The following is a 53,642-nucleotide window of genomic DNA, read 5'->3' on the forward strand; positions in this document are numbered from 1 at the left end:
AGAGACAGTCCTTGAACGAGCCCGAGCGGATGTACCTGGCCAATCCGAAATTCAACACCGAATGCCTGCTGGCCAACGCCAGCGAAAACCTCGGTGCGGCGAGTGAGATGCTGAGTAATTTCGCGGCCACGCTCGATCCCTCGCATCGCAAGACGGCGATCGGTATTACGCAGATCGTGATGATTGCCGAGCTGGCGGTGAATCAGGCGCTGGATCACGTCGAAGTCGCGTAACCCGGCGATGGCTGTAGGAGCCGTTCGCGGCGGCTTCTATAGCGCGACTTGTTCAGTCCCACGCTGCTGCAGGAAAAAGCGCGGCTCAAGAGGTTATGGAATGCAAAGCAGCCCGGGCCGACTCCCTCGTCAACGACGAAGGCGTCGGCCCGGGCTGTTTGCGTTTCAGTAAAGGGCGTTGAATTCGAACTACGGGGCCTTGATCCAATTACTGCATCAAATGCACATATGAACTGCAGTCAACCCGACTAGTGCCCCCCGCGCCGACCTTTAGACTCTCCCCACGATCAACGTAAGGGAGCGTCCAACATGGTCACCACCGCCGTCATCCATCAAACCGGTGAGCCTCAAGTCATTCAGCTGGAGCAATCCACCGCGCAAACACCCGGCCCCGGCGAGGTCTGGCTTGAGCAGTTCGCCATTGGCGTCAACCCGCTCGATTTGAGCCAACGTTCCGGTGCCGCGCCGTTGGCGTTGCCTTCCGGGTTGGGGCTTGAGGGTGCCGGGCGGGTTGTGGCGGTGGGGGCCAATGTGACGAACGTGGCCGTCGGCGACCGGGTCGCTTATGCCACGGGCCCTGTCGGCGCCTATGCCAGCGCCCGCCTCTACCCGGCCAATCGGCTGGTGAAGATCCCCGACAGCCTGAGTTTCGAGGACGCGGCGGCGGTGCTGTTCAAGGGCATCACCGCGCAGTATTTGCTCAAGTCCACTTACCCGGTCGGGCCGGGGTCGACGGTGCTGATCTACGGCGCGGCCGGTGCGCTGGGGCAGATCATGGTGCCGTGGGCGAAGCATTTGGGGGCGTTGGTGATTGGTGTGGTGTCCAGCGCCGAGAGTGTCGAGCGGGCCCGGTTGGCGGGTTGTGATGAGGTGTTGGTGTTCGATGCGGCGACGCTGGCCGACGCGGTGATCGACATCACCCAGGGCAAGAAAGTGGATGTGGTGTACGACCCGATTGGCCGGGTGTCTTTCGAGGCGTCGTTGAATTGCCTGCGCCCGCGCGGGTTGCTGGTGTCGTTCGGCATGGCGTCGGGGGCGCCGGCGCCGGTCGAGATCAGCACTCTGAACGCCAAGGGTTCGCTGTTCCTGACCCGACCGTCCCTCGCCGCCCACACCGCCACGCCTGAGGAATACCAGCAGCGCGCAAAGGACGTGTTGCAAGCGATTGACGCCGGTATCATCCAGCCCAATGTCGGGCGTCGTTATCCGCTGGCGGACGCCGCCCGGGCCCATGCCGATCTGCACCGGGGCGGTTTGCCGGGGGCGGTTGTGCTGGTGCCTTGAGTCTTTTTTTCGGGTCATCCACGAGGGTTGTCGTTGCATGGATCTGTTCGATAGCCGTCAGGCCGATGAAGTCGCCACCCTGCTGGCCCTGGCCGAGCACGGCTCGTTTGCGGCGGCGAGCCGGACCTTGCAGCGCCATCCCTCGGTGCTGTCGAAACGGCTCAGCGCGCTGGAGTCGCGGCTGGGAGTGCGACTGATCGAGCGCACCACCCGGCAATTGCGTTTCACCGATGAGGGGCAACGGCTGGTGGCGCGGTTCGGGCATGCGGTCAGCCTGATCGCCGAAGCGGAGCAAGATGCGCGCGAAGGTGCCGCCGAAGTTCGCGGGCGTTTGCGCATCGCCCTGCCGGCCGCCATGGGGCGGCTGTGGCTGGGCGATATCGTTTCGGCGTTTGCCCTGGCCCATCCGAACGTGGCGCTGGAGGTGGAATATGCCGAGCGCTTTGTCGATATCGTCGCCGAGGGTTTCGACGCGGCGATCCGCATCGGCGAGCTGGCGGACAATCGGCTGGTGGCGAAGAAGCTCTGCGATCACCGCCGAATCCTGTGTGCCGCGCCCTCCTATCTTCAACAACACGGCGAGCCGAAAACACCGGCGGATCTTGCCGATCATCATTGCCTGGGATTTACCGGGTTGCATTCTTATCCCGAATGGCGACTGACCCGTGGCGACGAGAAACACACTCTGAAAATCCGCAGCCGACTGGTCAGCAACGACAACGAAGCGCAGCTGTGTGCCGCGCGCATGGGCGTGGGGATTCTGGCCGGCGGCGACTGGCTGATGACCAAGGACCTGCGCGAGGGGCGCCTGGTGCGGGTGCTTCCCGAGTGGCAACTGGACGCCGACACGGGGGTTTATCTGGTGCGGCCGTCGGCGCGGTTCAACACGGCGACGACTACAGCGTTCAAGGACTGGATCGAGGGAGCTTTTGCTGAAGGTGCGCCTTGGGTGACGCTGGCCCGCTGATTTACCAGCCGCGATGGATATCGTGCCGGCCTCGGAATCGACGTGCATTCATGGAGGAAAAAGTGCGGATTTACATGACCAGGGCTTTTTGTGCGGGCGTGTCTACACCGGGACGCCTGAGATTCAAAATATTCCTAATCGCCATGTCAGGCTTCTTTGCCCTCACCCAAACGGCGCTATCCCTCGCCGATACTGCCAATGGAAAAGCCCTCTACTCCCAGCGATGCGCCGTGTGCCACGGAGCCGACATCAAGGGCACCGGGCCGTTGGCCAGGAAAAGCAATCCGCCAACGCCTGACCTGACAACCGCTGCCTTCAAAAAGCGACTGAGTGATTACCCGGGCGTCATCGTGTCCTCGGTAATACTCCGCCCCAACGGGGATTTGATTCCAAAGACCTTGCGAGAGAATGGCGTGAAGATCCCGCCGCACGCCTGGAGCGTTAACGATTTTCGCGACTTGCACCAATATATGAGCGGTGTGATTTCCCATACGAACAGATAAAAATGGCGACGAATCTATTATCCGGTGGTGAAAAAATAGATCCGTCCCCATTTCTGCGTGCAATCAAAGGACATATGGCTTGAGCATATTTAGAAAGTATCTTTGCCTTGAAGCTTTAATATGGATATATCTCAGCTGTTGGAATGCAACCGTGCCCCTTATTATCGTTCAGCGTGGAAGCTTGTTGGAGCTGGCAACCTATGAAACGGGGCTGGCCCTTGCCGCCGTCATTTCCATACTGTTTTTGGCTTCCCGCGTCGAAGTCATGCGACGCAGCACCGCTCTAAGGATAGGCTGTATCGCCATTGCGTTGACCGGCATCCTGCGCTACGTGTCTGTTTCCGCTTCGTATTCGATAGAGGCTCTGCTGATAATTGACATCCTTGCGGTCGCGGCTTTCGGCGTCGTTCAATCTCTTTTCGGTGTTTATCCGGCTGAAACCGTAGAAAAAGTTCGAATAGAACATGCCTTTCGCATCCGGCGCATCATCGTAACCATAAGTCGCGTTATTGGCCCGCTCCTGGCGGGCGTTGTCATTGGATTGTCTTCCCCACAAGCCTCACTTCTCTTTGCAGCCATTGTGGGTGTGTTCGCAATGGGGTTAGCGTTCGTATTGCCGCACAGCGTCAAATCCGACTCGACACAGATAAAATCGCCGGTACAACGAGTTCGGGAAATGTTTTTGGGAATTAGACTTAAATTAATTCTTCCACCTGAAAGGTTCCTGACTGTTGCTGGTTTCATGTTGAGCCTGGCTGTTACTGCCACAGTACCCATGCTGGTTCCAATTCAAATTCACACCCATAATCTCGCTGAAAGCAGTGTCGGCCTGTTCAACGCCATATTTGCGGGAGGCGCAATCGGTGGCCTGTTATTTTTGAGCCCGCTTGTTGCCAGAAGACACAACCAGCGAAACAAATATATTGGACTCTGGACTTTATTAACCGCCTCCCTCGTCACAGCGGCTCTCTCTGTCGAAGTCTGGCAACTGGCTCCATGCCTCTTTATTGCAGGAGCTTCCAGTGCCTCGCTTTCACTGATTGGGATGGATAAGAGAACTGTCTCGGTGCCGTCTGGAGTTCGTATCAGATTAATGGCCGCCACACTTATTGTCGGCCAACTCGCAAATTCGGCCTCTTATATGATGATGGGAACAACGATGACGCAGTTCGGCACCCATGGTTTGCTATTGGTTTACTGCGCAATTTTCCTGTTTGTCTTGTTTCATGCAGCACTTTCGAAGTCCATCTGGTTTTTCCTTGAAGATGCGGCAGACTCCGAACTTTTTTATAAAAATAACCATCCCGGACTGGAGTCGATCATGGTTTCGGTTGCAAAGTGATGGATGCCGGATACCCGCTGCCGCCAATAAGCCCGGATTGATTCCGCAGAACACCACGTAAAGGTCTTCGGTCAGGATGTCTTCAAGTCCCATGCGCCCCTATCTCCCCAAACCGAACTTTGCCCAAGGCCCACATTCGATCCAGTTGGCAACTGGTCCGTGGATCGGCCTCGAAACTGTAACTGTTCATCCTGCAGACCGTGAGCGAAATTAAGGCCACTCCCCGCCCGAAATGAAGTGAGCACACGCCGTGGATCTGACCTTCACCACCCTCCTCGTCACCTTCGCCGGCGTGTTCCTGATCTGCTTCATGAAGGGCGCGTTCGGCGGCGGCTTTGCGATTGTCGGGATTCCGCTGTTGTCGCTGGTGATGGACCCGATCACGGCTGGCGGGCTGCTGGCGCCATTGTTCGTCGCCATGGATCTGTTCAGCCTGCGCTACTGGAAGCCTTCCACTTGGTCAAAACCCGACCTGAAGTTGTTGGTACCAGGTTTGATCGTCGGCATCGGCGCCGGCTATTTGCTTTTCCGGGTACTGGACCACCGCGCCATCGCCATCGTCATGGCGGCGATCACGCTGTTGTTTGTCGGTTTGTGGTTCAAGGCGGGCGGAGAAGTCCGAGTGCGGCCGCGCTCCTCACCCAAAGCCGTGGCTGCCGGCATTACTTCGGGTATCACGACGATGGTGGCGCATTCCGGCGGGCCGCCACTGGCGATCTATCTGCTGCCGCTGGGGCTGAGCAAGCAGATGTATGCCGGAACGACCAGCCTGTTTTTCACCGTGGGCAACCTTCTCAAGGCAGTGCCATGGCTGCTGCTGGCCAAACCTACCGGCAACGTGCTGACGCTGATGCTCGTCAGCTTGCTCGCTGTACCCTGCGGCGTCTGGCTGGGCTGGCGGCTGCACGCCAGACTGGACCAGCGTCAGATGTACCGCGCCTGTTATGGCTTGCTGGTGGTCACGGCATTGAAGTTGTTGTGGGATGGAGTCGGGGGATACATGGCCTGAACGAAGTTCAGGCCGGGCCGGGGTTATTTGAACGCCGGCACGGCAACCGATTGATCCGAATGCTGGACGGATGAAATAGGCTTCATACCATTGCGAATCGACAACCTGGAGGTTGATTTGAAAACAGAGAGTGCAAGGCGTGTGATTGTCATCGGTGCCGGCATCGTGGGTGCGTCCGTCGCTTATCACCTGGCTTGCAAAGGTGCGCAGGTCACTGTGATCGAGGCCGGTGAGGTCGCGAGTGGCGTGACCGGGCGCTCGTTTGCGTGGATCAACACGTCGCACAGTGGGCCCGATCCCATTGCGCAACTGCGCGCTGCGGCAATCCAGGAGTATCACCGGCTCGAAGCGGAACTGCCGGACCTGAAGATTCATTGGACGGGCGCCCTGAGTTATCCGCCCGGCACAGACCTGGAAGTGTCAGCCAACCTGCTCACTCAAGCACAAATTCTCGACCTTGAGCCGAACCTCAAAAATCCCCCTCGACAAGCCTTTTACAATCCACAGGAAGGCGCATTGGACGCCGTGCAAGCCACCCATGCGTTGATCGCCGGTGCTCAGGCTCTTGGAGCGACGGTACTGGTGCATACCCGAGTGCATGGTTTTACCCTCCGCGATGCAACGGTGACTGGCGTCGAAACCGCAACGGGTGCCATCGAAGCTGACCTGGTCGTATTGGCCGCAGGAACGGCCATCAGGCAACTGACTGAAACTCTGAACCTGTCCCTTCCGATCGAGGCCTCGCCCGCTATTTTCATCCGCTACAGGATGCAACCCGATCGGGTGAATACCCTGATCTCCAGTCCTGAGATGGAAGTCAGACAGGGTTCGCAAGGAATCTTGCTGGCGGCGGAAGACTATCTGGACAACTCCCTGGAGAACCACTCGCAAGCCATAGCGCAACGAACCGCGGCGGCCATCCGCAACGAGTTGGCGGGCATCATTTCCATTGAGCCAGAATTGGCGTGTATCGGGCTCAGGCCCATGCCTGCGGACGGCGTGCCCATCATCGGTTATTTGCCCGGGATCGGCGCAATGTACGTTTGTACGATGCACCCTGGCGTCACACTCGCGGCAGTCGCAGGCCGCCTGGTCAGTGACGAGCTGATCGACGATCAGGTTTCACCTGCCCTGGCGCCATGCCGGCCTGACCGTCTTTTCAAGACGTAAGAACAAGCCCGCGGTGGCCGGGCCGAGCACTCCCATTGACTGCATCAATAACAACCATTAATTCAATGAAGTTCTCATATCAAATCCGAAGCGTAGGATCTGCTCCATACCAACCCACTGCACACGGAGTACAGAACCATGAAACGCCAAACCCTCATCGGCATCGCCTTCTCGCTCTTCGCCCTGAATGCTTTTGCGGCGACTGAAACCGATCCACTGTTCAGCGATGCGGTTGCCGCTGCGACTCAAACCGACCCACTGTTCAGCGATGCCGTAGCTGCGACCGAAACTGATCCGCTTTTCAGTGATGCAGTTGCCGCGACCGAAACCGATCCGCTGTTCAGCGATGCGGTTGCCGCGACTGAAACCGATCCGCTGTTCAGCGATGCGGTTGCCGAAGGTGGTTCTGACCGTCTGATCGAAAGTCGTAACGCCTGAATGCTCGGTTTTACCGCAGTACCCGACGAAAGCCCGGCCTTATCCGCCGGGCTTTTTCATATGGGGACAGATCTATTTTTCAATCAAAGGCGCCATTCAGCACTTCATAAATCAGCCCTGTAGCCAGCGCGACCAGGATCAGATCGGTACCGACCTGCTGCCATTCGTAGCCGTCGTAGTGCGGCAGTCTGCCGACCAGTCGACCATCGAGTTTCTTTGCGATCCCGGGCGGCAGCGGCTTGCCCCGCGCCAGGTTCTTCTGGATGCCGGGCGGCAACGCCGGGCCCGGGGTCCAATAGCCACGATAGCCGTCCACAATCCCGATCACCCCGCCGCGATCGATACTCGGGCCGTGCCCCTGATAACCGCCCCCGCCTTTTTTCCCCTGATTGCCATGATCCTGGCTGTTATGCGGGTTGCCTTTGCCCTGCCCCTTTCCATTGCCAGGATCGGCCAGCGCGGTCACCGAACTGCACAGCAGCGCAATACAGGTCGTGGTCGCAATCAACGTGCGTAAACCGGCCATGGGTCGTTCCTTGAATGAATGGGTGTGTTTGGATTCTAGTCAGTTTTTTTTACAGGCATGGAGAGATGGCCCTGTCATCGCGGTTTGTGACGATTTTCGATACGTGCAGCTTTCGGTGCCCTCCGATTCGCGCTTACCATACGCCCAACTCGTATTACCGCGGCTGCTGAACCCGGTATTTACGAGGACAGACCATGAAAAGAACCCGCGCCTGGAGACGCACCCAGGCCCGCAAACACGGCAGTGACAAAGCGGCGCGCCCGCAAGTGTTCAAGCCAGAAAAGAACTGGAAGTTGATGTACATTCGCTCCGCCAAACTGGTCAGGGCTCGCCAACTCGGCATGAGCTATCCCATTCGCTCAACCCGCCAATAGTTGGATGAAGCGTGACGAATCTTCTGTTCATTTGCAGTCGCAACCAATGGCGCAGCCCGACGGCCGAAGAAGTCTGGCGCCGCCGCCCCGGCTTCAATGTCCGCTCCGCGGGCACCAGCCCCAATGCACGCAAAACCGTCGGCCCAGCGGATATTCGCTGGGCCGATTTCATTTTTGTGATGGAAACCAAACACCTCAATCGCCTGCGGGCCGAGTACGCCCGGCTGCTCGAGCACAAGCGGATTCACTCTCTGGATATTCCGGATGACTATCAGTACATGGATCCCGAGCTGGTAGACCTTCTTGAAGAGTCGGTGAAACCCTACCTGCCTACTTAACCCTCTGTGCCTCCTGGCAACGTACCGAACGAAAAGGAATTCACCCCATGTTTGAACGGAACAAACTGGTTCCAGAATTGATGGTCACGGATTTGCAGGCCAGCCTTGCTTTCTGGGTCTCCTGCCTGGGCTTCAACGTCGCTTATCAACGCCCGGAAGATGGATTCGCCTACCTCGACCTGAATGGCGCTCAAGTCATGCTCGAGCAGGTTCAACCGAATGCAGGCCAGTGGCTGACGGCGGAACTGAGCAAGCCCTTCGGAAGAGGCGTCAATCTGCAGATCGACGTTGAGGCGGTTGCTCCCATCATCGAAAAACTGGGCGTCGCCCAGATTCCACTTTATAAAACCCGCAAAGACACCTGGTATCGCGCTGACGATGTCGAAGTCGGCCAGCGTGAATTTCTCGTTCAGGATCCGGACGGTTATCTCGTAAGACTGGTAGAACGTCTGGGCGAACGTCCCGTTTGCCCGATTTGATCAAGGACGATAAAAAAATGAAAACCGGCAATTTGGCACGGCCTCGAAGGGGCGAATTGCAGTCGCCGGCCATTCCCCTGCTCGAAGAGGATTCGTCCGGCGACGGCATCATCTGTGCGGACAGCGGCGCTCGTTCCCGTGAGGTGATCCAGCAACAGGTGGTGGCGTTGATCGACGGGTTTCTAACCCGCTCGACGCAGAACTGATCGCGGTGTTGCCTGCACATTGTTGATACGTCAGGATCCCTCCCTTTTTTGACTGGCAGGAGCAATCGTGGAACGTCTCTTCGTTTATGGAACCCTGGGCCCTGGTCGGCCGAATGAGCATGTGATGCTGAACATCGGCGGCACGTGGCAGGCCGCTTCGCTGAAGGGACGTCTGTCGCAGGCCGGCTGGGGCGCGGCGATGGGTTTTCCCGGTCTGGTGATTGCCGAGGATGGCGATGTGATCGAAGGCTATGTGTTCGCTTCCGAGAATTTCCACGAACACTGGGCGGCGCTGGATGAGTTTGAAGGGGCTGAGTATCAGCGGGTTTTGACCAAGGTGAAGCTGGATGACGGGACGGCAATGGATGCCTATGTCTACGCGCTCAAATAGTCGGCCTTCGGCCTTTTCTCGGCGGATGAAAATCTTCCTGGCCGGCCTAGTGTTTTGTGTTGGGCTATGGGGTGCTTCCGAGTGGTGGGAGAAGGCGTTGGCGAAGCCTGCCTACGCAGCTCATGTCAGCCCCGATGGCTGCTTCAGGGTGCAAACTTTCAGACCTTTCTGGTTACTACCCAACTTCCTTCACCCGCAGGCGCCTCCAGACGACCCCTTCGAAACTCAATGGTTCGTCCGCTGGGAATCTCCCGCGTTTTTCCGTTTGTACGACAATCGCGATGATCAGCTACTTGGCGAAAGCGAAATCTACGATCTGGTGAGTTACGGGAACCGATTGTCTTGGGGTTACGGCAGCGATACCGAGGTCCGCGTCGGCTTGATCACGATCGGCAATACTCGCTCTGATTGTAAAAAGGGAGACTGATGAAGCCATGACGAGCCGCGAACCACTCCATAGCAAAGGCTACGAAATGCTCTTTGGAGCGGTTCCGCACACGTGGCTGACCGTGGTGGGCGAGTTAATCGGCGAGCGCTTCTTCCTCTCTCAGGTCGAGAGTCGCGAACCGCTCGCCAATGGCGGCCACCAACAGTTGCACCGCGACTTGTCCGCGCAACGCCCCGGCGACACCGTTAACGCGCTGGTATACCTCGACGACTACGGCCTGGAAAACGGTGCAACCCGCATTGTCACCGGCAGTCATCGCCCTGCCCTGGACGAGCCCCCGTTCGATTTCACTGACGAGTCCCGATCCGTGCAACTGACGGGCAACGTGGCCGACATCCTGATCTTCGATGCCGACGTGATCCACGCCGGCAGCCTGAACGCCAGCGGCGCACGCCGTCGCACGCTGTTGATTACCTTTTTTCCGACTCGCTCTTTGCAAAACACCTGGAAACGGTGAACCTCAGAAACATACGAATGGACACGAATGAGCGGTTCGATCCCGTAAACTTCGTTCTCAACCCGCTGAACTGAAGCAGCCACCCGACACTTAAGGAATGTGACACCCCATGGACGAAACCACGCAGTACAGAATCGCCACCCTTGAAGATGCATTGACCATCTGCGAACTGGGCCAGGTGCTCAACGCCGTCCACCACGCAGCCCGCCCCGACATCTACACCGCCTCCACCGAGGACTTCGCCCGTGATTTGCCGCACTGGATGAACTACCTCGACCAGCCAGGTCAGGTTGTCTTCATTGCACACGTCGGTCAGCAGGCCGCAGGCTTCATTGCTGCGAGCCTCTCGGCCAGCTCCAGTCCGCTGATGCAACCCATGAACATCGTGCGTATCGGTTCGGTGTGCGTCGCAGAAAGCTTCTGGGGCGAAGGTATCGGCCGCCAACTGATGCAATTGGCCAAAGATTGGGCCGTCGAACACGACGCTCAGGAACTGAGATTGTCGGTCTGGTCATTCAACGAACGCGCGGCACGAATGTACGTGGAGTTCGGGTTCGAGAGCCGCACCATCGATATGGGCATGCGTTTGTCCCCGGTATGACGGCTAAGCCGTAAGCTCTACGTAACTCGATTCCCCTCCTCCCGTGGCCCCCGACAGCCAGCCCCACACAAAAGCCAGCGTGGTGCGCCCCGCGTGATCGGCGCCGACCGTGCCACGGGACCAACCGGCAAGCAGCTCGCCATCCTGCGTCAGGCACTGAAAAAGCAGCTCGAAAGTCTCCGGTCCGGTCACGCGCCCGACTTGATTGCCGATGCGAATCCTGCCGCCCTGGTAGGTGCTGGAAATGGCGTTGCCGTCGACCTCGTAATAAAAAACCGTGCCTGCACCGGAAAGCCCTTGAGCGTTGTTGGCGACCGCGAAACGGCGCTTGTGCAAACGTGCAGCGACTTGCGAAAAAGCAGTTTCCACGATTTCAGGCGATTCCATTGGGCTTTCCTTGTGAGAGGTACGTTCCTTGCCGGGGAGAATACGAGGCGACGATGGAACCAAGCAATTCATTTGACTTGCTTGCCTAAGGCAACTATATAGTTGCCTAAAGCAACCATATGAGCATCACGCCATGTCCACGATCACCGACCGCGCCGACATCGTCCGGCAGTTCAACCGTTTCTACACCCATCAGATCGGCGTGTTGCAGGAACACTTGCTGCAAAGCGACTACTCGCTGACCGAGCTGCGCATCCTCTACGAACTCGCGTCCCAGGGCGATCTGACCAGCACCGACCTGCGCCAGATGCTCGGCCTCGACGCGGGCTACATGAGTCGCCTCATCAGCGGTTTCGACAAAAAAGGCCTGATCCAGAAAGTCCCCTCCACCACCGACGCCCGCGCCAGTCAGTTGCACATCACCGACCTCGGCCGCGAGATCCTCGCGCCGCTGGAGCAAGCCTCCCGGCAAGAAGTCATCACCCTGCTCGAACGCCTGTCCGAACCGCAGCAACTGCAACTGATCGCCTCGATGAAGCAGATCCAGACGCTGCTCGAGGGTGGTCAGCCAACGACCTATCTCCTGCGTGATCCGCAGCCCGGTGACATGGGTCTGGTGGTGCATCAGCAGACCGCGATCTACAGCCGTGAATACGGCTGGAATTCAGAGTTCGAAGCGCTGGTGGCAGAGGTCGTCGCCAAATACCTGCGCGAATTCGACCCAACCGGCGAGCGGTGCTGGATTGCGGAGAAGGACGGCAAGGTGGTGGGTTCGGTGTTCGTGATCCGCCACGACGAAACCACCGCGAAACTGCGCATGCTCTACGTGGATGCCAGTGCGCGGGGTTTGGGGATCGGCAATCGGCTGGTCGAGGAATGCCTGCGTTTTGCCCGGGATGTCGGCTACAAAAAGATGATTCTGTGGACCACCAGCAATCTGGTGGATGCCCGCCGGTTATACCAGCGGGCGGGGTTTGAGTTGGTCGAGGAAGAGCCGATTCACAGCTTCGGCAAGGATTTGGTCAGTCAGACGTGGGCGATTGAGTTGTGAGGTTTATGCCCAGTCTTTGTAGCCAGACAGAACGGGGCACAAACCACGGGTGATTGCGCCCGGAACGGCTCAGTGCGGACTGGCAGTCGGACGAACCACGATCTCACTCACGTCAACATCATCGGGCTGTTCGATGGCATAGGCGAGCGCTCGCGCAATGGCGTCTGCATTCAGCGCCACACGGCGGAAGGCTTTCATTTCCTCGCGGGCCACATCATCCGAAATCGTATCCGCCAATTCGGACTCGACGACGCCCGGGCACACCACGGTGACGCGGATCTTGTCCGTTTCCTGACGCAGACCATCCGAGATAGCCCTGACCGCGAATTTGGTCGCGCAGTACACCGCGGCGGTAGGAGAAACCGCGAGCCCACCGATCGACGAGATATTGATGACCTGACCGAACCCCTGCGCCTGCATGTCCGGCAGGACGGCGGCAATACCATGCAGTACGCCACGCACGTTGACATCGAGCATCTGGTTCCACTCGTTGACCTTCAACGAGGCCAGCGGCGACAACGGCATCACGCCCGCGTTGTTGATGATCACATCGACCTTGCCATATTGCGTCTTGGCGAACGCCACGAAGGCGTGCATCGATTGCAGATCCGTAACGTCCAGTGCGCAGGCACTTGCCGAGCCACCTTCGGCCTGGATCTCGCTGACCAGTTTGTCCAGACGCTCGGTACGGCGGGCACCGAGGACCACATGCGCGCCTTTGGCAGCGATCAACCTGGCCGCTGCTTCGCCAATACCACTGCTTGCACCGGTAATCAGGACGACTTTGTTTTGAATGTTCGACATATCCGTAGCTCCTGCTGTCTGCATTGAAGTTCAGCTCCGACCGCTGAAGACGCGTTCGTTGCTGCGGGGTACGTCGAAAAGATTAAGGGCACGGGCCTCGTCGGCGCGTGCCGAAACCTGCGCAACTTTTGCCTATTCGTGTTTGTGTGCATCGCCTGCAAATTTGTGATGAAGCGCCGCTCACGCCCCACGGAACTCGCTGGGCGTTACGCCCACTTCACGACGAAAGACCTGCGAGAAATGACTGGGGCTCGAGTAGCCGACCTCCAGCCCGACGTCGATGATGCTAAGGCGGGTTTCCAGTAGCAGGTGCCGCGCACGAACCATACGCATGCGAATGAAGTACTGCGATGGCGAAAGCCCCGTCGCACGTTTGAACAGGCGGCTGAAGTGGTACTCGCTCAGCTCGGCAAGGCTGGCCAGTGTTGCCAGGCTGAACTCAGCGCTCAGATTTGCGCGCATGGCGTCCGTGACTTTGCGCAATTTGTAGGCTTGCAGGGCGTTGACCCGACGCCCGGGCTGGCTTTCAGCAAGATAGCTGCGCACCAGATGCACGGCCAGCGCCTGCGCCAGAGAGCGGGCGAAAAGCGCGCTGGGCGAGCGTTCCAGAAGCAATTCAGTGCGCAACTGCTCCATGACAAACGCGACGCGCCCGTCCCGTGCCCCTGAAACATCGCGTAAACGCACAGGCCCGGCGTGCTGGCCCGACAGCTCTCGAGACGCTTGCTCGATCAGCGGCAGCCCCAGATAAAGATGCATGACTTCGAAGGTATCGCCTCCGTGTGTCTGCCAGCGCATTTCATATGGCTCATCGGAACTGGTGAGGAAAAAATCGCCGGCACTGACCTCGGCAGCTTCCCACTCGCCCCCCAATGCGCGCTCCTCTACCGTCGCCGCCCCGGCCAGAACCAGAACGAGCAGCGGTTCCACCACTGCAGGCACGAGAATGGGCTCAGTAACGCTTCGATGGGTAAACAGCTGAATCACCACGTCTGTGATTTCCGGGCGCGAGGGTAACGCCTGGGGTTCGCCTGGCAGGAACTCACCCATCGACTCGCCGTTGATGCGCAAGTCTCGAGAGGTTGTCGACAACGCGTCTTGGGAGGTACGCCCGGTATTTGCCATGAACTCGTCCTTTTCAGATTCGGCTGTGCGAAGCCAGACAGGTCTCGGATGCTTGCCCGCACGCCGCGTCACGGAAACCGGCTCGATGATATCGGGCTTTTCCCGTGGGTTGAATCGAGCGCCGAACCTCCCTCACTGACATTCAGCGCAAAACCCCGACAGCATGGGCAATCTCACGAAAGCCGACTTTGCCTCGCTGCGAGACAGTAGGCCCGTCGCCGATGAAAGCGCCTCGCCGGCGCCAACACGGCTTGTCCCTACTCGATCAAAAACGCTGGAGAACATCATGACCGACTTCAAGAACAGCACCCCAAACGAAGTGGCCGGTAAAGTCGCGCTGGTCACTGGCGCGGCCAGTGGCATCGGCAAGGCCATCGCACTGCTGCTGCATGCTCGCGGCGCCCAGGTCATTGCTGAAGATATAAACCCTGAGGTGGAAGCACTGGCCCGCCCCGGCCTGGTCCCCCTGGTGGCCGACATCACTCAGGACGGGGCAGCCGAACGCGCAGTCGCCCTGGCCGTCGAGCAATTCGGACGGCTGGACATTCTGGTCAACAACGCCGGCATCATCATCAACAAACTGGTGATCGACATGACCCGCGAAGACTGGGAACGCATTCAGGCGGTCAACGCCACGGCGGCCTTTTTGCATAGCCGGGAGGCGGTCAAAGCGATGATGCCCAACAAATCCGGATCGATCGTCAACATCGCGTCCTACGCCTCCTATTTCGCCTTCCCCACCATTGCCGCCTACACCGCCTCCAAAGGCGCGCTGGCTCAACTTACGCGCACCCTGGCGCTTGAGGTCATTGGCCACGGCATCCGCGTCAATGCTGTCGGTGTCGGCGATGTGGTGACCAACATCCTCAACAATGTGGTCGACGATGGCCCTGCCTTTCTCGCCCAACATGGCGAAGCGGCGCCGATCGGCCGCGCCGCCCAACCGGAAGAAATCGCCGAAGTGGTCGCGTTCATCGCCTCGGATCGGGCCAGCTTCATGGTCGGTTCGGTGGTCATGGCCGACGGCGGCATGACTGTCACGGCCGGCTGAGCCGCAGCACAAACGCGCCGCACGACATGCCCGACAAGCCCGACAAGCCCGAGAGGATCAGGCAAATCTGCGGCAGTTTCGTCCTAACACCGCTGCGCTCGGCTACGTAATCTGAAAGCACGCAACGGATGCAGACACAGGCCACGGCAGGCCGCTCAGATGAACAACGTCAATGAGGACTGAACAATGAAAAACGCAAAACGGCTTTCCCTTTCACTGGTGATCGGCGCGATGGTGGCCTGCGCGATCAACCTTTCCTCGACCAGCCTGTACCTGGCCTCTGACGGTGCTGATCGAACCCCCGGCATGCGCGTTACTGAAGGTGGCAGTGATCGCACTCCGGGTTTTCGCGTTGCCGAAAACGGCTCTGATCGCACGGCTTTGGGCCGTATCGGCTCAGTCTGAACATCCGAGGGGAAAAGTGATGAAAGATGCCAAAAAAACCACTCAGGACCATCGTTACGCAGGCATGTGGGTCACCGCGGATGGATTCATCCGTCATGAGCTTCTGACGACTGGTCGTTACGACGAGGCCCGTGGTAAAAACAAGAGCGCCTATCAGGGCCGCTACGAACTGGTCGGTGATTACATCCAGTACTGGGACGACACCGGCTTCACCGCTGATGGCCACTTTCATGACGACGTGCTGTATCACGCCGGAATGATCCTCTATCGGCAATGAGTACTTTGTTGATGTCGGGTGAATATCGTCTGCCTGAAAAGCTTCAGGCAGACGCTCATGAACACTTGTGAGAGCCTTGAAATGGAACAGAGCGATGCTTTCATCCTTCAAAACACAGCCGTCTACCGTGACGAACTGGTTCGCCTGCTGACGCAACGCTTTACCACACCCGGGATCTATGAGACCGCCATAGCTCCCCTGCATATCATCCGTTTCGATGCACCTTCGGAGCTGATCCATACCGTGCACAAACCGGCACTTTGCCTGATCGTGCAAGGGCAAAAGGAAATCGGCCTGAGTGACGACCACTACCTGTACGACCCCCTCAGCTACCTGGTGGTTTCGGTCACCCTTCCGGTGTCCGGTCGCGTGCTGATGGCCAGCCCGGAGGCGCCCTACCTGTGTATCCGGTTTGATTTCGAGTCCACGGAAATCGCTCAGGTCATCGCCGACGCTCCGCCGGCAGGCGTCCCGGACGAGCCGGAGCTTGGCCTTTTTCTTGAGCAAGTCGATGTACCCCTGCTGGAAACCATGCTTCGACTGGTCCGGCTGCTGGAAACACCAAAAGACATCGGCATGCTGGCACCGCTCGCCCTTCGCGAGTTGTATTACCGCCTCCTGCGAGGCGTGCACGGCCGTCGTCTGTACGAGCTTGCCCTCGGCGACTCGCAAACAAGGCGAGTAACGCGGGCAATCGATTGGTTGAACAACCACTACACCCAACCCTTGCGCATCGAAGAACTCGCCCGGGTCGCCAACTTTGGCAACTCCACATTGCATCATCGTTTCAAGGCGGTGACAGCCATGAGTCCGCTGCAGTATCAGAAACAACTGCGCCTGCAGGAAGCCCGCCGGCTGTTGCTCGGCGAAGGGCTGGATGTGGCGAGCGCCTGTTATCGAGTGGGTTACGAAAGCCCGTCGCAATTCAGTCGGGAATACAGTCGCCAGTTCGGGTGCCCGCCCTCCAGAGATGCCAGCCGGGTTCGGAATCCTGCGTGATGGCCTGGCCGGAGCCCGTTCAGGGCAGCAGCGCGCCGGGGAAAGATCCAATACGAAGGTTATTGAAGGAGCCATCGGAGGTTGTTTAAGGGCTTTGGCCTTTGCTGTTTAAAGACACTCAGCGTTACTTCCTCAAGGCTACAACGCCTTGCGTCATTACCTACGACTACGCCAGAATCCGCCGGCTTGTGCGTCTGGGACGCGGGTTTTATCGTTTCCGGGTCACTGAAAAACAGTGATGGGGTTTGGTAGCCCGCTTCGTTCTAGACTCATGGCGTCACCGTGTGCAGCCCTTTCTCTGGGCTCAGATTTCATGGTGGTCATGCGTGGGGCTCATTCGTGGGCGCCGGGTTCTAGTGCGACCGGTCTACCAACCCGCGTATGGCCGCCACCCAACGTTTGGTAGCGAAGGGTGATGGTTCCTTTTGGTAATCGCGCTAGAGGATTCATCCATGTTCAAACCAACACCCAACCCACCAGAAACCGATCCGGTTTCGCCCTACAAATTCCCCGACTCCCGAACCCTCAACGAAGCCGCCGAACGCGCCCTCGATCACTACCTCACTCCGCAGCAACGAGTCATGGGCAGCCACCACAAACACGACCCCATGTACCTGGCCAACCCGGCCTACGACACCGAATCCCTGCTGGCCAACGCCAGCGAATCACTGGGTTCCGCGAGCGAAATGCTTAACAACTTTGCTGCGACGCTAGAGCCTGCCCATCGCAAGACTGCGATCGGGATTGCGCAGCTGGTGATGTTGAGCGAGTTGGCGGTGAATCAGGCGTTGGATCATGTTGAGGTGAAGAGCTAAACGCTGTCCTTTGCGAGCAGATCTAACGCGACGACAGAGGGATTGAGCGTTGACCGAAGCTGCCATGGGGAATGGCAGCGTTCGGCCAAAAGTACCCGGTCACTTGAGACTGTTCCCCCCCATTGAGGAAATCATGTATCGATCCTAGGGAGACGGTGTCGGCAGCTTAGGCTTTTTCATTGTGCTGCCGGAGATTTGAAATTAATTTTCTTTAGGTGCCAAAGCGTTAGGCACGGTTGATGTAAATCAGCCAGCTTGTCGCAGAAAAGGAAATTATATTTCGCGATTTCTCTACTAATTGATCGCTTTAAACATCTTGCTTATCTAGGAATGAAGAAAGTTGCCCGCTATGTGCCAGCTCGTCGGCACGTTTATACTCTTCAAAATTTTGAGCCGGCATCACGGTGTAGCGCAAGTCAGGATTGCCTCGTATAGAACCCCTCTGTAGGGCCCCATTCTGAGGAGATTGCTTATCAAGTTTTATGAAAATAAACATACCACCCACAAGGAGTCGATAGCCATTAACAAGTTCTTGCCGATCTGGCGACGGCAGCCGATAGGCGAATACTCCATCGTCTGCATCATGAGTTTTAAGGCGGAAAAGGATAGCGTCGACGCTTGATGGTATCGGCTTGTTATGAAAAACAATATCTTCTAGGACTTGTTTGTAGGGCCCGAGAGCTACCCTCCCATTCTTTTCGGATGCAACACTATATTTCCAAAGAACCCCAGCCGCAAATCGAAGAATGTCGTCACCCGCCACCCCCTTCAAAGTGCACTCGCGATAACTTTCACCTTTGGCGTCTTGACGTATATTACGAAATGCTTTAATTGCAATATTTTCGAAACCCCCAAGCTTGTTATCACAACCTACACACAAAATCTCGCGCTCAAACACTCCGGACTGAGTGTAAACATAACTATTAGGGTTCATAGCTACAGCATGGGCTTTCCCCACTTGTACCTCTTGAGCCATGGATTTTGGTATAAGGTGAGACTTTATAGTTGGAGAAGTCCCGCAAATTAGGCAATTCATTAGAGCTCCAGTTTTTTTTTGGGGGGGGTATTGAGAATGTGGTTTTTTGAGTGCCTTAGGCTGTCTATGCATTAACTTGGGTGCTTATTTTATGACCTGACGCTTTCTCTCTGCATTCTCTCTAGCAATTCAGGCCTCCCTATATATCCGCGTTGACAGTCCGGAACTTGAAGGAATTTTGTGGTTTTATTACTAAAACTAAACTGCAAGAGATTAAGTTGACTGCCGAATTCATTTAGAAGTCTTCCAACTTGCCAGTGCTGCTCATTTAGGAAATCCGAGAGGTAATCCTTTGTAATTATATCAACCACAATTCCAGAGCGGCGATCCTCATTTCCCTGCCAAAACAGACGTGAGTGCTTCACTGACTCCAGTTTAACTTCATCATTGTCTGCCTGATAGCTAGCCTCATATAGCTCACCAGAAACAACAATCGTGGGCAGTGCTACGAAAACAGTAACTTCTTTGTCTGGATGCTCCGCTGGGTATATTTCATCGTACTGTCGAGCCAAACTAATACTGTTTGTTACAACACCTTGCACTGCTTGATAGAATAAGTCGCTTTTGCCTAGGGCCTGCCGCCCGGAAAATGAGAGTCCTCTACTGGAGAAAATAGGTAAATCAGCAATCGAATTGTCAGCTGCCATTGCCCAAGTGAGTGCCTCACCTGATTTTGATGATATTAAGTTGGCGATTTGAATGGAGGAGAGAACCGTGCTGCTATCTTTGAACAATACCCAAGGCTTATCACCGCTCCACTTGCATTCAACTACCCTACACAGCTTAAAATTTGAACTGTTTGTTACTCTGTTGTGCCCCGCTATTATGTCTAGCTCGCGCGCTTTCCCAGTTTTGTCAAGAACATGCGCACCTTGAATCACTTCAAAGTGGTTCTTTGAGAAAACTGCTGCTGTATAAAATTCTAATGGGTATCCTTCTTCCTGAAGCCACTCCATAACCTTTGACTTTAGCTTCTCTTGGCCGGCTGTCATAGTTTTTTCCATCCTCTATTTTAATCAAAAAATATTTTGTTGAGCGTCCGCTTCCGGCCATTATCTGCCACTTATAAAAAGCAAATAAATATTGCAAGTGAATAAAAATGGGACTGATTTATTTCTCGCAAATTAAATCAGCCCCCTTTTCTTTCAATCCTATTTGATCGCTGGAGGTAGGTTGTAGCGCCCATATTCCACACGCTGGATTTTTATCGAGATCATCACGAAAAGCATGAGGATACCGAGCCCTCCGGCAGTCGCCACAACCACGGAAAAAGCCCCCCAAATATGAGGAATGCTGCCGGTGCTCCTGAGCGCAGCGAAGACGAGACACAAAAGCGAAATCACGAATCCTAGAATCGCAATGGCCAAAGAGCACTCCCGTTCAAATTTGTCTTGAACTGGATCCCCCCCCACGAGTGTTCTCGGAATTTCCCTAATGCAAGCCGCCCAGATAGAAACACAGAAAAAAGAGAACGCCGGAAACTGCAGGGAAATCTCAAACTCGGGCTTCGAAAAATAGATAATAAAAAGCCAAATAAGCACCGGCATCAACGTCAGAAGCACCTCATACGTAGCCCAAACCGATGACCGAGTGACGATAACTCCCTTCGACAATGGCGACTTTCCACTCCCATTTCCTTCACTCAACGTCTATCTCCTGCCAACAAATGGATGATAAAAAGATCGCCCGCATATCGGCGCTAACCGCGATATCGGCCCCGGCTTGACGGGCAATCAATGATATCAAATGAGCATCACCCATGACAGAGATTGGAACAGGCCATCGGTTCATTAGTGTGCTGGGATGAGGGTGCAATTCAAATGCCCGACCTGCTCGACGCATATCGCGTGCCATTGCTAGGTGATCGCATGGATCATGACATACCAGGCGCGTAAAGCGGGGGGGGGGGGCGGCAGCAAAAACGGCAGCAAAAAGGGACAGAAAAAAAAGAATAAAAATGGGGTGATTTATTTCTCAGGAAATAAATCACCCCCTTTTGTAATTAATATTGCTTGCTCTTTGAGGCGTATCCTGCAAGGAAGAGACCGATCAAAAACATTCCGCCGAATGCTTCGAGAGACGAGTAAATTCGCAATGGAGTAACTTTTTGGTAGATATCTCCATAGCCCAATGTCACGAAAGTAACGATACTGAAGTACAACGAACTCCACATATCATTCACAGTGACGGATCCAGGAAAAAAATAATATAGAAGTGCAGAGACCGCTATAAGTGCGATGGAAGCGAATAGACTTCTAGCTGGCCTCTCACCGAACCCCCAAGCAATGAAGCTAGTAACGTATAGCAGAAGCCGAAAATAACTTTGCGTTAGGATTTTTGCTTTTTTCAGAGGGCTAGATTTAAACCATTTAGAACGATATGTAACTGATGGATGAAGCTGTGCAAGCAATAAACATTTTTGCTCTTCGTAGAAATACCTACCCGCATCTACGCTGTTTGCGGTGCTCGAGTAGAGCGATTTTATTTTTCCGAAAAATTTTGCTTTTGCCAAGTGACTCGCGCACCCATTTTCTCCTGCGTCAAACGCGACACTATCGAATGATGAATATTCCAGAATGCATTCAAAGTCAACTCCTGACACTGAACTCATATTCAGTTTGCTGCGAACCAAGTGCAAATGTGGGTCTGAATCTTTGAAATGAAAGTCCTGGAAGATTCCATCAGTTAACAGCATTTCCTTTCTGTAACCGACATTGCCATGCATCCAGCAAGATGTTTTATTAAAACTCCAGAAAGCCGAGCCGCCATAAAAAGTCAAACCAATTGCACTTGAATACCAAACATATGTGTGTTGATTACTGTGACAATCAACCATTTGGAGCCCGTCCAAGCAACAAAAGTCAAGATGACGTCCTGATATTATCGCTTGATTTAATTTAATGTTTCCTAACTGTAACAATGGCAACTCATAAAAATATGGAATACCACCCCGCCAGCTTGAAATCCGAAACTCTCTTTCCGCAGCACTATATTTTTCCTCTCCGTAGTGCCTTCTAAGCCAGTAGAAATATGGCGAATATTTTCTCTCAGAAAGAATCCACCCGGCTTTTCGTATTGAGGGTAGTTGCTCTAGAGACTCATCGAATAAATAAAGATCGCCGCCCTCATACTCACACAAGATGAGCGGTTCATCCGTACCTAAGAAGCGAGCAAATCCGTTATCAAAAATTATTTCAGCGTTAAGACCCTCATTTGAAAGCCAAGTGTCAAAATGGGGAAGCTTCTCACGAAACACTTTAAATAGTCGTGGGTAATCATTATGTTTGCGCCAAGAGTTAAACTGTTCAGGCTCCATTTTCCAAAAAATCTCGGCACTCATACATGTCTTCTATTCGATTGCAGCAAAAAAATGAGCCGAAAAGGAGACTATTTCATTTCTCAGAAAATAAATCAGTCCTCTTTTCTCAGAAGTGTGGCCAAATCTACACTTTGCTTTCGGAGAGCTCTTTGAGAGATGTCTCGACCTTGGTAGATATCTCGCTGATATCCGGCCCCTTGACATTGAGCGCATCTATTTGAGCCTTCAAGCTCTCGATATCAGTGATCAACTTTTTTATATCCACATCAGCTTGGAGCTCATGAGCTTTTTCTTTTAAAAACGCAGAGAGATGATCATCCTCTAACTTTCTCTTAAGCTTAATCCAGCCCAATACACTACCAGCTGCGAATATGGCAGCAGCAACGGGCAATGCTGCAGCTATGCCTGAAGAAGCGAGAGCTGCGGCGCCACCTGCAACGAGAGATAAAGAAAGAAGATTTTTCCCCTCCGTTCCTTCGTCAGAGGCCCTTACAGTGTAGTCCGCTGCTTTCTCGTGAAGTGTCGAAATAAGGTCAGTAATTGTGTCGCGCGCGTCGATCATTAATTATCCTCCTTACCAGAAGACTTGGAGTAAGCCGACAGTATGCCAGTCAGACCAAGTCCTGCTGCTAGTGCTTGGCTTATGGTTGTTGGGCCCGTTAATGGAAGAACTATAATCGCTCCAATCATAGAGGAAAAAACCATATCGCCAAATATTGTTTTTGGCTTTCCGCTACTTCCCACATCAATATTAAGGGCCGCAAACAAGGAGAAAGGTTGCCTGTTATTGAGACGATTCATCACATACAGAACAAAAGCACCGCTAAATGCGAAGAAGTGCAACTTCGCATATCCTCCAACGGCCACCAATGCAAGCAGCCACTGCGGTAGACTTTCTCCGGCCAATCTAATTCTCCTAATCCAAAGCAGTCGAGGCAATGATCCCCATTCGCCGAGCATTCATCTGCTCTGTCACTCTTTTCCTATCCTAACTGAACCCGCCTACTGAGTCAGCAGCCACAACCTAATCAGCCCAAATCTGCGTCATCTCTTGCCGCTCCGTCAGATGCTGGGTGTAGCTACAAAGGGCATCATTGGTTACACATCTAGGATGTAGCGGACCGTATCCTTGCTCCGTATCCGCCACTCGCTAATGGTCTGTGCAGTTCAAATACGATCCTGCGGGGCTCCGCTCGCCGCTCCAAGCGACTTTCAGAAGGTTTCCACCGGCAGTCTAGGGTCGTTCTTGCCTTTTTTGAGTGACCGTTTTCGGCCGTTAGCGGCCACTTGCGAACGTCCGTTTTTGGCCGAACTCAGCCACTCATTAGCGACCGCCACCAGCCAAAAGCAGTGCTTCGGGGTTCAAGTCGAACCTACTTCGAAAGCCCGCTTGCGCCGTCGTCGACCTCACGCAAAATTCTCATCAGCTCCGGCCGCGTCCACTTCTCCCAAGGAAACACATCCCGGTCATCGTCGCTGTGCCAATACTCGCCTGCATCAAATGCCTGGTAAATAGAAAATGCCGGCTGGGGCATTTCCGCGTACATGGACAAGTCGACGATATCGCTGATGACAATATTCATCACCTCATCACAGTAATGAAAATCGCGCGTGCCCGTGATAAACAGTCTTGCTACTGAGATCGCCAATTGATTCAACAGATCGCGACTGTCAATCTGCAGATGCTCACACATCACACTTAATTCCGGGTTTGAGGCCTTCTCAAGGACCGCAAGTACGTAATCAAGGTTGTCGTCACTCAGACCTTTGTTCATGGGGTGAAAGTGCTCGGTTTTGCCATGGACTCAGGGCAGGTTTGTCAGAAAACCATACTGCCAGATGTGCTGTCGAACTTCTGCTATGGCTCGAAACCAGCCACTCCCACCCAAACCACCAACGGAGAGCCCCCATGAAAACTGCCCTAATCTCCGACACCCACAACCTCCTCCGCCCCGAAGCCCTCGCCGCGCTCCAGGGTTGTGACCAGATCATCCACGCCGGCGACATCGGCAACCCGGACATCCTCGCCCAACTGGTCAAAATCGCCCCGGTCCACGCCGTGCGCGGCAACAACGACCTCAACAGCCCATGGGCCGAGAACCTCCCCGACCTCCTGACCTTCACCCTCAACGGTTGGCCAACCCTCCTCGTTCACGACATCGCCGATGTCCCCGCTGATCTCGATCCGGGCATCAAGCTCATCATCACCGGTCACTCCCACAAGCCCCGCATCGAATGGCGCGGCGACCGTCTCTACGTGAACCCCGGCAGCGCCGGTCCTCGGCGTTTCAAGTTGCCGGTGACGCTGGCGATCCTCGAGATACAACCCGACCGCATCGAACCGCGCCTGATTTCCCTGCTGGATCCACCCGCCTGAAACCGCTACCGTTCCCCATCCAGTACCGGGAACCCACGCACCATGTCCATCGCCGACAACCTCCTCGCCTTCACCCTCGCCGCCACCCTGTTGACCCTGACACCCGGTCTCGACACCGCGCTGGTGCTGCGCACCGCCACCGTCGAGGGCAAGCAGCAGGCGTTGCGTGCGGCGTTGGGGATCAATGCCGGTTGTCTGTTGTGGGGCGCGGCGGTGGCGTTTGGGTTGGGGGCGTTGATTGCGGTGTCGGAGCTGGCCTACAACCTGTTGAAGTATTGCGGCGCGGCGTATCTGGCGTGGCTGGGGTTGAACATGCTGCTGCGCCCTCGCCGTTCGCTGGCACCGGCCGAGGCCGATGGCAAACCGGGGGCGAACTGGTTTTTCAAGGGCATGCTGGGGAATGTGCTGAATCCGAAGATCGGGATTTTCTACGTGTCGTTTCTGCCGCAGTTCATTCCGCAAGGTCAGCCGCTGGTGCCGTGGACATTCGGGCTGGTGAGCATTCATGTGGTGCTCGGGCTGATCTGGTCGCTGGTGTTGATTGGCGCGACGCAGCCGCTGTCCGGGTTTCTGCGCCGGGAGAAAGTGATTCGCTGGATGGATCGCACCACCGGGATGATTTTCGTGTTGTTTGCTGCGCGGTTGGCGTTCAGTAAGCGTTGAAGCGCCTGCGCTGAACAAATCTTCGGTCGAGAGCTGCCACCGGCATCAAACTCCAAGCTTGCCCAATACATATGGATATCCGTATATTCGGACAACCATATGTACTGAAGGCATCGTCATGCTCACCCCCGCCTCCGTTTTCAAATGCCTTGCCGACGAAACCCGCGCCCGGGCCACGCTGCTGATCACCCGTGAAGGTGAGTTGTGTGTCTGCGAGCTGGTCTGTGCGCTGGATGACAGTCAACCGAAAATCTCCCGCCATCTCGCGCAATTGCGCACCTGCGGTCTATTGCTGGATCGCCGTCAGGGCCAGTGGGTTTATTACCGGCTCAACCCTGATTTGCCGGCATGGATTCGCACGCTGCTTGAAACCACGCTCGCTGCCAACACCGCCTGGCTGGAAGAAAACAGCGCACGGCTGGCGGCTATGGGCGATCGCCCGCTCAATACGTCTGCCTGCTGCTGAGGATCGAAAATGCGAGTTCTGTTCATGTGCACCGCCAACAGCTGCCGCAGCATCCTGTCGGAGGCGATGTTCAACCATCTGGCGCCGGCCGGTTTCGAAGCAGTCAGCGCCGGCAGTTTCCCCAAGGGCCAGGTACTGCCGCGCAGCCTGACCACGTTGCAGGCGGCCGGCATTTCCATCGCCGGGTTGAGCAGCAAGGGCAACGACGCCTTCGAGAACAACCCGCCGGACATCGTCATCACCGTGTGCGACAAGGCCGCCGGTGAAGTCTGTCCGGTGTACTTCGGCCCGGCCCTTAAAGCCCATTGGGGGCTGGAGGATCCGTCGGATGTGCGCGGCGATGAAGACACCATCGACGCCGCCTTCCGCGCCACCCTCGCCCGCATCGAAACCCGCTGCCGGGCCTTCCTCGCCCTGCCCTTCGCCCAACTTGACCGTGATGCCCTCAAGCGCGAGCTCGACCGCATCAGCACGCTGTAACCGGAGCCGACATGACCGATTTGCCCAACCTCGATCCTTCACTGGTTCAAACAACCACGCGTGACGAAGGCGCGCACAAGCCGCGCATCCTGCTGCTTTACGGCTCGACCCGCCCGCGCTCCTTCAGCCGCTTGCTGGTCGAAGAAGCCGCCCGCCTGCTGGAGCACTTCGGTGCCGAGACGCGGATCTTCAATCCTTCCGGCCTGCCACTGCCGGACGATGCGCCGGGCGATCACCCGAAAGTCCAGGAACTGCTCGAGCTGATGCAATGGTCGGAAGGCCAGGTCTGGTGCTCGCCGGAGCGTCACGGTGCGATGTCGGCGGTGTTCAAGGCGCAGATCGACTGGGTGCCGCTGGCCCTCGGCGCGGTGCGTCCGACCCAGGGCAAGACCCTCGCGGTGATGCAGGTCTGCGGCGGTTCGCAGTCGTTCAACGTGGTCAATCAACTGCGCGTACTGGGCCGCTGGATGCGCATGTTCACCATCCCCAATCAGTCATCGGTGCCCAAGGCTTATCTGGAATTCGACGAAGGTAACCGCATGAAACCCTCGGCGCTGTACGACCGGGTGGTGGACGTGATGGAAGAGTTGGTGAAGTTCACGCTGTTGCTGCGTGATCGCCCGGACCTGGTGGATCGTTATTCCGAGCGCAAGGAATCGGCGGAGGAATTGATGCAGCGGGTCAATCAGCGGTCGATCTGAATAACCGCAACGCCGCGAACGGTGGCCCGTCACCCGGGTCACCGAAACTTTTCCGCGCCCTCCGGCCCCATCACCTAACCTCAATGTTTGTGTGATCAACCGGAACCGTCCAGTCCCATGCGTAATGCATTGAAGTCATTGATGTTCATCACCCTGACGCTGCTCTGTCCGGGTGTCTCGATGGTGTCGGCCGCCGACCTGCCCGGCACGCCCGATGTCGGCGCCCCGCTCCCCGGCGTCACGCAAAGCGATCTGCAAGCCCTTCAACTGCGCCTCGACGGCCTCAAGCAGCAGATCTCGTCCGCCAACAATTACAACCAGCTCGAAGGCCCGCAGGACCGGGTGCAGACGTTCATTCTGGACATCGATCGGCTGTCCGCGTCGCTGTTGCCGCAGCAGGCGCAACTGACCGTGCAACTGGGCGTGCTCGGTGCCGCGCCGGCCGAAGCGGTCGCTGCCGAACAAGCCGATATCGCCGCGCAACGGGCGACGTTGATCGAGCAGAAAACCAAAGTCGATACGGCGCTGAAGAACCTTGCAACCCTCAAGCAAAACGCCACGGAGTTGATCACCCAGATCGCCGGTATCCGCCGCACCTTGCTCGAAAGCGAACTGACGCTCAGCACCCACAGCATTCTGAATCCCGGCTTCTGGGCCCCCCTTGTCAATCCGTCGGCAGATGATCGCCAGCGTCTGAGGCTTTTCGTCGATCAGGTGCAACAGACCGGCGCCGAAGCCTGGCAACCGGGTCAGCGCTTTTACACCGCCCTGCTGGTGGTACTGGCCTTTGTCGTCTGGACGCTGGGTCGGCGGCTGGCCGACCGCTGGCTGGCGTGGGTGTGCATTCACCGCATGCCGGAGGGTCGACTGCGCCGCAGTTCGCTGGCGTTCGCCTCGGCGCTGGCGACTCTCGCGACCACCGCCATTGCCCTGCAACTGCTCTATTACGCCTGCACCCGTCACGTGCCGTTGCCGCCGATGCTGGCGACATTTTCCGATGAGTTCGGGAAAGTGGTTTATGCCTGCGTGCTGATCACAGGGCTCAGCCGCGCGTTGCTCTCGACCGAGCACCCGTCCTGGCGACTGCCGGCGGTGGCTGACCCGGTGGCGCTCGCGCTGCATCCCTACGCGCGGATCCTCGCCGCGACGCTGCTGGTGCTGGTGACGGCGGTGCAAGTCAGCAATGCCGCCGGCATGAGCAGTCAGATTGTGCTCGCAGGCAGAGGCATCATTGCGCTGGCGGTGCTGGGCATCGTCACCACGCTGCTGATGCGCGTCGGCAGGGTGCGCAAAACACTGGCCGCAGCCGGTGACACCCAAGTGGCGGGCAACACCTTCGCCGGGGTGGTTTACACCGTTGCCACCCTGGCGATGGTGCTGTCGTTCGGCGCCCTGCTCACGGGTTACGTATCGCTGGCGCGGTTCATCACCTATGAACTGGTGTGGGCGTTTATCGTGTTTTCCGGGTTTTACCTGCTGATGCAATTGCTCAGCGACAGCTGCGAATACTTCTTCTCCCCCCGCCACTCCAGCGGCAAGGCGCTGAAACAGCTGCTGGGGGTCGGCGACCGACGCCTTGAGCAGGCCTCAACGCTGCTGGCCGGTTTCGGCCGAGCCGCGCTGTTGCTGCTGGCGGTCATAACCCTGTTCGTCGGCGGGATCGGCACCACACTCGGCCAACTGGCGACCAACATCGGCACGATCCTCGGCGGCGCCGGTCTGCGCAAGCTGAACATCGTCCCCGGCCATTTGCTCAACGCGGTGCTGGCGCTGCTGATCGGCATCTACCTGATCCGCGCCCTGCGCCGCTGGCTCGACAACGAGTTCCTGCCCAAGACCGACATGGACCCGGGCATGTGCGCCTCGCTCAGCACGCTGTTTTCCAACATCGGTTATGCGGTGGTGATCCTGCTGACCCTGTCATCGCTGGGGGTGCAATGGACCAACCTGGCGTGGATCGTCAGCGCCCTGTCGGTGGGCATCGGCTTCGGTTTGCAGGAGATCGTGAAGAACTTCGTCTCCGGGCTGATCCTGCTCACCGAACGCCCGGTCAAGGTCGGCGATCTGATCAGCATCAGCGGCGTCGAGGGCGACATCCGCCGGATCAACGTGCGCGCCACCGAAATCCAGCTCAGCGACCGCTCGATCGTGATCGTGCCCAACTCGCAACTGATCTCGCAGAACCTGCGCAACGTCACCCTCGGCGGCAGCGCCCAGGGCGTGGCGACGCTGGAGCTGATGTTCCCGCTGGATATCGACCCCGAACAGGTGCAGAACCTGCTCTTCGACACCTACAAGGAACACGAAACCATCCTCGAAAAACCGGCGCCGTTCGTGCGCTTCAGCAAGCTGACGCCGGACGGGATTACGTTGACGGTGACCGGGTATGTGGCGAGCCCGAGGATTGTCGGGACGACCAAGAGTGATTTGCTGTTCGAGATTCTCAAGCGGCTGGGGGCGGCGGGGATTGAGCTGGCGAAGCCGCCAAGTACCTGAGGAAAAACCTGATGGGGGTCTGCACCGCTGCGCGCCTGCCTGATCAGGCCTCAGGGGTGTCAGTCGACTCTGGAGCCGCTTCCGCCGCCATTTTCAGACGATCCGCCTTGCTGATGTACTTCGGCTTGTTGCTCTTGGGTGCCAGTTTGGCGTTGGCCTTTCTGGATTTTTCCTTGAAGAGCTGTTGCAGTTTTTTCTGACGGTTCATGGTGTGTTGGCCTGCTTGAAAGTTGTTGAATGATATCAGCTTCAATCCGTTACTGATCCCAGAGTGCCCCTTACGCGCAATCGAGCCTGTCACGCAGAAACTCGATGAAACGTTGCGTCTTGGCCGGGAGCAGTCGCGTCTCTGTCAATGCGTAGACCGAAACCGGTGGTGCCTGCCATTGCGCCAGCACTCTGCGCAATGTTCCGCTCGCCACATCCTGGACGGCGATACCTTCCGGTAGCAGCGCGATCCCCAGATCCAGAGACGCCATGCGCCGGAGCATGCCCACACTGTTGAGTTCAAAACGTCCACCGACCTCCACCTGTTCGCTCCCTGTTTCACTGGTAAGTGTCCAGCGGTCAGAACCGGAGCCGCGCATTCTGAGGCATTCATGATTGATGAGTTGGGCAGGTTGCTCCGGCTCCCCGAACAGTTCGAGATACCTGGGCGATGCGTAAAAACCACGCTTCATACTCGCCAACTTGCGGGCAATCAGGTTTGAGTTCGGCGGTTCTCCCATCCGAATGACGATATCGACCGGGTCGCTGACCAGATCCACCTGTCGTGGTGTGAGGTCGAGATCGAAGCTGATACCCGGATATTCACGGGCAAACTCGGCAATCAACGGCGCCAGATAGATAGTGGCAAAGTCCACCGGCATCGAAACCCGCAGCAAACCACTGGGCCGGGCAAGCATTTCGCCCAATTGCTCATGCGCCAGCCTCGCCTCTTCCACGATCCGTTTGCAGCGCTCGAAATAAAGTTGCCCGGCCTCCGTCAACTCGATCCGGCGTGTCGTGCGGTGCAACAGACGCAAGCCGATGGCCTTTTCCAGGCCACTGATACGCCGGGAAAGCGTTGAGTTGGGCATGCCCAGCGATTCCGCCGCCCCACGAAAGCCGCGCATTTTCACAACTTCCACAAACAACGCCATGTCGTTCAGATATTCCAAAAGATTGCTCCACCAGTGGATCAGTCATTTCAATTTTGACGGATTTATCCCGAATTTGAATTGACTGATGATAGCTCCATCACTGCTGAGGAGCACCGCGATGAACCCACTTTTTTCTGAAATCCAGGTCGGCCGTCACACCCTCTCCAACCGTATCGTCATGGCACCCATGACGCGTTCGCGCGCCGATGATGACGGTGTACCGACGGATCTGGTCGCCACTTACTACGGTCAGCGCGCCAGCGCCGGGCTGATCATTTCCGAAGGCGTGTTTCCCGTTGCTCTCGGCAAGGGCTACACCCGAACGCCGGGTATCGAAACCGACGAACAGGTGGCGGCCTGGAAGCAGGTCACGGACGCCGTGCATGCCCGTGGCGGTCGCATCTTCATGCAACTGATGCACTGCGGACGGGTGTCCCACCCTTCATTGCTCGCCAACGGCGCTCAGCCGCAGGCGCCCTCTGCCATCAAGGTCGCGGGACAGACTTACACCGCCAACGGTTTGCAGGATTTCATCATTCCGCACGCCCTGAGCATTGTCGAAATCGCCGCCGTCGTCGAAGGCTATCGCCAGGCTGCACGCCGCGCGATCAAGGCGGGTTTCGATGGTGTCGAGCTGCATGCGGCATCGGGTTATCTGCCGGAGCAATTCCTGTCCACTGGCAGTAACCAGCGAGATGACGAATATGGCGGCCCGGTTGAAAACCGCGTCCGCTTCGTGCTGGAAGTGCTCGCCGCCATGGTGGATGAGATTGGCGGTGACCGCGTCGGCATCAAGATTTCGCCCGAGATGAACTTCAACGACATCATCGATGCCAACCCGCAGGAAACCTACACGCACCTGGTCGAACAACTACGCGCTTTCAATCTCGCTTACCTGCATGTCGCGCTGTTCGGTGCCACGTTCGACTACCACGCAGCGCTGCGGCCTGTCTTTGCCGGGCGCTACCTGATCGGCAGCGGTCTCGACAAAGATACCGCCGAATCCCTGATTTCCAGTGGCCAGGCCGATGCGGTGGTGTTTGGCAGTGCGTTTATCGCTAACCCTGACTTGCCCGAGCGTTTGCGCAGTGGTGCCGAGCTGAATACTGCGGACAAAAACACCTTTTACGCCCCGGGCCCAGAAGGCTACATCGACTACCCGACCCTGTCCGCAGAGGCTTGAGGAACGCAGCCATGCTCACCACCGCACGTTTGCAGCGCATGAACCACGGCAGCCGATTCAGGGCGTTCACCCTGCGAGGCGATCGGCATGCGAAACCGATCGACCCGTTTTTGGGCGTCGATCACGCCTGGATCAGCGGACCGACGTTTCCGGCCCACCCTCATGCAGGGTTCTCGGCGGTGTCTTACCTGTTTATGGATTCGCAAACCGGTATCGATAACCAGGACTCACTGGGCAATCGCAACCTGATCCAGCCCGGAGGTCTGCACTGGACGGCGGCGGGCAATGGCGTCGTGCACGAAGAAGTTCCGGCCGAGCCCGGCAAGACCGTTCACATGCTGCAGATTTTTATCAATCTGCCGGAGGACAAACAGTCGCAAGCACCGTTTGCCTTCAGCGTTGAATCTCAGGAGGTGCCGGTCGTTCATTCGCCGGGCGTGAAGGTTCGAGTGCCTCTGGGCAGCTTCCGCAACGTTGTGTCTCCTCTATCGCTGCCAACCGACGTGCGACTGCTGGACATATCACTGGAGGCCGGGCGCGAACTGAGTGTGTCGATTCCCGAAGGTCATGTGGCGTTCGTCATGCCCATAGACGGCGAAGTGTCTGTCGATGGCCACCCCTTCGATCTGTCCGATCCGAAAGTACCGGTCAATCTCCCGCAAGGGGCGGATCGTAGAGTCACCTTGAGTGCGCCGACCGGCAACGCCAAGGCCGTCGTTTTCTCAGGCACGCCCTTGAACCAGTCGGTGCATTGGCAGGGCCCAATGGCGCTCGCTTCTTCAGAAGCCCTGACAGCCGCCGTGGTCCGCTATCAACGGGGTGATTTTGGAAATCTGAATATTCGCTGACTCCACCACCGGGGGCATTCCCCCCATTTCAAATGCCAGGAGAACCACCATGACGTACGAAAACTTCAGTGCCGACAATGCTGCCCTTCTGCTGATCGATCACCAGGTCGGGACCATGGGCTGGGCCAAATCGATGGCTTTCGAAGAACTCAAACGCAACGCCCTGTTGCTCGCCAAGGCCGCGCGCATTCTGAAAATGCCCGTCGTGTTGACCTCCAGCATGGAAGAGCACGCACAAGGCCCGCTCCTGAGTGAGCTTGAGCAGATCCTGCCGGCTGAGTTTGCGAGCCGCATCAAACGCCTTGGCATCGTCAACGCCATGGACGACGAACACTTCGCCGCCGCGGTGAAGGCGACAGGCCGACGCAAACTGATCATCGCCGGCGTCACCAACGACGTCTGCACCGTTTACCCGGCACTCTCGCTGGTGCGTGATGGCTATGAAGTCCAGGTCGTCGCCGATGCCGGCGCTTCACCGACCAAGGCAGCCGATGACATCGCGTTGCGCCGCATGGACAAGGCCGGTGTCACGCTGACCAGCACCAACCAGTTGATTGCCGAACTGGCCGGTAGCTGGGCGACGCCTCAGGGCGGTGAATTGGTGCAGGTGTTGATGGAGTCTTTTGGTAGCTGATAGCGCTGGAATCATTGCCCGGCGTGGCGCTGGCAGGCGCAGTACCGGGCAAACCCGACTTCGGACAGGATCCCCTCATTAGCATCCCCGAGAGTTTTCACCCCAGCACGTCAGTGATCCAGCGCACCTGCTGCTTCAGATCCTGCACCTTTTGCTCGCATACCCCATGCCGAGCCCGAGCGAAGTGGCTCAGCGTCTGCTGCTTGTGCCGCAACCGATGCTGCCACTTGCTGACAAACGCAGGACTGCGCGTCTGCAACTGCAGCGGCCCGAAGTACAGTTCTTCGGCGGTATAAGTCACCGGCTCGCCTCGCTCGGCTACGATGATTTCGTAGTCGAAGCGGTTTTCGTGCAGCACGTCTTCGCAGAGGATTCGATAGCCGTTGTCCATCAGCCATTGGCGCAGCGGTTGTTCGCCGCCGTTGGGTTGCAGGATCAGACGTTCGCGGCCGCTCAAGCGCGCCTTGCCGGCTTCGAGGATGTCGCGGATGGTTTCACCGCCCATACCGCATACGGTAATTGCCGTGATCCCGTCTGCCGGTTCGACGGCCATCAAGCCATTGGCCAGGCGCACGGTGATCTGCTGCTCAAGATCGTTGTCGCGCACGGTGCGTTGCGCCGAACGGAACGGCGTCTCGGCCATCTCGCCCGCCACCGCCGCCGCGATCGCGCCACGGCGCATCAGGGCCACCGGCAGGTAGCCGTGGTCCGAGCCGATATCGGCCAACCGCGCACCGGCAGGCACGTGCGCCGCCACCCGCTCCAGGCGCATGGACAATGTCTGTTCGTTCAACCGCAACCCCTTTCACTCTGAACGCCCGGCACTGGCGGCCGGATCGGGGCGCGATTCTGGGGGGCAATGGCGGGGATTTCAAATGCGTGTGGTCGGATTCGTCGCTCGGCCCCGGATCAACGCACTCGACGCGTCAACCACGCGCCCCAGAACAGGCTGCTGAAAAACCGGGTGACCTCGCCGAATCCGGCTTCATGCAAGAGCTTTTGAACCGCCGCCTCGGAATGCGGAGGATCGGCGCCCTGAAGAATTTTCCCCAGTTTGGCCTTCACCTCATCGGCACTGGCCCCGTTCTGGCGCCAGCGCTGTCCCCACGCTTCCAGTAGCAACGGTTGGCTCGCATAGGCGTAGTGATTGCCGGCCACGATCAGCGGAGCACCCGGCTTCAAACGCGCCCGAATGGATTGCAGAAGCGCTCGCTTGGCCTCATCGCCTTCCAGATGATGCAGAACGCCGATCACCGTGGCCGCGTCGTATGACTCATCGGCAGGCAAGTCGTCGACCGGCCCCAGATGCAGATCCGTTCGCGCCAACAAATCATGCGACCGCAACTGCTCGGTCGCCGCCGCCAGCATCGGCTCGGACGGGTCAACCGCCATGAAGCGCCAACCTGGCTCCAGATTTCCCATCGCGACGATTTCCTGGGCGGTCCCGCCTGCGCCAACCGCCAGAATCCGCGCCGAGCCCGCGTTACCGAGGCTGGCCGCCAGCATGCACGCGGCAAGGTCATGGCAAGCGTCATAGCCCGCCAGCGCAATTCGGCTTTGCTTGCCATATTCATTGGCGCGGGAGGTGTCGAATTTTTCAGTAGAGGAAGCGTTCAAGGGCGTTTCTCCGTGTCCTTGAATTACCCTACGTCAGGAGGATCGATAATAGAAATTCATTGATTTCATGCGGTGCATTCCCGTCAGGAATGTGGAAGACACCAATGCCTAAACCAACATCGCCAACCAAGCCGACAGCAACAACAAAACCGCCAGCCCGGCATTCATTCGCCGAAACGCCCGTGGCGATCCAAAGAACCGCGCACTGCCCACGCCCAGCAGCGCCCACGCCGTCATGCACGGCAGACTGACCAGCAGAAACGCCAGCGACAACAACGCCATCCGCGCCGTGTCTTCGCTGCCACCGGCAAACACGCTCACCACCGCCACGGCCATCATCCACACCTTGGGGTTGATCAATTGCAGGCCGGCGGCGCCGAATACGTTGAAGCCGCCATCAGCCGCTGTCGCCGAGTCCAACGATGGCGGCGTGCTGCGAAAGATCTGCCACGCCAGCCAGCTCAACCACAACACGCCGGCCCAAGCCATGGCCTGCTGTACTCGCGGATAACGGAGCAAGGTTTCCCCCACGCCGAGGCCGACCACCAACACCACCAGCGCCGCCGACACACACGCACCGAAGATGATCGGCACGGTGGCCGTCAGACCGCGCCGCGAGCTGTGGCTCATCACCAGAATATTGGTCGGCCCCGGGGTGATCGAGGCGACGAAGGAAAACAGCAGAAAAGGCAGCAACGATTCCATGACAGGACTCCCGAATCAAAACAGGAGGCCATGGTCGCGGTTGTGCGGGGTTCAGTCTGGAAGGTTTGAGCAGCGCTTGCGGTAGTCCGCTGGCGTCAGGTGATAGGCACGGCGAAACCAGCGCCCGAGATGGCTTTGATCGGCGAAACCAAGGGCGCTGGCGACGGTCGCGGGTGTTTCGCCGCGCGCCAGCAACTGGCGGGCGCGGGCCAGGCGCAACTGGATCAGATACGCATGCGGCGCCAGTCCGAAAGCGGCCTTGAATGCACGGGTCAGACGAAAGCGATCGACCCCGCAGGCCTGGGCCAGGTCGTCCAGCCCGATGTCCTCGAAGGCGTGCCCATGCAGATAATCCCGCGCCACCTGGGCCACCCATGGCAGGCGCGGATCGAACGGCTGGCGCTTGCGCCAGTCGAGGTGGGACGTCAGCGCACCGAGCAAGGTGTCGATGGCGGTCTGGCGCACGATGCGCAAGTCGCCTTGATGCAGGGCGTTGAAGGCCTGATTGATGGCCGTGGACAGGCGCGAATCCTGACTCAGGGTATCGGTGAACCCGAGCTGGCTGTTGTCCGGAGCATGCTCGAACAGCACGCGCAATTCGCGCTCCAGCCAGTGCGGGTCGAGGTAAAGCATGGAATAGGTGAAACCCTCCTCCGTCGGCGCGTGCCCGTCGTGGATCTCACCCGGTTCCAGCATGAAAATCTTGCCCGGCGTACTCAGATGGCGCACGCGCCGGCAATGAAACTGCTGCACGCCCTGCTCGGTGACGCCCACCAGAAAGCTGTCATGCCAGTGCGGATCGTAGGCATGGCCCTGAAAGTGGGCACGAATCGACTCGATCCCGGTGTCGGCATCCTGAGACAAGTCGATCCAGTTGCGTTTGTCCACGCAAGGCTCCGAAGGCAGTGGTTGTTCGTCAAGGACGTCTACGTTACCGCGACTTTGCCGATGGGTTTAGAACATTTGTGCACGTGAGCCAGGCAGGCCATCCAGCAAATTTAATGAACCCTGAGTGTCACGGCCCGCCTAAGCCAAAGACCATCAGGAGGTAGCTCATGCAAATTGAAACCACGTGGATCGTACTGGCCGTCGTGCTTTTGCTCATCGAATTGTGGGCGATCAACCGGGTGCGCAAGAGTGAGGGGAAAGCCAGCAACAAAGGTGTCTGGATCGTATTGATCGTGTTTGTGCCGCTGTTCGGGCTGATCGCCTGGGCGCTGGCCGGGCCAAAGCAGGTTACTCAGGCCTGAAAACCCAAGGCAAGCAGGAGCCCCGAACATTCGGGGCTTTTTGTTGGCCGCTGGTTTGTATCGCAGTGTGTACGAATGCCGCCCGGATACATGCCTGGGCATCAGATGACGAAAACGGAAACAGCGCAGATACGTGGACAGCCTTTAATGGACTCCAGATTCGAAGGGTTCAGCCACCGCCCGGCCCTCACCGATTACCAAGGAGACTCGCCATGAAGCCTGCACTGCACACCGCCGTCCACACTGGAAAAAACCGTCGTCGCCTGCTGGGCCTGTCGATTCTCGCCACCGCGCTGCTGCAGTTCGGTGCGTTCGCCAATGCCCAAACCGCAGCCCCCGAGCCGATCAAGACCGCAGCCGCCAGCGTCACGGCTGACCTGCCATTCGGCCCGCTCAAGCACGTGAAGGCCGGCGTATTGGACGTGGCCTACGCCGAAACCGGCCCGGCCAATGGCCCGGTGGTGATTCTGCTGCACGGCTGGCCGTATGACATTCACAGCTACGACGACGTCGCGCCGCTGCTGGCGGCCAAGGGTTATCGGGTGCTGATGCCGTACGCCCGGGGTTATGGCGACACGCATTTCCTATCTGAAAAGACTGTGCGCAACGGCCAGCCGGCGGCGCTGGCCAGTGACGTGATCGATTTCATGGATGCGCTGAAGATCAAGCAAGCCGTGCTCGGTGGCTACGACTGGGGCGCGCGATCGGCAGACATCGTTTCGGCGCTGTGGCCGGAGCGGGTCAAGGCGCTGGTCTCGGTCAGCGGTTACCTGATCGGCAATCAGGCCGCCGGCAAGAATCCGCTGCCGCCCAAGGCCGAACTGCAATGGTGGTATCAGTTCTACTTCGCCACTGACCGTGGTGAGGCGGGTTACACCAGGAACACCCATGATTTCGCCAAGCTGATCTGGCAACTGGCGTCACCGAAATGGGCGTTCGACGACGCCACCTTCGACCGCAGCGCCAAGGCGTTGCAGAACCCGGATCACGTCGCGATCACCGTGTTCAACTACCGCTGGCGTCTGGGCCTGGTGCAGGGTGAAAAACAGTACGATGCGCTGGAACAGAAACTCGCCACCGCGCCTTCGATCAGCGTGCCGACCATCACCCTCGAAGGCGATGCCAACGGCGCACCGCACCCGGCGCCCGAGGATTACGCCAAACGCTTCACCGGCAAATACCAGTTCCGCCTGATCAACGGCGGCATCGGGCACAACCTGCCGCAGGAAGACCCGAAAGCCTTCGCTCAGGCGATCATCGACGCCGATCACCTCTGAAGCGGCACGCCGAACGGCTCGTCATTTGACGAGCCGTTTTTCTTTGGACGGGCGATAACCGAAATAGGCGCTGTAGCACTTGCTGAAATGACTCGGTGACACGAATCCGCAGGCCACCAGTACGTCCACCTGAGACAGCTCGGTGTGTTGCAAAAGGCGCCGAGCCTCGGTGATGCGCAGTTCCATGTAATAACGCTGCGGCGTGGTGCCCAGTTGTTCCTTGAACAGCCGCTCCAGTTGACGCCGGGAACGCCCGGCATACACCGCCAGTTGTTCCAGCTCCAGCGGTTCCTCCAGATTGGCGTCCATCAGCTTCACCACTTCACGCAACGGCGCGCTGACGCAGAGGTTCTCGGTCGGTTTGATCCGCCGGTAACGCGATTCCTCGAACGCCAGAATGTCTTCGATGCCTTCGACCAGCGCCTTGTCGTGCAGGCCCTTGATCCAATCCAGGGCCATGTGGAACGCGCCAGACGGACTGGACGCGGTCAACCGGTCGCGGTCGATTACGTAGGGTTCGCTGCTGACCTGGGTCGCCTTGGAAATCTCCGCCAGCGCCGGTCGATGCTCCGGGTGAATCGCACAGCGATAGCCTTCCAGCACCCCTGCCCGGCCCAGGAACCACGCGCCGTTCCACAACCCGGCCAGTATCACGCCGGCCTCGGCGGCCATCTTCAGCAGGTTGATGAGCTCATCGCTCGCCTTCAATTCCGTGCGGTAACCGCCGCAGATCACCAGCAGATCCAGTTCCTGCAACACACTGGTTTCCAGACGCGAGTCCGGGCGAATCACCAGCCCCAGGTCGCTGATCACTTCGCCGTCGCTGAGGCCGAAGGTGCGCGTGGAAAACAGACCGGGGCGCAGCAGATTGGCGGTGACCAGGGTGTCCAGCGCCTGGGTGAAGGCCGGCAGGGAAAAATGCTCCAGCAGCACAAACCCGGTGCGGGTCATGCGTCCCGGCCCGCTGGCGGGCTCGTTCAGGTAGCGAAGGTTCTTGCCCTTCATGCCACCGCTGAATTGGCGTCGTTCGATCAAGGTGGGGTCCATCGTTTCGTTGTTATGCCGCCATGCTAACCGGCGCCGCAGCAAATTACTCGCGAACGACGCAAGCACGTCAGTGCGGTCGCTGCTGATACCAGCGAGCCTGCGTCCCAACGTCGCAGGCCCGGCACCTTGGCAAACGCCACACAAGGCTTAAAATCGCGCCTCCTCTTGCAGTCGCCCGAACGGCGCCTGCCCGCAGCCATGACAACCCTCAGGTTTGAACAGCCGGCCACTTTCACCCAGTGCGCCAGGCTCAATCGTCCTGCCCGTTCGGCGGTCGTTTGTCTTCAACACACTTCGGCTTGGCACTCGCATGCGCAGAGGCGCACGTTCCGCTGTTCGATCACTTGAGGTTTTTATGACACCGCGTTTGCTGGCCATGGCGCTGGCGCCCCTGCTCGGGCTATTCATTGTTGCCCTGGGCAACGGCTTTCTGTCTTCTTTGACCACCCTGCGCCTGGGCGCGGCCGGCGAATCGGCGACGATGATCGGTATCGTGTCCTCGGCCTATTTCATCGGCCTGACCCTGGGCGCGATCTTCAACGACCGGCTGATCCTGCGCATCGGCCACATCCGCGCCTACAGCAGCTTCGCCTCGCTCATCGCCGCGACCATCCTGCTGCAAGGGCTGTTTTATGACACCTGGGGCTGGGTCGTCCTGCGCCTGATCAACGGCTGGGCCACGGTCGGTGTATTTCTGGTGATCGAGAGCTGGCTGCTGCTGGCCGGTGACGCGAAGATTCGCGGCCGTCTGCTCGCGTTGTACATGATCGTTCTCTACGGCGCCGGCGTGCTGGGTCAGGCGTTTTTGGGAAAAATCACCGGGCTGGGCGATACCGCGCCGTTCATGGTCGCCGGCATGCTCGCGACCCTGTCGGTGCTGCCGATCGTGATCCTGCCGCGGGTTTCACCGCTGCTTGAACAGGTCGAACCGCTCAAGCCACGGGCGCTGCTGGGTGTGTCCCCCACCGGACTGGTCGGGTGCTTCGGCTCCGGCGTGACCATCGCGGCGATCTACACCCTGCTGCCGCTGTACCTGCAACGCATCGGCCTGAACGTCGGCGAAGTCGGCAGCATGATGGCCTGGACGATCCTCGGCGCGATGCTGCTGCAATACCCTGTCGGGCGCTGGTCCGACCGCAAGGATCGCCTGCAGGTGCTGACCGTGCTCTGCGCCGCGTGCACGGTGCTGTCGTTGGTGATTGTACTGGTGCCGCTGTCCTCGGCCATGCTCGCGGCGATGCTGTTCCTGCTGGGCGGCGGCGTGTTCGCGTTGTACCCGGTTGCGGTCAGCCACGCTGCCGACCGGGCGCCGGTGGAAACCTTGGTACCGATGATTCAGGGCATGCTGCTGATCAATTCGCTGGGCTCGGCGATGAGCCCGCTGCTGATCTCGCCAGCGATGAACGCTCACGGCGAAACCGGCTTGTTCTGGGCCTTCGCGCTGGTCAATCTGAGCATGGTGACGTTCTTCTTCTGGCGTCGCGGCAAGCGTCCGGTGCCGGCCAATCCGGCGCCGTTCGCAGCAGCGGCGACCTTCTCGCCAACTGGCGCCGAACTGCGGGTGACCGAGGATCTGCGCCAGGCGGCGCAGGAACATCCGCCGATGGTCGATGCGTTGAGTGGCGAAGCGGCGCCGCAGACAGGATCGCGCTACGAAGCCAGTTGAGTTTCTGGCGGGCATAAAAAAACCGGTGACTTTGGTCACCGGTTTTTTATTGCCTCTGAATCAGTGCGGCGCGCGCGGGATCGTTTTCAGCAGATCCTCAGGGCTGATATGCCCCACCACACTGCCCGGCTGCGGCAGGTTCAGAATGTGGCCCTTCATCTTGCCGATCACGTGCATCTCGCACGGTTTGCAGTCGAACTTCAGGGTCAGCACTTCGTCGCCGTGAATCAGCTGCATCGGCGCGACCTTGGTTTTCACACCGGTCACGCCTTTGGCCTGTTTCGGGCACAGGTTGAAGGAGAACCGCAGGCAGTGCTTGGTGATCATCACCGGCACTTCACCCGCCTCTTCATGGGCCTCGTACGCCGCGTCGATCAGCTTCACGCCGTGACGGTGGTAGAAGTCGCGAGCCTTCTGGTTGTAGACGTTGGCCAGGAACGACAGATGCGCTTCCGGGTACACCGGCGGTGGCGTGGTCTCGGCCTTGCGCGAACCGCGCGGGTGAGCGGCAACGCGGGCAGCGGTCAGCGCTTCGATCACTTCACGGCGCAACGACTTGAGCTGCGAGTTCGGGATGAAGAACGCTTGCGGCGCATCGAGTTTGATCGAGGTCGCGTGGTACTCGGTGGTGCCGAGCTGGCCGAGCAGGTCATGCAAGGTCTCCAGCGCCTGTTCCGGTTTGTTGGCGACGCCGAACGGGCCGTCCAGCGCGACGCTGGCGCTGATGCCCTCTTCGCTGGTCACGGTCAGTTCCAGACGCGCTTCACGCAGCTTCGCCAGCCAGCTCACGCCGATCCGACGCTCGGCGGAGGTCTTGAGCAAGGCCTGCTGCCAGTTGTGGTCGAGGTTGCGGTTCAGCGGGTGGTTCGGGCGCAGCTTGTACAGGCCTTCTGGCATTTCGTTCGGCTCGACGCGGTAGCGGTAGCGCTTCTCGCCCTCTTCCTCGAACTCGCCCTTGGCTTCGGCGATGTTGGCGCGGAAACCGACCACTTCGCGCTTGACCAGCACGTTGAGGCCGTCGCCGTTCGACAGCGGCTCGTGGGTGATCACTTGCATGTCACGCTTGCCGACTTTCTCGACTGTGCCCACTGCCAGACCGGTGAAGGTCGGCGAATCGAACGCGCCGATGTCGATCTTGCGCTCGCTGACGAAGTAGTCGGTGCTGCCACGGTGGAAGGTCTTTTCCGGGTCCGGCATGAAGAAATGCGCGGTGCGGCCGCTGGAAGCGCGCGCCAGGTCCGGGCGGTCGTTGAGCACGTCGTCGAGGCGCTGGCGGTAATAGGCGGTGATGTTCTTCACATAGCCCATGTCCTTGTAGCGACCTTCGATCTTGAACGAACGCACACCGGCCTCGACCAGTGCGCGGATGTTGGCGCTCTGGTTGTTGTCTTTCATCGACAACAGGTGTTTTTCGTAGGCGATCACGCCACCCTTCTCGTCTTTGAGGGTGTACGGCAGACGGCAGGCCTGGGAGCAGTCGCCACGGTTGGCACTGCGCCCGGTCTGCGCGTGGGAAATGTTGCACTGACCGGAAAACGCCACGCACAGTGCGCCGTGGATGAAGAACTCGATGGCGGCATCGGTTTCATCGGCGATCGCGCGGATTTCCTTGAGGTTCAGTTCACGGGCCAGAACCAGTTGCGAGAAACCGGCCTGATCGAGGAACTTGGCCCGCTCAAGGGTGCGGATGTCGGTCTGGGTGCTGGCGTGCAGCTCGATGGGTGGAATGTCCAGCTCCATCACGCCCAGGTCCTGAACGATCAGCGCATCGACGCCGGCGTCGTACAACTGATGGATCAGCTTGCGCGCCGGCTCCAGTTCGTTGTCGTGCAGGATGGTGTTGATGGTGGTGAAGATGCGCGCGTGATAGCGACGGGCAAATTCCACCAGTTCGGCGATTTCGCTCACCTCGTTGCACGCGTTGTGGCGCGCGCCGAAGCTCGGGCCGCCGATGTACACCGCGTCGGCGCCATGCAGGATGGCCTCGCGGGCGATGGCCACGTCACGGGCGGGGCTGAGCAGTTCCAGGTGATGTTTGGGCAAGGACATATGTTTTTTTAGTCAGGCTGTCACGGTCGAGGCGCGCATTGTAGCCGCGAAACGCGTGGGCGGCACGCCTGTGCTGCCGGGTGGCAGCTGCCGACAATGCCCTTAGCACCGCATTCCCTGTGGGAGCTGGCTTGCCCCAGATCCCGCAGACACCCAAAAACCTGTGGGAGCGAGCTTGCTCGCGATAGCAGACTGTCAGTTGATAAAGATGCTGACTGATCCACCGCTATCGCGAGCAAGCTCGCTCCCACAGGGGAAAGTGCCGCTGGGCTGAATCAGGCCTTGGCGGCCATCGCAGTCACTTCCACCTTCATCCCCTCAACCGCCAGCGCCGCCACGCCCACCGCCGCACGCACCGGCCAAGGCTTGGCGAAGAAGCGCTTGTACACCTCGTTGAACGCAGCGCGATCAGCCATGTCGGTCAGATAAATGGTCAGGTGCAACACGCGGTCCATCGAAATGCCGGCCTTTTCCAGCGCCACTTTCAGCGCCTGCAACGTGCATTCGCTTTGCGCGGTGACGTCGCCCAGTTCCAGGCTGCCGTCGGCACGGGTCGGAATCTGGGTCGACATCAGGATGCCGTTGAATTCGGTCACGTCCGAAGAGATCGAGTCTGCATCCGGGTCCGGGGTGTAGGTGATGTCTTGGTTGGCCATGGGAAAGTCCTTCGCTGGCAGTGAGGACGGCGCCATCGCGCGCCGTTTCGGGCGGCCAGTTTACAGACCCGGTCGGCGGTGGGAAGTCCCGACGCGGTGTGTCAGTCCTGCGCCAGTATCCGCCGCAGTTCCAGCGCATTGCCGAGTGCCGCGCCGCTGGCGGTGTTGTCGAAGATGCACCAGGTGTCGACGCCGTCGACAGCCGCCACCTGCAAATCGCCGGCGAGCGTTTCCAGATACGCCGAGTCGTAGGGGCTGTGATAAATCCGTGGCGAACCGTGCAGCCGCCAGTAGCGCACGCCCGGCCAGCCGCACGGAGCCGTGTCGGTGCTGATTCGCGAGGGATCGACCACCGCTTGCGCGATGCGATACGCCATCAACAACAGTTCGGCGGCGGTCCAGGATTCGTGGCGCGGCTCCAGCACCACGGCCCCGGAATAGCGCTGGCGCAAGCTGATAAAAAACGCCTCGGCAACCGCTTCGTCAAACGCCAGCGACGGTGGCAACTGCAGCAGCAGGCAACCCAGGCGATCACCCAGTCCCGAACACTGCTCGAGAAAGGCGTCGAGCTCAGGTTCACAGTCCCACAGGCGTCGCTCATGGCTGATCGATTTCGGCATCTTCACGCAGAAGCGAAATCCGTCCGCCACCGACTCGGCCCAACGGGCATAGGTTTGCAGTTTGTGCGGACGGTAGAAGGAGCTGTTGATCTCCACGCCATTGAGCAGCGCGGCGTAACGTTGCAGATGAGTGCCCTGCTCCGGGAAGGCCGGCCAGTGCTGCCGGGGCATGCTCCAGCCGGCGCAACCGATGAAGATCGACGACACACTCAAAACAGCACCTTGCCCGCTTCACGCATGAAGATTTCCACGGTTTTCGGGCCGATGCCGTCGAAGGCTTGCAAACGCTTTTCGAAGTCCTGGCGGTCGGCGCTCGCCTCGACCATGTTCATCACCTGACCGGCGTACTCGTGATTCAGTTTGGCGGCCAGGGCCAGCAAGCGTTCGGCGGTGGTTTCGTCGTAGCGCACGTAATGCGCCTGGCCGAGCATCCGCACCAGTTCGCGGTGGGTGCAATGGCCGAGTTTGCGCGGCGTATCGCGCTGGTGTCGTTCAACGATCACTCGATAAGCTTCGGCGGCGATGTCGGCCTGGATGCGTTTGCCCATCAGGAAACTGGCGAGCAGCCATTTGAACAGCGCTGATTCGTTCAGCGGATGCAGGTCGATGTGCAAGTCTTGGGCGTTGATGGTTTTGGTCATGCAGCTTTTGAGCGAGGGGCGGCGTGATGAGTGCGGGGCTGGCGACGAATGGTTTTGGGGCTTAACGCGTCAGGTTTCTCCTCGTCGGGCGATGATTGATAAACAGGTTTGAATCATGCCGTTTAAAGACATGTCGGAATGCTTCCGGATGCCTACAAATCCTTGCGCCAGAGCCTACCGCTACGCCAGAATCCGCCGGCTTGTGCGCCTTGGGGTCGGCCGGTAACTTGGATCGGGTCACTGATTTCCAGTGATCGGGTTTAGCAGCCCGTGGTCAACCTAAGGTCGTACGCGCACTATCAATCAGGTTCCATGCCTGCATTTGATGGCGGCTGTACGCAGGGCGCTTCGGCGCGCCGGCTTCCTTAGGTTCCCCGGTCTGCTAACCTGCGTCCAGCTGCCACCCTTCTTTTAGCAGAGAAGCGGTTTCAGCATCATTTCGGAACCTGAAAATGATCAAACCTTCTCCAAATCCCCCGGTTACCGCACCGGACAGCATCACCAATCCAACTTCCCCCTACGAATGCCCTGACTCCAAAAAATTCAACGAAGCCGCCGAACGCGCCCTCAACTACTACCTCGGCCCGCCCGCCCCCTACATCATGGCCGCGCCCTACGTTCCCAACCGCCTCTACCAGGCCAACCCGGCCAGCAACACCGAATCCCTGCTCGCCGACGCCGTCGAAACTCTCGGCTCGGCCAACGTCATGCTCAACAACCTCGTCGACGCCCTCGAAGGCCCGCACCGCAAAACCGCACAAGGCATCGCACAGATCGTGATGCTGGCGGAACTGGCGGTGAATCAGGTGCTGGATAACGTTGTTCCGACGGAATAAATCACTCCGGTGCTAAATTTCGCTACGACTTAAAACCCAATGGGGATGATGGCGTAAATTCGTCCCCTTTTTCTCGTTCCTCAAGACAAGTCAAGAACCGCCTCACTTCCAATATCATAACTCTGCAAAGATCTTGAGTTTTCGAGAACTCGCCCCCCAAACCTTAACTACTTATTATCAAAAGACACCGCCTCGACCTTTTTAATCCTTGCCTTTACATATTCAATCTGATCAGATGGCTCAACCTCAAGCGTGATTCGCTTACTCGATTCAACTCGGACAAAAATGATCATGACAAACACCTCTAATAACAAATCAAAAGTGGGAAAATTTATTTACTCACAAAAGCAACAAAAGGGGAAAGATTATTTTCTGTCATTTAATTTTCTTTTAATCTCTCCCCTTTTTTCTCTTGATTAATTTTGGGGTATTTCCTTTTTACGTATAGTCGATCCTATACAGCGATAAATACTGAGCATTCGAAAAATCGCACGTAAATTTCTTACCATCTTTACCGTACACCACAGCAGCAGTACCTTCGCCTGAGTAACTCACAAAACGGTAATACTGTATTTTATCTCCTCCAACCCCGGCAAAAAAATGCACATCAGCAACATTATCTTGGTTCTTCGCTTCACTAAAACAACTCAACTGAGCACTTATCATTTCTGGAGTCGCCATTTTCTTCATCCTCAACCAAAAAGCAAAAAGGGGACAGAATTATTTTCAAGCAAAAAGGGGGCAGATTTATTTTCCACCCCTTTGGCAGTCAAAGTATCAACATAAACAGCCACAACCGCACCTGATAGAAATGACAGTTTTTAATACTAATTTAGAACAACCAAGCTTTTGAATAACCATAAAAGGTAACGGATACAGACTTATTTAATCCGCCCCAGCCCACGCGGATACATTCTCTGACACATCCCGCCTGTCTCCGCCTCGCCAGCTTCTAAACTTCATCCGTCAAAACAAGGACGTAAGAAGACTCATGCCCAGAACCGGACGCATCGTGCTAGCGAACTACCCGCATCACATCGTGCAGCGCGGCCACAACAGGCAGGTCGTTTTCGCAGAGCCAGCGGACTTCGAGCGCTACCTCTCTGACCTGCGAGAACTCAAGGAGGCACTGGGTATAAAAGTTTATGCCTACTGCCTGATGACCAATCATGTCCACCTGCTTCTCGCCCCAGGAGAAGCAACGTCCAACCTTGGACAGCTTATGAAAGCGCTCGCCGCACGGATGACGCGGTATCGCAACAAGGTTGAGGGGCGGACTGGCACGCTATGGGAAAGTCGCTACAAATCCAGCGTTGTCCAATCCGACACCTATCTATTGGCTTGCAGTCGCTATATCGAGTTAAACCCGGTGCGAGCCCACATGGTGGAGCGTGCAGAAGACTACCCCTGGTCAAGTTTCGCTCTGCGCCTGAACGATTTTTCAGAAAGCACCTGGCTGGACAAAAATCCTTGTTTCCTGGAGTTAGGACCTGACGATGCCACCCGGCATGAGCGCTATAAGTCGTTTGTTGGAATGGCTACACCCACCAATGAATTGCAACTCATCAGGGGAGCGCTGCAGCGCGGCCAACTGACTGGCAACATGAGATTCGTCGATGAAATCGAACAAATCACGGGAAGACGCATTGAATTAAGAGATAGAGGACGGCCAGAGAAAAGTGCTTAACGTCTAAAGGGGGATGATTAAATAAATCCGTCCCCTTTTGATTAGATTATCCTGCGTCACTTTTTCTGTTTTTTCATATCGTTTCAGGGAGCGTACAAGTCCAACGCTCCTTCCACCCTTTTCTCACATTGAAAACCGTTCACAACGCCTAGCAGCGTGCCCTTGTAGTTGTTAGCGATCGTCGTGGGTTTCGTATTGACCGTTACTGAGGTCTTTGCTGCCGAAAACGTCTGGTTAGCCGACGTGAGTATTGAACCCGGCCCTTGAAAACCAGTGAATTGCACCACACCACTAACACTCCCCAGCAAATCGCTGCGTACTGTCACCTCGACTTCAATGGGCGACCCTCTGGCTACATCGGGAGTCATCAGAACGACGACAACTCCATCGCAAATGCTTGGAGCTGCTTGCACCAGCGCAGGTGCGCATGGAGCGACAATCGACGCTACAACTACACTCGCGATAGATTGATTCATAGGATCACCTGTGTTGCATACGAGGGCGGACCAGAGAAACGAAATTAAAAAGATAATTAAAAGGACGGACAATCAAAGGAACCAACCAAAGGGAGCAGATTTATTTCCCAAGGGACGATTAAATAAATCTGTCCCCCTTCGATTACACCCCAGAGTTAAAGAGCGTACAGGTCCAGCACCTCAACAAACATCAACATCATTAATAGACTGGAGCACCATAAGCATAAGTACCAAAGCCGCCGCAGCCACACTTACAACCGTAACCATGCCACTGAGTTTGCTGGCCACTTCCAATCCCATGTCCTCCACTCGCACCTCCGGACCCAGACCCGACTTCTATATTCGGTGAAGGCTTATCCCCCAAGAACCCCTTTCCTTGTATCGTAATCGCAGTCGCATCAGTAATATTTTCCCGCAAAACATCTTTTGGCTTCCCATCCGAGAGATCATTAATAACAACTCCCTCACGTGTCACGCTTTCAATTAGACCCTCAACAACCTGCCCACTGAGAAGCGTAATCTTATGACGAGTTCCAACTACAAAATCCTTAGTTAAATCCACCATAATAATAAATCTCCTTCTTTCACCAGACAGCCATAAATATTAAAAACATCCCACTACGCAATCACACCCTACATAAAGCCACCAACATTGCCACCTGTCATAAATGACAGGTTTTAATAATTAATAGAAATAAATCAAATTCCAACCAAGAATTAGGCGCAACGCATATCCGCAGCGGTGACTCAGTAAACGGTCTGGGAAGACGCGCTAGGGCTAGGGAAGGCCCAGTCTGCTACTCCTTGTCGTTGGGCAACTGCACCAGAGGTAGAAGCGGCAATTCTTTAATGAAAAAACTCCCGGTAGACGATGCGCAGGTGGATTCCCGCCGCGAATGTATCGTTGTCAAATCTCCCCAACTGGATATCCCCCCAATCCCAATTATGCTCAATGAAACCCCGCCCTCCCGCGCGGGGCGGTGATTCTGTGCACGCTCCACGAAATACCTGAACCGGCATCCGCCACAGGCCTTGGGTACGCGACGTTGATGGAGTGCTCCGGCCTACAAAAACAAGCACGACGGAGAACACCCATGGCAGTACTCGACAGCATGTCCACAGGCAGTGCCCCGCACCACAGCGTCAGCCGGGAGGAGCGCAAGGTCATCTTTGCGTCGTCGCTCGGCACGGTGTTCGAGTGGTACGACTTCTACCTCTACGGCTCCCTGGCCGCGATCATCGCCAAGCACTTCTTTGCCGGGGTGAACGAGACCACGGCGTTCATCTTCGCCCTGCTCGCCTTCGCCGCAGGTTTTGCGGTGCGGCCGTTCGGGGCGATTGTGTTCGGGCGGCTGGGCGACATGATCGGGCGCAAGCACACGTTTCTGATCACGATTGTGATCATGGGTGTGTCGACGGCGATTGTGGGGTTCCTGCCCGGTTACGCGACCATCGGGGTCGCGGCGCCGATCATTCTGATTACCCTGCGCCTGCTGCAAGGCCTGGCGCTGGGCGGCGAGTACGGCGGCGCGGCGACGTATGTGGCCGAGCATGCGCCGAAGGGCAAACGCGGTTATTTCACGTCATGGATTCAGACCACCGCGACCCTGGGCCTGTTTATGTCGTTGCTGGTGATCCTCGCCTGCCGCACCGCGCTGGGCACCGAAGCGTTCGAGGCCTGGGGCTGGCGGATTCCGTTCCTGCTGTCGATCCTGCTGCTGGCGGTCTCGGTGTACATCCGGTTGCAACTGAACGAGTCGCCGGTGTTCAAGAAAATGAAGGAAGAAGGCAAGTCGTCGAAAGCCCCGCTGACCGAGTCCTTCGCCCGTTGGGACAACCTGAAAATCGTGATCATGGCCCTGCTCGGCGGCACCGCCGGGCAAGCGGTGGTCTGGTACACCGGGCAGTTCTACGCGCTGTTTTTCCTGCTGCAAACCCTGAAGATCGACCCGCAGACCGCGAACCTGCTGATCGCCGGTTCGCTGCTGATCGGTACGCCGTTCTTCGTGATCTTCGGCAGCCTGTCCGACCGCATCGGGCGCAAGGGCATCATCATGGCCGGGTGCATTCTGGCGGCGGTGACCTACTTCCCGATCTTCCATGCGCTAACCCAGTACGGTAACCCCGACGTGTTCGTGGCCCAGGAGAAAAACCCGGTCAAGGTGATCGCCAACCCCGACCAGTGCTCGTTCCAGTTCGATCCGGTGGGCAAGGCCAAATTCACCAGCTCGTGCGATCTGGCGAAAACCATCCTGGCCAAACGGGCGATCCCGTACGAAAACGTGGTGGCGGAACCGGGCACCGTGGCTCAGGTGCGCATCGGCGACAAGGTCATCGAAAGCTTCGAAGGCACGACCCTGCCGGCCGCCGACTTCAAGACCCGTAACGACGCGTTCACTGCCAGCCTCGGCACCGCGTTGAAAGAAGCCGGTTACCCGGAAAAAGCCGACCCGGCGAAGACCAATTACCCGATGGTCTTGCTGCTGCTGACCATCCTCGTGATCTACGTGACCATGGTTTACGGCCCGATTGCGGCGTGGCTGGTCGAGCTGTTTCCGGCGCGCATCCGCTACACCTCGATGTCGCTGCCGTACCACATCGGCAACGGCTGGTTCGGCGGGTTCCTGCCGACCGTGGCGTTTGCGATGGTTGCGGCCACCGGGGATATCTACTACGGCTTGTGGTACCCGATCGTGATTGCGGTGATGACGGCGATTCTCGGGATTTTCTTCATGCCGGAAACCAAGGATCGCGACATTCATCACACCTGACCCAACCTCGCCGGATGCTGTGCGTGGCGTTCACGTACAGCATCCGGCGTTGTCACATCAGCGTCATTCTCCCTTGGTAACGTCCTCGCGCCCCTATGCCCCGACCACCAAGGTGAACCTCCCGGTGTACTCAAGCCCGACACGCCAGACCCTCATCCTGCGATCCGACAACATGGCCAGTGACGACTTCGGCGCCCTGTTCTCGCGAATGTTCGGCAACCGTTATGGCGACACACCACCGCCGCCCAAAGACATCATCATTGGCGGCGTTTACGGGCGGTACGAAGGCGTGAGTTTCCGGCGCATGCATTACCGGGGCGATTTCACCGTCGCCTTCCCCGAGCCGTTCGATGAAATCACCTTCGTCATTCCCACCGCCGGCAAGATCGTTTTCAACCATGAATCTGTCGGGCTGTGCGATGTGGGGCTGGCCATCGACAAGGCTGAGCTGCGTTCGATGCGTTTTATCGACAATCATGCCCAGCACGGCATGTCGATCAGCCGTGCGGCGCTCACCGAACGGCTGTCGACCCTGCTGGGCAAACCGATCGTGCACAAGCTGCATTTCGAGCCGAGGGTGGATCTGAACAGCCCGGCGTTTCAGGGCATTCGTGCGCTGATCGATCTGGCCACCGGCACCGAGTTCGATCGGCTGCTGAACGCCGGTTCGCTGATGCCGTCACGGCTGCGGGAGATGCTGGTGGACGCGGTATTGGAAGCCTGGCCGCACAACTTCAGCCAGGCCCTGCGTCGTCCAGAGGCGTTGATTGCGCCGAGGCATGTGCGGCAGGCGATCGATTACATTCAGGCGCATCCCGAGATTCAGGTCAGTGGCACGGATCTGGCGCGGCTGGCCAACGTCAGCCTGCGCGCGCTGCAAGAGGGTTTTCGGCGGTTTGCCGGGACGTCGATTGTCGGGTATCAGCGGCAGGTGCGGCTGGAGCGTGCTTACGAAACATTGCGCCAGGGCACTCCTGCCTCGGTGACCGAAGTGGCGCTGCGATTGGGCTTCAGCAATGTCGGCCGGTTCAGCCAGTACTTCCAGAGTGCCTACGGCGTGAGCCCGGCTGATGTGCGAAAGGGACTGCGTTAGCACAGCAGACCATTGTGGGAGCGAGCAGGCTCGCCCCCACAGCTTTTAGAACTGATAACTGGCCTTGAGCGCGCCACTGAAACCGTGGCTGTCGCCCCCACCGCTGGCACCGACTTCAGCGCCCAGGCTCAAAGCACCGAGATTGGCCATCAGGTTGACGCCCCCGCTGAACTGATCGCGGTTATCGAACGCCGCGCGCTGCTCGATATCCAGCCCCAGCAGGTGCCCTTCGCTGTCGACCTGATGATCGCCCAGCACATGCTCGTAACCGACCCGCACGCCCGGCACCAGTTGCCACGCGCCCATCGACATCGGGGCGAACGAGACGTCGAGATTGGCCACGGCGCTGCGCCGGGTTTCCTGAATGTTATCGACATTAAGGGCCAGTTCGCTGCCCTTCTCCTGGAAGCCTGACAGGTCCAGACGACTGACGCGCACGCCAAGGCTTGGCTCCAGAATCACAGTGTTCAGCGGCATGCGATACCCCAGCGCCAATGTGGCGCCGCTGAGATTGCCGTGAGTGTCGCCCTTCGCCGAACCGAGGCCACCGCCGAGATCGCGTTTGCTGTCGTAGTCGACGTAACCGGCGCTGATGTTGGCATCGACAAACAGGCCACGTTCCAGGCTGGTGAAGCCATAACGGGCGCCTAGGTCGAGGAAGGTGAAATCGGTGTCGGCCTCGCCACCTGCGCCACCCACCGAGCCTTTGCTGTAACCGATGCCGCCGCGAGCGCTGACTTGCTCGGAGAAACGCTGGGTGACGCCGACCATCAGGCCCTGACTATGTTCGTTGCTGCTTTGCGCATGGGCGGAGCCGTCGGTGCCGAGGTAACCGGCGAGCGCGGTGCTCCACAACCGGTACTGGCCGACCTTGAGGTCAGTGCCGCTGGCGAACGGCGCGGCGGCTTGCTCGATCATTGCGTTCTGACGCAGCAGGTAACTGGCTGCATCGGCGTGCACCTGGCCGCCGACCGTGGACTCGACACCGCCCAGAGTGCCGGCGTCGATGGCCGATTGCAGGTAGTAGTTGTAGGCGCTGTAAGTGCCCGACAGCTTGCTGTTCTGCAGTTCCTGCAACAGTTGCGCGCCAGCGGCGGCGTTGCCGATCAGCCCTGCCTGGCCGGGCAGGCTGTTGTACTCGACCATTTTGCCGCGCAGTACATAAATGGTTTCCTGGGACAGACCCAGCCCCTGCTTGAGGTAGTTGTCCATGCTGCCGTATTGCGCGGTGACCTGATCCAGACCCGCTTGCAGGTAACTGGCTTCGACGCCCAGCAGCGGCGCGTAGATCGCGGCCATGCTCGGCGGCATCATCGCCAGGGTCTTGGCGACCCGTTCGGCGGTGTAGTCGTTGGTCGCCAGGTAATTGCTCATGATCGTGGCGTTATCGACGCCGGCGATGCTCAACAGAACGGCAGCGGTCCAGCCGGTGCGGTCCTTGCCGGCGGTGCAATGGAACAGCGCGGCGCCGTCGACACCGGCCAGTTCATTGAACAGCACACCGAACTGACCACGCATGCCGGCATCGCTGACAAACGCGCGGTTGGTTTCCTGCATCATCGCAATCGCATCGGCCGCGCTTTTGAACGAGACCGTGGTGATGTTCGCGCCGGAGGTGGTGCTGCCGATGATGTCGATATTCTGGTAGGTCGCACCGCTTGGCATCGTGTCCGGCGTGCTGGCAATTTCGCTGGGCGTGCGCAGGTCGTACACCGACTTGATCCCCAGACCGTTGAGGGTCGCCAGGTCCGCCGCCGTCGGCGTCAGGGCATTGGAGCGGTAGAACACACCGGCGCGCATTGTGCCGTCATGGGCCGTGGAATAGGCGGTGGTGGTGCCGGCGATATCCCGGAAGTTGTCGATGCCTGCCAGGCGCGGGGTATCGAGGTCAGCCGCCTGGGCGGCAGCAATGGACAGACTCAGCACGGACAGCGAACACACAAGACGTTGAAACACGGGGCAGCCTCACTGGAAACAGGTTGGGCTGCCCACTATCTGCATTGAAATGTGAGGGAATATGACAAAGCGACGAAGCCCGGAAATCACGGCGCGATCTGTCCATCGGCAGCGTTTTTTGTCCGTTGAACGTTCACTAACCGTTTAAATACTCAAGGTGCTTTGACGTTTTTTTTGCAAGCGGCAACGTAAAATGCCCTCCCCAGCCATCGTGGAAACCGTCAATGACCGACGCAGACGAAGAAATCCTGAACCAGGCAGCGCACTGGT

General features: G+C 58.0%; 65 protein-coding genes and 2 pseudogenes (1 of these 67 running past the window's edge). 39 read left to right on the forward strand and 28 right to left on the reverse strand.

Annotated features, from left to right (window positions below; all coding sequences use genetic code 11):
- The 5 genes from L6D74_RS27215 to L6D74_RS27235 all read left to right on the forward strand — a co-directional run.
- On the forward strand, positions 1-233 hold a 233-nt coding region (locus L6D74_RS27215; RefSeq protein WP_373874496.1), incomplete at its 5' end, for a DUF6124 family protein.
- A gap of 309 nt (positions 234-542) precedes the next feature.
- Positions 543-1,517, forward strand: a complete 975-nt coding sequence (locus tag L6D74_RS27220) for a quinone oxidoreductase family protein (RefSeq protein ID WP_236191179.1) — start codon at positions 543-545, stop codon at positions 1,515-1,517.
- A 37-nt stretch (positions 1,518-1,554) separates the two neighbouring features.
- Positions 1,555-2,484 (forward strand): LysR family transcriptional regulator, encoded by a 930-nt coding sequence (locus tag L6D74_RS27225; protein ID WP_236191182.1) that lies wholly within the window; start codon positions 1,555-1,557, stop codon positions 2,482-2,484.
- Between the two features lie 143 nt (positions 2,485-2,627).
- Complete coding sequence (locus L6D74_RS27230; RefSeq protein WP_236191266.1) at positions 2,628-2,987, forward strand: c-type cytochrome; 360 nt, start codon at positions 2,628-2,630, stop codon at positions 2,985-2,987.
- A gap of 151 nt (positions 2,988-3,138) precedes the next feature.
- Positions 3,139-4,329, forward strand: a complete 1,191-nt coding sequence (locus L6D74_RS27235; RefSeq protein ID WP_236191183.1) for an MFS transporter — start codon at positions 3,139-3,141, stop codon at positions 4,327-4,329.
- Between the two features lie 3 nt (positions 4,330-4,332).
- On the opposite strand, the pseudogene L6D74_RS30255 reads toward L6D74_RS27235, so the two are convergent.
- Positions 4,333-4,422 (reverse strand): annotated as a pseudogene (locus L6D74_RS30255) (G/U mismatch-specific DNA glycosylase); the annotation flags it as partial.
- A gap of 157 nt (positions 4,423-4,579) precedes the next feature.
- Here L6D74_RS30255 and L6D74_RS27240 point away from each other — a divergent pair.
- The 3 genes from L6D74_RS27240 to L6D74_RS27250 all read left to right on the forward strand — a co-directional run bounded on the left by L6D74_RS27240 (position 4,580) and on the right by L6D74_RS27250 (position 6,946).
- Positions 4,580-5,338, forward strand: coding sequence for a sulfite exporter TauE/SafE family protein (locus tag L6D74_RS27240; RefSeq protein WP_074690833.1), 759 nt, complete (start codon positions 4,580-4,582; stop codon positions 5,336-5,338).
- A 117-nt stretch (positions 5,339-5,455) separates the two neighbouring features.
- The gene (locus tag L6D74_RS27245; RefSeq protein ID WP_236191185.1) at positions 5,456-6,508 is read left to right on the forward strand and encodes an NAD(P)/FAD-dependent oxidoreductase; all 1,053 of its coding nucleotides are present in this window, start codon (positions 5,456-5,458) and stop codon (positions 6,506-6,508) included.
- A gap of 138 nt (positions 6,509-6,646) precedes the next feature.
- The gene (locus L6D74_RS27250; protein ID WP_039773167.1) at positions 6,647-6,946 is read left to right on the forward strand and encodes a hypothetical protein; all 300 of its coding nucleotides are present in this window, start codon (positions 6,647-6,649) and stop codon (positions 6,944-6,946) included.
- A 79-nt stretch (positions 6,947-7,025) separates the two neighbouring features.
- Here the strand turns inward: L6D74_RS27250 and L6D74_RS27255 are convergent, their stop codons facing one another.
- Positions 7,026-7,472, reverse strand: a complete 447-nt coding sequence (locus L6D74_RS27255) for an anti-virulence regulator CigR family protein (RefSeq protein ID WP_236191187.1) — start codon at positions 7,470-7,472, stop codon at positions 7,026-7,028.
- A gap of 194 nt (positions 7,473-7,666) precedes the next feature.
- Here L6D74_RS27255 and L6D74_RS27260 point away from each other — a divergent pair, with 194 nt between their 5' ends.
- The 8 genes and pseudogenes from L6D74_RS27260 (at position 7,667) to L6D74_RS27295 (ending at position 10,766) form a co-directional block, all read left to right on the forward strand.
- Positions 7,667-7,846, forward strand: coding sequence for a hypothetical protein (locus tag L6D74_RS27260; RefSeq protein ID WP_236191189.1), 180 nt, complete (start codon positions 7,667-7,669; stop codon positions 7,844-7,846).
- Positions 7,847-7,857: 11 nt separating this feature from the next.
- A complete protein-coding gene (locus L6D74_RS27265; RefSeq protein ID WP_127797910.1) occupies positions 7,858-8,184 on the forward strand; it encodes a low molecular weight protein tyrosine phosphatase family protein in 327 nt (108 codons plus the stop codon).
- 47 nt (positions 8,185-8,231) lie between these two features.
- Entirely contained in the window at positions 8,232-8,663 is a 432-nt protein-coding gene (locus tag L6D74_RS27270) for a bleomycin resistance protein (protein WP_236191191.1), read from the forward strand.
- A gap of 17 nt (positions 8,664-8,680) precedes the next feature.
- Positions 8,681-8,869: a hypothetical protein gene (locus L6D74_RS27275; protein WP_373874497.1), complete on the forward strand. Its 189-nt coding sequence runs from the start codon at positions 8,681-8,683 to the stop codon at positions 8,867-8,869.
- Positions 8,870-8,936: 67 nt separating this feature from the next.
- A complete protein-coding gene (locus L6D74_RS27280; RefSeq protein ID WP_082934400.1) occupies positions 8,937-9,260 on the forward strand; it encodes a gamma-glutamylcyclotransferase family protein in 324 nt (107 codons plus the stop codon).
- Positions 9,261-9,357: 97 nt separating this feature from the next.
- Positions 9,358-9,687: a hypothetical protein gene (locus L6D74_RS27285; RefSeq protein ID WP_236191193.1), complete on the forward strand. Its 330-nt coding sequence runs from the start codon at positions 9,358-9,360 to the stop codon at positions 9,685-9,687.
- 7 nt (positions 9,688-9,694) lie between these two features.
- A pseudogene (locus L6D74_RS27290) lies at positions 9,695-10,239 on the forward strand (phytanoyl-CoA dioxygenase family protein).
- Positions 10,240-10,274: 35 nt separating this feature from the next.
- Positions 10,275-10,766, forward strand: coding sequence for a GNAT family N-acetyltransferase (locus L6D74_RS27295; RefSeq protein ID WP_163974951.1), 492 nt, complete (start codon positions 10,275-10,277; stop codon positions 10,764-10,766).
- A 3-nt stretch (positions 10,767-10,769) separates the two neighbouring features.
- Here the strand turns inward: L6D74_RS27295 and L6D74_RS27300 are convergent, their stop codons facing one another.
- Complete coding sequence (locus tag L6D74_RS27300) at positions 10,770-11,135, reverse strand: avidin-fold protein (protein WP_236191268.1); 366 nt, start codon at positions 11,133-11,135, stop codon at positions 10,770-10,772.
- Positions 11,136-11,286: 151 nt separating this feature from the next.
- Here L6D74_RS27300 and L6D74_RS27305 point away from each other — a divergent pair, with 151 nt between their 5' ends.
- On the forward strand, positions 11,287-12,204 hold the full coding sequence (locus L6D74_RS27305; RefSeq protein ID WP_236191194.1) for a bifunctional helix-turn-helix transcriptional regulator/GNAT family N-acetyltransferase: 918 nt from the start codon (positions 11,287-11,289) through the stop codon (positions 12,202-12,204).
- A 69-nt stretch (positions 12,205-12,273) separates the two neighbouring features.
- Here L6D74_RS27305 and L6D74_RS27310 read toward each other — a convergent pair whose 3' ends face one another.
- Both L6D74_RS27310 and L6D74_RS27315 read right to left on the reverse strand, forming a co-directional pair.
- Positions 12,274-13,008, reverse strand: a complete 735-nt coding sequence (locus L6D74_RS27310) for an SDR family oxidoreductase (RefSeq protein ID WP_236191196.1) — start codon at positions 13,006-13,008, stop codon at positions 12,274-12,276.
- A gap of 180 nt (positions 13,009-13,188) precedes the next feature.
- Positions 13,189-14,133 carry a helix-turn-helix domain-containing protein gene (locus L6D74_RS27315; protein WP_236191198.1) on the reverse strand — a complete coding sequence of 315 codons (945 nt, stop codon included), beginning with the start codon at positions 14,131-14,133 and terminating at the stop codon, positions 13,189-13,191.
- Between the two features lie 286 nt (positions 14,134-14,419).
- On the opposite strand from L6D74_RS27315, the gene L6D74_RS27320 reads away from it, so the two are divergent.
- The 5 genes from L6D74_RS27320 to L6D74_RS27340 all read left to right on the forward strand — a co-directional run bounded on the left by L6D74_RS27320 (position 14,420) and on the right by L6D74_RS27340 (position 17,680).
- Entirely contained in the window at positions 14,420-15,184 is a 765-nt protein-coding gene (locus L6D74_RS27320) for an SDR family NAD(P)-dependent oxidoreductase (protein WP_011333890.1), read from the forward strand.
- A 186-nt stretch (positions 15,185-15,370) separates the two neighbouring features.
- Entirely contained in the window at positions 15,371-15,589 is a 219-nt protein-coding gene (locus L6D74_RS27325; RefSeq protein ID WP_236191200.1) for a hypothetical protein, read from the forward strand.
- A gap of 19 nt (positions 15,590-15,608) precedes the next feature.
- Entirely contained in the window at positions 15,609-15,866 is a 258-nt protein-coding gene (locus L6D74_RS27330; RefSeq protein WP_039773158.1) for an Atu4866 domain-containing protein, read from the forward strand.
- Between the two features lie 81 nt (positions 15,867-15,947).
- The gene (locus tag L6D74_RS27335; protein WP_236191201.1) at positions 15,948-16,865 is read left to right on the forward strand and encodes an AraC family transcriptional regulator; all 918 of its coding nucleotides are present in this window, start codon (positions 15,948-15,950) and stop codon (positions 16,863-16,865) included.
- Positions 16,866-17,317: 452 nt separating this feature from the next.
- Positions 17,318-17,680: a DUF6124 family protein gene (locus L6D74_RS27340; RefSeq protein WP_039773154.1), complete on the forward strand. Its 363-nt coding sequence runs from the start codon at positions 17,318-17,320 to the stop codon at positions 17,678-17,680.
- A 307-nt stretch (positions 17,681-17,987) separates the two neighbouring features.
- On the opposite strand, the gene L6D74_RS27345 is transcribed toward L6D74_RS27340, so the two are convergent.
- The 7 genes from L6D74_RS27345 to L6D74_RS27375 form a co-directional block, all read right to left on the reverse strand.
- A complete protein-coding gene (locus tag L6D74_RS27345; RefSeq protein ID WP_236191202.1) occupies positions 17,988-18,716 on the reverse strand; it encodes a hypothetical protein in 729 nt (242 codons plus the stop codon).
- Between the two features lie 89 nt (positions 18,717-18,805).
- Positions 18,806-19,708 carry a hypothetical protein gene (locus L6D74_RS27350; protein ID WP_236191203.1) on the reverse strand — a complete coding sequence of 301 codons (903 nt, stop codon included), beginning with the start codon at positions 19,706-19,708 and terminating at the stop codon, positions 18,806-18,808.
- Positions 19,709-19,867: 159 nt separating this feature from the next.
- Positions 19,868-20,362: a hypothetical protein gene (locus tag L6D74_RS27355; protein ID WP_236191204.1), complete on the reverse strand. Its 495-nt coding sequence runs from the start codon at positions 20,360-20,362 to the stop codon at positions 19,868-19,870.
- A 356-nt stretch (positions 20,363-20,718) separates the two neighbouring features.
- Positions 20,719-22,056 (reverse strand): potassium channel family protein, encoded by a 1,338-nt coding sequence (locus tag L6D74_RS27360; protein WP_236191205.1) that lies wholly within the window; start codon positions 22,054-22,056, stop codon positions 20,719-20,721.
- Between the two features lie 103 nt (positions 22,057-22,159).
- Complete coding sequence (locus L6D74_RS27365) at positions 22,160-22,597, reverse strand: hypothetical protein (RefSeq protein ID WP_236191206.1); 438 nt, start codon at positions 22,595-22,597, stop codon at positions 22,160-22,162.
- The gene (locus tag L6D74_RS27370) at positions 22,597-22,995 is read right to left on the reverse strand and encodes a hypothetical protein (protein ID WP_236191208.1); all 399 of its coding nucleotides are present in this window, start codon (positions 22,993-22,995) and stop codon (positions 22,597-22,599) included. Before L6D74_RS27370 ends, L6D74_RS27365 begins: the two co-directional genes overlap by 1 nt.
- A gap of 413 nt (positions 22,996-23,408) precedes the next feature.
- Positions 23,409-23,810, reverse strand: coding sequence for a hypothetical protein (locus tag L6D74_RS27375; RefSeq protein WP_236191210.1), 402 nt, complete (start codon positions 23,808-23,810; stop codon positions 23,409-23,411).
- Positions 23,811-23,944: 134 nt separating this feature from the next.
- Between L6D74_RS27375 and L6D74_RS27380 the strand changes: the two genes are divergently transcribed.
- The 6 genes from L6D74_RS27380 to L6D74_RS27405 all read left to right on the forward strand — a co-directional run bounded on the left by L6D74_RS27380 (position 23,945) and on the right by L6D74_RS27405 (position 29,218).
- On the forward strand, positions 23,945-24,412 hold the full coding sequence (locus L6D74_RS27380) for a metallophosphoesterase family protein (protein ID WP_236191212.1): 468 nt from the start codon (positions 23,945-23,947) through the stop codon (positions 24,410-24,412).
- A gap of 42 nt (positions 24,413-24,454) precedes the next feature.
- Positions 24,455-25,075: a LysE family translocator gene (locus tag L6D74_RS27385; RefSeq protein ID WP_064595875.1), complete on the forward strand. Its 621-nt coding sequence runs from the start codon at positions 24,455-24,457 to the stop codon at positions 25,073-25,075.
- Between the two features lie 118 nt (positions 25,076-25,193).
- Positions 25,194-25,541, forward strand: a complete 348-nt coding sequence (locus L6D74_RS27390; protein WP_085611839.1) for a metalloregulator ArsR/SmtB family transcription factor — start codon at positions 25,194-25,196, stop codon at positions 25,539-25,541.
- A 9-nt stretch (positions 25,542-25,550) separates the two neighbouring features.
- Positions 25,551-26,021, forward strand: coding sequence for an arsenate reductase ArsC (locus tag L6D74_RS27395; protein ID WP_236191214.1), 471 nt, complete (start codon positions 25,551-25,553; stop codon positions 26,019-26,021).
- An 11-nt stretch (positions 26,022-26,032) separates the two neighbouring features.
- Positions 26,033-26,722, forward strand: coding sequence for an arsenical resistance protein ArsH (gene arsH, locus L6D74_RS27400; RefSeq protein ID WP_064595868.1), 690 nt, complete (start codon positions 26,033-26,035; stop codon positions 26,720-26,722).
- Positions 26,723-26,839: 117 nt separating this feature from the next.
- Positions 26,840-29,218, forward strand: coding sequence for a DUF3772 domain-containing protein (locus L6D74_RS27405; protein WP_236191215.1), 2,379 nt, complete (start codon positions 26,840-26,842; stop codon positions 29,216-29,218).
- A gap of 43 nt (positions 29,219-29,261) precedes the next feature.
- On the opposite strand, the gene L6D74_RS27410 is transcribed toward L6D74_RS27405, so the two are convergent.
- Together L6D74_RS27410 and L6D74_RS27415 are read right to left on the reverse strand one after the other, a co-directional pair.
- Positions 29,262-29,426: a DUF2986 domain-containing protein gene (locus L6D74_RS27410; protein WP_236191217.1), complete on the reverse strand. Its 165-nt coding sequence runs from the start codon at positions 29,424-29,426 to the stop codon at positions 29,262-29,264.
- 70 nt (positions 29,427-29,496) lie between these two features.
- Positions 29,497-30,378 carry a LysR family transcriptional regulator gene (locus L6D74_RS27415; protein ID WP_192564697.1) on the reverse strand — a complete coding sequence of 294 codons (882 nt, stop codon included), beginning with the start codon at positions 30,376-30,378 and terminating at the stop codon, positions 29,497-29,499.
- Positions 30,379-30,478: 100 nt separating this feature from the next.
- Here L6D74_RS27415 and L6D74_RS27420 point away from each other — a divergent pair, with 100 nt between their 5' ends.
- The 3 genes from L6D74_RS27420 to L6D74_RS27430 are packed head-to-tail and all read left to right on the forward strand — an operon-like array spanning position 30,479 to position 33,025.
- Positions 30,479-31,543, forward strand: coding sequence for an alkene reductase (locus L6D74_RS27420; RefSeq protein WP_236191219.1), 1,065 nt, complete (start codon positions 30,479-30,481; stop codon positions 31,541-31,543).
- Positions 31,544-31,554: 11 nt separating this feature from the next.
- Complete coding sequence (locus L6D74_RS27425; RefSeq protein WP_236191222.1) at positions 31,555-32,391, forward strand: pirin family protein; 837 nt, start codon at positions 31,555-31,557, stop codon at positions 32,389-32,391.
- A gap of 49 nt (positions 32,392-32,440) precedes the next feature.
- Positions 32,441-33,025: an isochorismatase family protein gene (locus L6D74_RS27430; RefSeq protein WP_236191224.1), complete on the forward strand. Its 585-nt coding sequence runs from the start codon at positions 32,441-32,443 to the stop codon at positions 33,023-33,025.
- 97 nt (positions 33,026-33,122) lie between these two features.
- On the opposite strand, the gene L6D74_RS27435 is transcribed toward L6D74_RS27430, so the two are convergent.
- The 4 genes from L6D74_RS27435 to L6D74_RS27450 all read right to left on the reverse strand — a co-directional run bounded on the left by L6D74_RS27435 (position 33,123) and on the right by L6D74_RS27450 (position 36,235).
- Positions 33,123-33,818 carry a tRNA (adenine(22)-N(1))-methyltransferase gene (locus tag L6D74_RS27435; RefSeq protein ID WP_309295715.1) on the reverse strand — a complete coding sequence of 232 codons (696 nt, stop codon included), beginning with the start codon at positions 33,816-33,818 and terminating at the stop codon, positions 33,123-33,125.
- Between the two features lie 116 nt (positions 33,819-33,934).
- Positions 33,935-34,642 carry a class I SAM-dependent methyltransferase gene (locus tag L6D74_RS27440; RefSeq protein WP_236191226.1) on the reverse strand — a complete coding sequence of 236 codons (708 nt, stop codon included), beginning with the start codon at positions 34,640-34,642 and terminating at the stop codon, positions 33,935-33,937.
- Positions 34,643-34,750: 108 nt separating this feature from the next.
- Positions 34,751-35,347 carry a LysE family translocator gene (locus L6D74_RS27445; RefSeq protein ID WP_236191227.1) on the reverse strand — a complete coding sequence of 199 codons (597 nt, stop codon included), beginning with the start codon at positions 35,345-35,347 and terminating at the stop codon, positions 34,751-34,753.
- A 51-nt stretch (positions 35,348-35,398) separates the two neighbouring features.
- Positions 35,399-36,235 carry an AraC family transcriptional regulator gene (locus L6D74_RS27450; protein WP_064595851.1) on the reverse strand — a complete coding sequence of 279 codons (837 nt, stop codon included), beginning with the start codon at positions 36,233-36,235 and terminating at the stop codon, positions 35,399-35,401.
- A 167-nt stretch (positions 36,236-36,402) separates the two neighbouring features.
- On the opposite strand from L6D74_RS27450, the gene L6D74_RS27455 reads away from it, so the two are divergent.
- On the forward strand, positions 36,403-36,597 hold the full coding sequence (locus L6D74_RS27455; RefSeq protein ID WP_039773123.1) for a PLDc N-terminal domain-containing protein: 195 nt from the start codon (positions 36,403-36,405) through the stop codon (positions 36,595-36,597).
- 212 nt (positions 36,598-36,809) lie between these two features.
- On the forward strand, positions 36,810-37,874 hold the full coding sequence (locus L6D74_RS27460; protein ID WP_236191229.1) for an alpha/beta fold hydrolase: 1,065 nt from the start codon (positions 36,810-36,812) through the stop codon (positions 37,872-37,874).
- 21 nt (positions 37,875-37,895) lie between these two features.
- On the opposite strand, the gene L6D74_RS27465 is transcribed toward L6D74_RS27460, so the two are convergent.
- Complete coding sequence (locus tag L6D74_RS27465) at positions 37,896-38,921, reverse strand: GlxA family transcriptional regulator (RefSeq protein WP_085611847.1); 1,026 nt, start codon at positions 38,919-38,921, stop codon at positions 37,896-37,898.
- Positions 38,922-39,276: 355 nt separating this feature from the next.
- Here L6D74_RS27465 and L6D74_RS27470 point away from each other — a divergent pair, with 355 nt between their 5' ends.
- Positions 39,277-40,587 (forward strand): MFS transporter, encoded by a 1,311-nt coding sequence (locus L6D74_RS27470; RefSeq protein WP_085611848.1) that lies wholly within the window; start codon positions 39,277-39,279, stop codon positions 40,585-40,587.
- A gap of 60 nt (positions 40,588-40,647) precedes the next feature.
- On the opposite strand, the gene L6D74_RS27475 is transcribed toward L6D74_RS27470, so the two are convergent.
- From L6D74_RS27475 to L6D74_RS27490, 4 genes are all read right to left on the reverse strand, one after another.
- Positions 40,648-42,636, reverse strand: coding sequence for a peptidase U32 family protein (locus L6D74_RS27475; RefSeq protein ID WP_236191231.1), 1,989 nt, complete (start codon positions 42,634-42,636; stop codon positions 40,648-40,650).
- A 275-nt stretch (positions 42,637-42,911) separates the two neighbouring features.
- Complete coding sequence (locus tag L6D74_RS27480; protein WP_236191233.1) at positions 42,912-43,292, reverse strand: RidA family protein; 381 nt, start codon at positions 43,290-43,292, stop codon at positions 42,912-42,914.
- Between the two features lie 101 nt (positions 43,293-43,393).
- Positions 43,394-44,125, reverse strand: a complete 732-nt coding sequence (locus L6D74_RS27485; RefSeq protein ID WP_236191235.1) for a DUF72 domain-containing protein — start codon at positions 44,123-44,125, stop codon at positions 43,394-43,396.
- On the reverse strand, positions 44,122-44,553 hold the full coding sequence (locus L6D74_RS27490; protein ID WP_236191236.1) for an HhH-GDP family DNA glycosylase: 432 nt from the start codon (positions 44,551-44,553) through the stop codon (positions 44,122-44,124). The genes L6D74_RS27485 and L6D74_RS27490 overlap by 4 nt, the downstream gene beginning before the upstream one ends.
- Positions 44,554-45,005: 452 nt before the next feature.
- On the opposite strand from L6D74_RS27490, the gene L6D74_RS27495 reads away from it, so the two are divergent.
- Positions 45,006-45,389, forward strand: coding sequence for a DUF6124 family protein (locus tag L6D74_RS27495; protein WP_236191238.1), 384 nt, complete (start codon positions 45,006-45,008; stop codon positions 45,387-45,389).
- Positions 45,390-45,556: 167 nt separating this feature from the next.
- Here L6D74_RS27495 and L6D74_RS30260 read toward each other — a convergent pair whose 3' ends face one another.
- Both L6D74_RS30260 and L6D74_RS27500 read right to left on the reverse strand, forming a co-directional pair.
- On the reverse strand, positions 45,557-45,682 hold the full coding sequence (locus L6D74_RS30260; protein WP_373874498.1) for a ubiquitin-like protein: 126 nt from the start codon (positions 45,680-45,682) through the stop codon (positions 45,557-45,559).
- Positions 45,683-45,827: 145 nt separating this feature from the next.
- A complete protein-coding gene (locus L6D74_RS27500) occupies positions 45,828-46,070 on the reverse strand; it encodes a hypothetical protein (RefSeq protein ID WP_236191240.1) in 243 nt (80 codons plus the stop codon).
- 310 nt (positions 46,071-46,380) lie between these two features.
- On the opposite strand from L6D74_RS27500, the gene L6D74_RS27505 reads away from it, so the two are divergent.
- Positions 46,381-47,076 (forward strand): transposase, encoded by a 696-nt coding sequence (locus tag L6D74_RS27505; RefSeq protein WP_236191242.1) that lies wholly within the window; start codon positions 46,381-46,383, stop codon positions 47,074-47,076.
- A gap of 83 nt (positions 47,077-47,159) precedes the next feature.
- Here L6D74_RS27505 and L6D74_RS27510 read toward each other — a convergent pair whose 3' ends face one another.
- Positions 47,160-47,552, reverse strand: coding sequence for a hypothetical protein (locus L6D74_RS27510; protein ID WP_236191243.1), 393 nt, complete (start codon positions 47,550-47,552; stop codon positions 47,160-47,162).
- A gap of 199 nt (positions 47,553-47,751) precedes the next feature.
- The gene (locus L6D74_RS27515) at positions 47,752-48,117 is read right to left on the reverse strand and encodes a hypothetical protein (RefSeq protein WP_236191245.1); all 366 of its coding nucleotides are present in this window, start codon (positions 48,115-48,117) and stop codon (positions 47,752-47,754) included.
- Positions 48,118-48,646: 529 nt separating this feature from the next.
- Here L6D74_RS27515 and L6D74_RS27520 point away from each other — a divergent pair.
- Both L6D74_RS27520 and L6D74_RS27525 read left to right on the forward strand, forming a co-directional pair.
- The gene (locus L6D74_RS27520; protein WP_236191247.1) at positions 48,647-50,323 is read left to right on the forward strand and encodes an MFS transporter; all 1,677 of its coding nucleotides are present in this window, start codon (positions 48,647-48,649) and stop codon (positions 50,321-50,323) included.
- A gap of 172 nt (positions 50,324-50,495) precedes the next feature.
- Positions 50,496-51,416 carry an AraC family transcriptional regulator gene (locus L6D74_RS27525; RefSeq protein WP_373874499.1) on the forward strand — a complete coding sequence of 307 codons (921 nt, stop codon included), beginning with the start codon at positions 50,496-50,498 and terminating at the stop codon, positions 51,414-51,416.
- Positions 51,417-51,461: 45 nt separating this feature from the next.
- On the opposite strand, the gene L6D74_RS27530 is transcribed toward L6D74_RS27525, so the two are convergent.
- On the reverse strand, positions 51,462-53,372 hold the full coding sequence (locus L6D74_RS27530) for a tyrosine-protein phosphatase (RefSeq protein ID WP_236191250.1): 1,911 nt from the start codon (positions 53,370-53,372) through the stop codon (positions 51,462-51,464).
- A gap of 224 nt (positions 53,373-53,596) precedes the next feature.
- Between L6D74_RS27530 and L6D74_RS27535 the strand changes: the two genes are divergently transcribed.
- Positions 53,597-53,642, forward strand: the beginning of a protein-coding gene (locus tag L6D74_RS27535) for a FecR/PupR family sigma factor regulator (protein ID WP_085611857.1). 209 nt of this gene lie beyond the right edge of the window; only the first 46 of its 255 coding nucleotides appear in the window; it begins with the start codon at positions 53,597-53,599; its stop codon lies beyond the right edge, outside the window.

It is taken from the genome of Pseudomonas pharyngis, assembly GCF_021602345.1.
Classification (GTDB): domain Bacteria; phylum Pseudomonadota; class Gammaproteobacteria; order Pseudomonadales; family Pseudomonadaceae; genus Aquipseudomonas; species Aquipseudomonas pharyngis.

What these genes read in the sequence shown, in the direction of transcription:
- L6D74_RS27220 (WP_236191179.1), top strand. Translation starts at nt 543, where the DNA reads ATGGTCACCACCGCCGTCATCCATCAAACCGGTGAGCCTCAAGTCATT.
- L6D74_RS27225 (WP_236191182.1), top strand. Translation starts at nt 1,555, where the DNA reads ATGGATCTGTTCGATAGCCGTCAGGCCGATGAAGTCGCCACCCTGCTG.
- L6D74_RS27230 (WP_236191266.1), top strand. Translation starts at nt 2,628, where the DNA reads ATGTCAGGCTTCTTTGCCCTCACCCAAACGGCGCTATCCCTCGCCGAT.
- L6D74_RS27250 (WP_039773167.1), top strand. Translation starts at nt 6,647, where the DNA reads ATGAAACGCCAAACCCTCATCGGCATCGCCTTCTCGCTCTTCGCCCTG.
- L6D74_RS27255 (WP_236191187.1), bottom strand. Translation starts at nt 7,472, where the DNA reads ATGGCCGGTTTACGCACGTTGATTGCGACCACGACCTGTATTGCGCTG.
- L6D74_RS27260 (WP_236191189.1), top strand. Translation starts at nt 7,667, where the DNA reads ATGAAAAGAACCCGCGCCTGGAGACGCACCCAGGCCCGCAAACACGGC.
- L6D74_RS27270 (WP_236191191.1), top strand. Translation starts at nt 8,232, where the DNA reads ATGTTTGAACGGAACAAACTGGTTCCAGAATTGATGGTCACGGATTTG.
- L6D74_RS27275 (WP_373874497.1), top strand. Translation starts at nt 8,681, where the DNA reads ATGAAAACCGGCAATTTGGCACGGCCTCGAAGGGGCGAATTGCAGTCG.
- L6D74_RS27295 (WP_163974951.1), top strand. Translation starts at nt 10,275, where the DNA reads ATGGACGAAACCACGCAGTACAGAATCGCCACCCTTGAAGATGCATTG.
- L6D74_RS27305 (WP_236191194.1), top strand. Translation starts at nt 11,287, where the DNA reads ATGTCCACGATCACCGACCGCGCCGACATCGTCCGGCAGTTCAACCGT.
- L6D74_RS27310 (WP_236191196.1), bottom strand. Translation starts at nt 13,008, where the DNA reads ATGTCGAACATTCAAAACAAAGTCGTCCTGATTACCGGTGCAAGCAGT.
- L6D74_RS27315 (WP_236191198.1), bottom strand. Translation starts at nt 14,133, where the DNA reads ATGGCAAATACCGGGCGTACCTCCCAAGACGCGTTGTCGACAACCTCT.
- L6D74_RS27320 (WP_011333890.1), top strand. Translation starts at nt 14,420, where the DNA reads ATGACCGACTTCAAGAACAGCACCCCAAACGAAGTGGCCGGTAAAGTC.
- L6D74_RS27325 (WP_236191200.1), top strand. Translation starts at nt 15,371, where the DNA reads ATGAAAAACGCAAAACGGCTTTCCCTTTCACTGGTGATCGGCGCGATG.
- L6D74_RS27330 (WP_039773158.1), top strand. Translation starts at nt 15,609, where the DNA reads ATGAAAGATGCCAAAAAAACCACTCAGGACCATCGTTACGCAGGCATG.
- L6D74_RS27335 (WP_236191201.1), top strand. Translation starts at nt 15,948, where the DNA reads ATGGAACAGAGCGATGCTTTCATCCTTCAAAACACAGCCGTCTACCGT.
- L6D74_RS27340 (WP_039773154.1), top strand. Translation starts at nt 17,318, where the DNA reads ATGTTCAAACCAACACCCAACCCACCAGAAACCGATCCGGTTTCGCCC.
- L6D74_RS27345 (WP_236191202.1), bottom strand. Translation starts at nt 18,716, where the DNA reads ATGAATTGCCTAATTTGCGGGACTTCTCCAACTATAAAGTCTCACCTT.
- L6D74_RS27350 (WP_236191203.1), bottom strand. Translation starts at nt 19,708, where the DNA reads ATGACAGCCGGCCAAGAGAAGCTAAAGTCAAAGGTTATGGAGTGGCTT.
- L6D74_RS27360 (WP_236191205.1), bottom strand. Translation starts at nt 22,056, where the DNA reads ATGAGTGCCGAGATTTTTTGGAAAATGGAGCCTGAACAGTTTAACTCT.
- L6D74_RS27365 (WP_236191206.1), bottom strand. Translation starts at nt 22,597, where the DNA reads ATGATCGACGCGCGCGACACAATTACTGACCTTATTTCGACACTTCAC.
- L6D74_RS27370 (WP_236191208.1), bottom strand. Translation starts at nt 22,995, where the DNA reads ATGCTCGGCGAATGGGGATCATTGCCTCGACTGCTTTGGATTAGGAGA.
- L6D74_RS27375 (WP_236191210.1), bottom strand. Translation starts at nt 23,810, where the DNA reads ATGAACAAAGGTCTGAGTGACGACAACCTTGATTACGTACTTGCGGTC.
- L6D74_RS27380 (WP_236191212.1), top strand. Translation starts at nt 23,945, where the DNA reads ATGAAAACTGCCCTAATCTCCGACACCCACAACCTCCTCCGCCCCGAA.
- L6D74_RS27385 (WP_064595875.1), top strand. Translation starts at nt 24,455, where the DNA reads ATGTCCATCGCCGACAACCTCCTCGCCTTCACCCTCGCCGCCACCCTG.
- L6D74_RS27390 (WP_085611839.1), top strand. Translation starts at nt 25,194, where the DNA reads ATGCTCACCCCCGCCTCCGTTTTCAAATGCCTTGCCGACGAAACCCGC.
- L6D74_RS27395 (WP_236191214.1), top strand. Translation starts at nt 25,551, where the DNA reads ATGCGAGTTCTGTTCATGTGCACCGCCAACAGCTGCCGCAGCATCCTG.
- arsH (WP_064595868.1), top strand. Translation starts at nt 26,033, where the DNA reads ATGACCGATTTGCCCAACCTCGATCCTTCACTGGTTCAAACAACCACG.
- L6D74_RS27405 (WP_236191215.1), top strand. Translation starts at nt 26,840, where the DNA reads ATGCGTAATGCATTGAAGTCATTGATGTTCATCACCCTGACGCTGCTC.
- L6D74_RS27410 (WP_236191217.1), bottom strand. Translation starts at nt 29,426, where the DNA reads ATGAACCGTCAGAAAAAACTGCAACAGCTCTTCAAGGAAAAATCCAGA.
- L6D74_RS27420 (WP_236191219.1), top strand. Translation starts at nt 30,479, where the DNA reads ATGAACCCACTTTTTTCTGAAATCCAGGTCGGCCGTCACACCCTCTCC.
- L6D74_RS27425 (WP_236191222.1), top strand. Translation starts at nt 31,555, where the DNA reads ATGCTCACCACCGCACGTTTGCAGCGCATGAACCACGGCAGCCGATTC.
- L6D74_RS27430 (WP_236191224.1), top strand. Translation starts at nt 32,441, where the DNA reads ATGACGTACGAAAACTTCAGTGCCGACAATGCTGCCCTTCTGCTGATC.
- L6D74_RS27445 (WP_236191227.1), bottom strand. Translation starts at nt 35,347, where the DNA reads ATGGAATCGTTGCTGCCTTTTCTGCTGTTTTCCTTCGTCGCCTCGATC.
- L6D74_RS27455 (WP_039773123.1), top strand. Translation starts at nt 36,403, where the DNA reads ATGCAAATTGAAACCACGTGGATCGTACTGGCCGTCGTGCTTTTGCTC.
- L6D74_RS27460 (WP_236191229.1), top strand. Translation starts at nt 36,810, where the DNA reads ATGAAGCCTGCACTGCACACCGCCGTCCACACTGGAAAAAACCGTCGT.
- L6D74_RS27465 (WP_085611847.1), bottom strand. Translation starts at nt 38,921, where the DNA reads ATGGACCCCACCTTGATCGAACGACGCCAATTCAGCGGTGGCATGAAG.
- L6D74_RS27470 (WP_085611848.1), top strand. Translation starts at nt 39,277, where the DNA reads ATGACACCGCGTTTGCTGGCCATGGCGCTGGCGCCCCTGCTCGGGCTA.
- L6D74_RS27475 (WP_236191231.1), bottom strand. Translation starts at nt 42,636, where the DNA reads ATGTCCTTGCCCAAACATCACCTGGAACTGCTCAGCCCCGCCCGTGAC.
- L6D74_RS27480 (WP_236191233.1), bottom strand. Translation starts at nt 43,292, where the DNA reads ATGGCCAACCAAGACATCACCTACACCCCGGACCCGGATGCAGACTCG.
- L6D74_RS27490 (WP_236191236.1), bottom strand. Translation starts at nt 44,553, where the DNA reads ATGACCAAAACCATCAACGCCCAAGACTTGCACATCGACCTGCATCCG.
- L6D74_RS27495 (WP_236191238.1), top strand. Translation starts at nt 45,006, where the DNA reads ATGATCAAACCTTCTCCAAATCCCCCGGTTACCGCACCGGACAGCATC.
- L6D74_RS30260 (WP_373874498.1), bottom strand. Translation starts at nt 45,682, where the DNA reads ATGATCATTTTTGTCCGAGTTGAATCGAGTAAGCGAATCACGCTTGAG.
- L6D74_RS27500 (WP_236191240.1), bottom strand. Translation starts at nt 46,070, where the DNA reads ATGGCGACTCCAGAAATGATAAGTGCTCAGTTGAGTTGTTTTAGTGAA.
- L6D74_RS27505 (WP_236191242.1), top strand. Translation starts at nt 46,381, where the DNA reads ATGCCCAGAACCGGACGCATCGTGCTAGCGAACTACCCGCATCACATC.
- L6D74_RS27510 (WP_236191243.1), bottom strand. Translation starts at nt 47,552, where the DNA reads ATGAATCAATCTATCGCGAGTGTAGTTGTAGCGTCGATTGTCGCTCCA.
- L6D74_RS27515 (WP_236191245.1), bottom strand. Translation starts at nt 48,117, where the DNA reads ATGGTGGATTTAACTAAGGATTTTGTAGTTGGAACTCGTCATAAGATT.
- L6D74_RS27520 (WP_236191247.1), top strand. Translation starts at nt 48,647, where the DNA reads ATGGCAGTACTCGACAGCATGTCCACAGGCAGTGCCCCGCACCACAGC.
- L6D74_RS27525 (WP_373874499.1), top strand. Translation starts at nt 50,496, where the DNA reads ATGGCCAGTGACGACTTCGGCGCCCTGTTCTCGCGAATGTTCGGCAAC.